Source organism: Xanthobacter sp. NM-25 (assembly GCF_022138605.1).
In the GTDB taxonomy this organism is placed as follows: Bacteria; Pseudomonadota; Alphaproteobacteria; order Rhizobiales; family Xanthobacteraceae; genus Xanthobacter.
Map to the genome: position 1 here is coordinate 454,465 of NZ_JACBFS010000003.1, position 56,889 is coordinate 511,353.

The 56,889-nt window shown below is 68.4% G+C and carries 48 protein-coding genes and 1 tRNA gene (2 of these 49 cut by a window edge); 23 read left to right on the forward strand and 26 right to left on the reverse strand.

The genetic code is table 11. The features are described 5' to 3' along the window. On the reverse strand, positions 1–64 hold the beginning of the coding sequence (meaB, locus tag MEU52_RS10855; protein WP_238121288.1) for a methylmalonyl Co-A mutase-associated GTPase MeaB. It extends 926 nt beyond the left edge of the window; only the first 64 of its 990 coding nucleotides appear in the window; it begins with the start codon at positions 62–64; the stop codon falls past the left edge of the window. 138 nt (positions 65–202) lie between these two features. On the opposite strand from meaB, the gene MEU52_RS10860 reads away from it, so the two are divergent. Then, positions 203–409, forward strand: a complete 207-nt coding sequence (locus MEU52_RS10860) for a CsbD family protein (protein ID WP_238121289.1) — start codon at positions 203–205, stop codon at positions 407–409. Between the two features lie 273 nt (positions 410–682). Here the strand turns inward: MEU52_RS10860 and folK are convergent, their stop codons facing one another. The 3 genes from folK to MEU52_RS10875 form a co-directional block, all read right to left on the reverse strand. Further along, positions 683–1,177, reverse strand: a complete 495-nt coding sequence (gene folK, locus MEU52_RS10865) for a 2-amino-4-hydroxy-6-hydroxymethyldihydropteridine diphosphokinase (protein WP_337927111.1) — start codon at positions 1,175–1,177, stop codon at positions 683–685. Between the two features lie 26 nt (positions 1,178–1,203). Continuing rightward, positions 1,204–2,040 carry a dihydropteroate synthase gene (gene folP / locus MEU52_RS10870; RefSeq protein ID WP_238121291.1) on the reverse strand — a complete coding sequence of 279 codons (837 nt, stop codon included), beginning with the start codon at positions 2,038–2,040 and terminating at the stop codon, positions 1,204–1,206. Positions 2,041–2,180: 140 nt separating this feature from the next. After that, on the reverse strand, positions 2,181–3,002 hold the full coding sequence (locus tag MEU52_RS10875) for a bestrophin-like domain (RefSeq protein WP_238121292.1): 822 nt from the start codon (positions 3,000–3,002) through the stop codon (positions 2,181–2,183). 172 nt (positions 3,003–3,174) lie between these two features. On the opposite strand from MEU52_RS10875, the gene ygfZ reads away from it, so the two are divergent. Together ygfZ and MEU52_RS10885 are read left to right on the forward strand one after the other, a co-directional pair. Next, complete coding sequence (gene ygfZ, locus MEU52_RS10880) at positions 3,175–4,059, forward strand: CAF17-like 4Fe-4S cluster assembly/insertion protein YgfZ (protein WP_238121293.1); 885 nt, start codon at positions 3,175–3,177, stop codon at positions 4,057–4,059. A 13-nt stretch (positions 4,060–4,072) separates the two neighbouring features. Continuing rightward, positions 4,073–4,666: a DNA-3-methyladenine glycosylase I gene (locus tag MEU52_RS10885; RefSeq protein ID WP_238121294.1), complete on the forward strand. Its 594-nt coding sequence runs from the start codon at positions 4,073–4,075 to the stop codon at positions 4,664–4,666. Positions 4,667–4,675: 9 nt separating this feature from the next. Here the strand turns inward: MEU52_RS10885 and MEU52_RS10890 are convergent, their stop codons facing one another. Further along, positions 4,676–5,239 carry a nitroreductase family protein gene (locus tag MEU52_RS10890; RefSeq protein WP_238121295.1) on the reverse strand — a complete coding sequence of 188 codons (564 nt, stop codon included), beginning with the start codon at positions 5,237–5,239 and terminating at the stop codon, positions 4,676–4,678. A gap of 193 nt (positions 5,240–5,432) precedes the next feature. On the opposite strand from MEU52_RS10890, the gene MEU52_RS10895 reads away from it, so the two are divergent. After that, positions 5,433–6,515 (forward strand): hypothetical protein, encoded by a 1,083-nt coding sequence (locus MEU52_RS10895; protein ID WP_238121296.1) that lies wholly within the window; start codon positions 5,433–5,435, stop codon positions 6,513–6,515. Positions 6,516–6,611: 96 nt separating this feature from the next. Then, positions 6,612–6,980: a c-type cytochrome gene (locus MEU52_RS10900; protein WP_238121297.1), complete on the forward strand. Its 369-nt coding sequence runs from the start codon at positions 6,612–6,614 to the stop codon at positions 6,978–6,980. A gap of 20 nt (positions 6,981–7,000) precedes the next feature. On the opposite strand, the gene MEU52_RS10905 is transcribed toward MEU52_RS10900, so the two are convergent. Together MEU52_RS10905 and thrS are read right to left on the reverse strand one after the other, a co-directional pair. Continuing rightward, entirely contained in the window at positions 7,001–7,822 is an 822-nt protein-coding gene (locus MEU52_RS10905) for an outer membrane protein (RefSeq protein ID WP_238121298.1), read from the reverse strand. A 270-nt stretch (positions 7,823–8,092) separates the two neighbouring features. Further along, positions 8,093–10,066: a threonine--tRNA ligase gene (gene thrS, locus MEU52_RS10910; protein ID WP_238121299.1), complete on the reverse strand. Its 1,974-nt coding sequence runs from the start codon at positions 10,064–10,066 to the stop codon at positions 8,093–8,095. Positions 10,067–10,445: 379 nt separating this feature from the next. On the opposite strand from thrS, the gene MEU52_RS10915 reads away from it, so the two are divergent. Together MEU52_RS10915 and MEU52_RS10920 are read left to right on the forward strand one after the other, a co-directional pair. Beyond that, complete coding sequence (locus MEU52_RS10915; RefSeq protein WP_238121300.1) at positions 10,446–11,078, forward strand: L,D-transpeptidase; 633 nt, start codon at positions 10,446–10,448, stop codon at positions 11,076–11,078. Between the two features lie 46 nt (positions 11,079–11,124). Then, positions 11,125–12,135 carry an amino acid ABC transporter substrate-binding protein gene (locus MEU52_RS10920; protein WP_238121301.1) on the forward strand — a complete coding sequence of 337 codons (1,011 nt, stop codon included), beginning with the start codon at positions 11,125–11,127 and terminating at the stop codon, positions 12,133–12,135. Positions 12,136–12,210: 75 nt separating this feature from the next. On the opposite strand, the gene MEU52_RS10925 is transcribed toward MEU52_RS10920, so the two are convergent. Further along, positions 12,211–14,151 carry an autotransporter outer membrane beta-barrel domain-containing protein gene (locus tag MEU52_RS10925; protein WP_238121302.1) on the reverse strand — a complete coding sequence of 647 codons (1,941 nt, stop codon included), beginning with the start codon at positions 14,149–14,151 and terminating at the stop codon, positions 12,211–12,213. 270 nt (positions 14,152–14,421) lie between these two features. Here MEU52_RS10925 and MEU52_RS10930 point away from each other — a divergent pair, with 270 nt between their 5' ends. Beyond that, on the forward strand, positions 14,422–15,429 hold the full coding sequence (locus MEU52_RS10930; RefSeq protein ID WP_238121303.1) for an MBL fold metallo-hydrolase: 1,008 nt from the start codon (positions 14,422–14,424) through the stop codon (positions 15,427–15,429). Between the two features lie 556 nt (positions 15,430–15,985). Here the strand turns inward: MEU52_RS10930 and cutA are convergent. Further along, positions 15,986–16,348 carry a divalent-cation tolerance protein CutA gene (gene cutA, locus MEU52_RS10935; protein WP_238121304.1) on the reverse strand — a complete coding sequence of 121 codons (363 nt, stop codon included), beginning with the start codon at positions 16,346–16,348 and terminating at the stop codon, positions 15,986–15,988. 197 nt (positions 16,349–16,545) lie between these two features. Between cutA and MEU52_RS10940 the strand changes: the two genes are divergently transcribed. Beyond that, entirely contained in the window at positions 16,546–17,328 is a 783-nt protein-coding gene (locus MEU52_RS10940; protein WP_238121305.1) for an NAD kinase, read from the forward strand. Positions 17,329–17,334: 6 nt separating this feature from the next. Here the strand turns inward: MEU52_RS10940 and MEU52_RS10945 are convergent, their stop codons facing one another. The 5 genes from MEU52_RS10945 to folE form a co-directional block, all read right to left on the reverse strand. After that, on the reverse strand, positions 17,335–20,157 hold the full coding sequence (locus tag MEU52_RS10945; RefSeq protein ID WP_238121306.1) for an HD domain-containing phosphohydrolase: 2,823 nt from the start codon (positions 20,155–20,157) through the stop codon (positions 17,335–17,337). 375 nt (positions 20,158–20,532) lie between these two features. Next, positions 20,533–21,162 (reverse strand): flavin reductase family protein, encoded by a 630-nt coding sequence (locus tag MEU52_RS10950; protein WP_238121307.1) that lies wholly within the window; start codon positions 21,160–21,162, stop codon positions 20,533–20,535. 115 nt (positions 21,163–21,277) lie between these two features. Next, positions 21,278–22,372: a patatin-like phospholipase family protein gene (locus MEU52_RS10955; RefSeq protein ID WP_238121308.1), complete on the reverse strand. Its 1,095-nt coding sequence runs from the start codon at positions 22,370–22,372 to the stop codon at positions 21,278–21,280. Between the two features lie 583 nt (positions 22,373–22,955). Beyond that, on the reverse strand, positions 22,956–23,432 hold the full coding sequence (hisI, locus tag MEU52_RS10960; RefSeq protein ID WP_238121309.1) for a phosphoribosyl-AMP cyclohydrolase: 477 nt from the start codon (positions 23,430–23,432) through the stop codon (positions 22,956–22,958). Between the two features lie 135 nt (positions 23,433–23,567). After that, positions 23,568–24,287, reverse strand: coding sequence for a GTP cyclohydrolase I FolE (gene folE, locus MEU52_RS10965; protein ID WP_238121310.1), 720 nt, complete (start codon positions 24,285–24,287; stop codon positions 23,568–23,570). Between the two features lie 491 nt (positions 24,288–24,778). Here folE and MEU52_RS10970 point away from each other — a divergent pair, with 491 nt between their 5' ends. After that, on the forward strand, positions 24,779–25,237 hold the full coding sequence (locus tag MEU52_RS10970) for an iron-sulfur cluster assembly scaffold protein (RefSeq protein WP_238121311.1): 459 nt from the start codon (positions 24,779–24,781) through the stop codon (positions 25,235–25,237). A gap of 71 nt (positions 25,238–25,308) precedes the next feature. Next, positions 25,309–25,662 (forward strand): membrane protein insertion efficiency factor YidD, encoded by a 354-nt coding sequence (gene yidD, locus MEU52_RS10975; RefSeq protein WP_273546162.1) that lies wholly within the window; start codon positions 25,309–25,311, stop codon positions 25,660–25,662. Here yidD and MEU52_RS10980 read toward each other — a convergent pair. Beyond that, positions 25,607–28,303 (reverse strand): hypothetical protein, encoded by a 2,697-nt coding sequence (locus MEU52_RS10980; RefSeq protein WP_238121312.1) that lies wholly within the window; start codon positions 28,301–28,303, stop codon positions 25,607–25,609. The genes yidD and MEU52_RS10980 overlap by 56 nt on opposite strands. Positions 28,304–28,571: 268 nt before the next feature. Between MEU52_RS10980 and MEU52_RS10985 the strand changes: the two genes are divergently transcribed. Then, on the forward strand, positions 28,572–30,014 hold the full coding sequence (locus MEU52_RS10985) for a hypothetical protein (RefSeq protein WP_238121313.1): 1,443 nt from the start codon (positions 28,572–28,574) through the stop codon (positions 30,012–30,014). A 263-nt stretch (positions 30,015–30,277) separates the two neighbouring features. Here the strand turns inward: MEU52_RS10985 and MEU52_RS10990 are convergent, their stop codons facing one another. Together MEU52_RS10990 and MEU52_RS10995 are read right to left on the reverse strand one after the other, a co-directional pair. Further along, positions 30,278–31,930: a long-chain-fatty-acid--CoA ligase gene (locus tag MEU52_RS10990; protein WP_238121431.1), complete on the reverse strand. Its 1,653-nt coding sequence runs from the start codon at positions 31,928–31,930 to the stop codon at positions 30,278–30,280. A 49-nt stretch (positions 31,931–31,979) separates the two neighbouring features. Beyond that, on the reverse strand, positions 31,980–33,743 hold the full coding sequence (locus MEU52_RS10995) for an acyl-CoA dehydrogenase (RefSeq protein ID WP_238121314.1): 1,764 nt from the start codon (positions 33,741–33,743) through the stop codon (positions 31,980–31,982). A 299-nt stretch (positions 33,744–34,042) separates the two neighbouring features. Here MEU52_RS10995 and MEU52_RS11000 point away from each other — a divergent pair, with 299 nt between their 5' ends. Then, positions 34,043–34,672 (forward strand): TetR/AcrR family transcriptional regulator, encoded by a 630-nt coding sequence (locus tag MEU52_RS11000; RefSeq protein WP_238121315.1) that lies wholly within the window; start codon positions 34,043–34,045, stop codon positions 34,670–34,672. 22 nt (positions 34,673–34,694) lie between these two features. Here MEU52_RS11000 and MEU52_RS11005 read toward each other — a convergent pair whose 3' ends face one another. Together MEU52_RS11005 and MEU52_RS11010 are read right to left on the reverse strand one after the other, a co-directional pair. Beyond that, on the reverse strand, positions 34,695–40,721 hold the full coding sequence (locus tag MEU52_RS11005; RefSeq protein ID WP_238121316.1) for a DUF3320 domain-containing protein: 6,027 nt from the start codon (positions 40,719–40,721) through the stop codon (positions 34,695–34,697). Between the two features lie 150 nt (positions 40,722–40,871). Then, positions 40,872–40,948 (reverse strand) — tRNA-His (locus MEU52_RS11010). Between the two features lie 187 nt (positions 40,949–41,135). On the opposite strand from MEU52_RS11010, the gene MEU52_RS11015 reads away from it, so the two are divergent. The 3 genes from MEU52_RS11015 (at position 41,136) to MEU52_RS11025 (ending at position 44,083) form a co-directional block, all read left to right on the forward strand. Continuing rightward, positions 41,136–41,930 (forward strand): thymidylate synthase, encoded by a 795-nt coding sequence (locus tag MEU52_RS11015; protein ID WP_238121317.1) that lies wholly within the window; start codon positions 41,136–41,138, stop codon positions 41,928–41,930. An 81-nt stretch (positions 41,931–42,011) separates the two neighbouring features. After that, entirely contained in the window at positions 42,012–43,088 is a 1,077-nt protein-coding gene (locus MEU52_RS11020; protein WP_238121318.1) for a tellurite resistance TerB family protein, read from the forward strand. 113 nt (positions 43,089–43,201) lie between these two features. After that, positions 43,202–44,083 (forward strand): sulfite oxidase heme-binding subunit YedZ, encoded by an 882-nt coding sequence (locus tag MEU52_RS11025; RefSeq protein WP_238121319.1) that lies wholly within the window; start codon positions 43,202–43,204, stop codon positions 44,081–44,083. Here the strand turns inward: MEU52_RS11025 and miaA are convergent. Then, positions 44,068–45,018, reverse strand: coding sequence for a tRNA (adenosine(37)-N6)-dimethylallyltransferase MiaA (gene miaA, locus MEU52_RS11030; RefSeq protein WP_238121320.1), 951 nt, complete (start codon positions 45,016–45,018; stop codon positions 44,068–44,070). The two genes, MEU52_RS11025 and miaA, sit on opposite strands and share 16 nt — an antisense overlap. Between miaA and serB the strand changes: the two genes are divergently transcribed. Further along, positions 45,017–45,916: a phosphoserine phosphatase SerB gene (gene serB, locus MEU52_RS11035; RefSeq protein ID WP_238121321.1), complete on the forward strand. Its 900-nt coding sequence runs from the start codon at positions 45,017–45,019 to the stop codon at positions 45,914–45,916. The two genes, miaA and serB, sit on opposite strands and share 2 nt — an antisense overlap. A gap of 19 nt (positions 45,917–45,935) precedes the next feature. Here the strand turns inward: serB and MEU52_RS11040 are convergent, their stop codons facing one another. From MEU52_RS11040 to MEU52_RS11065, 6 genes are all read right to left on the reverse strand, one after another. Next, a complete protein-coding gene (locus MEU52_RS11040; RefSeq protein WP_238121322.1) occupies positions 45,936–47,429 on the reverse strand; it encodes a Do family serine endopeptidase in 1,494 nt (497 codons plus the stop codon). A gap of 285 nt (positions 47,430–47,714) precedes the next feature. Beyond that, complete coding sequence (locus tag MEU52_RS11045) at positions 47,715–47,909, reverse strand: DUF2065 domain-containing protein (RefSeq protein WP_238121323.1); 195 nt, start codon at positions 47,907–47,909, stop codon at positions 47,715–47,717. An 18-nt stretch (positions 47,910–47,927) separates the two neighbouring features. After that, the gene (gene hflC, locus MEU52_RS11050; RefSeq protein ID WP_238121324.1) at positions 47,928–48,827 is read right to left on the reverse strand and encodes a protease modulator HflC; all 900 of its coding nucleotides are present in this window, start codon (positions 48,825–48,827) and stop codon (positions 47,928–47,930) included. Next, complete coding sequence (hflK, locus tag MEU52_RS11055) at positions 48,824–49,960, reverse strand: FtsH protease activity modulator HflK (protein ID WP_238121325.1); 1,137 nt, start codon at positions 49,958–49,960, stop codon at positions 48,824–48,826. Before hflK ends, hflC begins: the two co-directional genes overlap by 4 nt. Before the next feature lie 238 nt (positions 49,961–50,198). Further along, complete coding sequence (locus MEU52_RS11060) at positions 50,199–50,477, reverse strand: ribbon-helix-helix domain-containing protein (protein WP_238121326.1); 279 nt, start codon at positions 50,475–50,477, stop codon at positions 50,199–50,201. After that, positions 50,458–50,661: a DUF4169 family protein gene (locus MEU52_RS11065; RefSeq protein ID WP_337927112.1), complete on the reverse strand. Its 204-nt coding sequence runs from the start codon at positions 50,659–50,661 to the stop codon at positions 50,458–50,460. Before MEU52_RS11065 ends, MEU52_RS11060 begins: the two co-directional genes overlap by 20 nt. A 317-nt stretch (positions 50,662–50,978) precedes the next feature. Between MEU52_RS11065 and fumC the strand changes: the two genes are divergently transcribed. The 6 genes from fumC to rpsL all read left to right on the forward strand — a co-directional run. Beyond that, positions 50,979–52,367, forward strand: a complete 1,389-nt coding sequence (gene fumC / locus MEU52_RS11070) for a class II fumarate hydratase (protein WP_238121327.1) — start codon at positions 50,979–50,981, stop codon at positions 52,365–52,367. 201 nt (positions 52,368–52,568) lie between these two features. Further along, on the forward strand, positions 52,569–53,183 hold the full coding sequence (locus tag MEU52_RS11075; protein WP_443266667.1) for a LemA family protein: 615 nt from the start codon (positions 52,569–52,571) through the stop codon (positions 53,181–53,183). Between the two features lie 10 nt (positions 53,184–53,193). Next, positions 53,194–54,027 (forward strand): TPM domain-containing protein, encoded by an 834-nt coding sequence (locus MEU52_RS11080; protein WP_238121328.1) that lies wholly within the window; start codon positions 53,194–53,196, stop codon positions 54,025–54,027. A gap of 188 nt (positions 54,028–54,215) precedes the next feature. Then, a complete protein-coding gene (locus MEU52_RS11085) occupies positions 54,216–54,875 on the forward strand; it encodes a TPM domain-containing protein (protein WP_238121329.1) in 660 nt (219 codons plus the stop codon). Between the two features lie 234 nt (positions 54,876–55,109). Beyond that, positions 55,110–56,093 carry a malate dehydrogenase gene (locus MEU52_RS11090; protein WP_238121330.1) on the forward strand — a complete coding sequence of 328 codons (984 nt, stop codon included), beginning with the start codon at positions 55,110–55,112 and terminating at the stop codon, positions 56,091–56,093. Between the two features lie 580 nt (positions 56,094–56,673). Continuing rightward, positions 56,674–56,889, forward strand: the 5' portion of a protein-coding gene (rpsL, locus tag MEU52_RS11095) for a 30S ribosomal protein S12 (protein ID WP_012113697.1). 156 nt of this gene lie beyond the right edge of the window; the window shows 216 of its 372 coding nt (coding positions 1–216); its start codon is at positions 56,674–56,676; the stop codon falls past the right edge of the window.

The following is a 56,889-nucleotide window of genomic DNA, read 5'->3' on the forward strand; positions in this document are numbered from 1 at the left end:
CCCGCTCGCCCTTCACAACGCCTTCGGCGAGCTTGGCATCATCCTCGGTCCGCGCTGCTGTCATCACGCCTCGTCCTCAGCTTATCCGCGCAGTTCATGCCGCCGCGCGCAGACCTTGTCCGTACCGGGGATTCCCGAAAAGGGGAACCCGTCGGGTGGGAGGGCGTTGAGAAGGTGTCATCAACGCGAACGGAGGTGAGCCATGAATTGGGATCGCATCGAAGGCAACTGGAAGCAGTTCACCGGCAATGTGAAGGCCCAGTGGGGCAAGCTGACCGACGATGATCTGACCGAGATCGCCGGCCATCGGGAAGCGCTGGAGGGCAAGCTGCAGCAGCGCTACGGCTATGCCAAGGACGAGGTGAAACGGCAGGTGGACACCTTCACCGCCAACATGCGCCCGCACTGATGCAAAGATCCATGAGCGCGGCTCATGGATCTTTGGCCAAGCCCGTCCGGGGCTTGAGAGAGCCCGTTTGAGACCGGTCGAAGACCGGGGCCGGCGGCATGACACGCTTTCCATTGCACCGGTTGTCAGGCGCGTGACCCTCAGGGCCTGACATCGTGTGCCTCCAACCCCCGCGCCGCTGGTCGGCGTGGGGGCTTTTTATGCCACGGTGCGTTATGCGACGGTGCGTTATGCGACGGTGCGTTATGCGACGGTGCGTTATGCCACGGTGTGTTATGCCACGGCGCGGATGCCGCTGCGGTCGAGCCCGGCGAGGGCGGCCGCCGCGCTCTGCCCGCCGATGGTGATGGCCGGGGCGATCTCCACCAGCGGCACGAGCGCGAAGGCGCGCTCCAGCAGACGGGGGTGGGGGATTTCCAGATCCGGCTCGGCCACCTGCGCCGCGCCGAACAGCAGAATGTCGATGTCGATGCGGCGCGGGCCGAAGCGCACCTCGCGGCTGCGGTCGCGGCCCAGCATGCGCTCCACCAGCAGGCTGAGAAACAGCAGGCTGCGCGCGGGAACCGGGCTTTCCACCTCCACCACCTGGTTAAGATAGGGCCCCTGCGGAATGGGCCCCCAGGGCGGGGTTTCATAAAGCGAGGAGCGGGCGCGGATGGTGAGGCCGGCCCGCGCCAGCACGCCCAGAGCCAGCGCGAGCGTCGCCGTACGGTCGCCTACGTTGGACCCGAGGCACAGGTAAGCGGTCGTCCTGTCAGCGCTTGTCACGTCAGCGCTTGTCACGTCAGCGCTTGTCATGGCACGTCCCGGATGGCCTCGGCCACCCGTGCCGCCTGCACATGCTCGGCCACGTCGTGCACGCGGATGATCTCCACCCCGGCCATGATGCCGATGACGTTGGAGGCGATGGTGCCCGGCAGGCGCTGCGCCGGCGTGGTGTCGATCACCTTGCCGATCAGCGATTTGCGGGAGGTGCCCAGCAGCAGCGGCAGGCCCAGCACCCGCAATTCGCCGAGCCGGCGCACGGCGGCGAGGTTCTGCGGGAAGGTCTTGCCGAAGCCCACGCCGGGGTCGAGCACCAGCCGGTCGCGGCTCACCCCCGCCGCATCGGCCTTGTCCAGGGCGCGGGCGAAGAAGTCCAGCATGTCGGCGATGATGTCGATGCCCTCATCCACCTGCGCGCGATTGTGCATGATGACGGCGGCGGCGCCGTAATCCGCCACCACCCGCGCCATGTCGGGATCGAAGGCGAAGCCCCAGATGTCGTTGACGATGTGGGCGCCGGCCGCGAGGGCCTTGGCGGCCACATTGGCCTTGTAGGTATCCACCGAAACCGGTGCGGCATTTTCCGGCGCCAGCGCCTCCAGCACCGGGGCGATGCGGGCCCATTCCTCGTCCGCCGAAACCGGCGTGTGGCCGGGTCGGGTGGATTCGCCGCCAATGTCGAGGATGTCCGCGCCCTCTTCCACCATGCGGCGGGCGTTGACCAGCGCGTCGTCCACCTGGGCGCTGCGGCCGCCGTCGGAAAACGAATCGGGCGTGACGTTGAGGATGCCCATGATGAGGGTGCGCGGGCCCAATGGAATGGCGCGGTCACGGGCGAGAAGGGTGCGGGGAAGAGCGTGTGTCATAGCCGGATCGCTGCAAAGGTCGCGCCCACTGAAACCCCTGGAGGGGGCCGGCGCAAGTAAGTCTGGCGTAAGTCTGGCGCAAGTCCGGCGCAAGTCCGGCGCACGTGCGCTGCAAGTCCAGTTGCCCGGCGGGGTCGCGGTCAGCCGGCAGGGGCGGGTGCGGTCGTGCCGGGGCAGGGGTGGCTTTCCATGGTGTGCATGACGTCCACCAGCGGCGTGGCGGCGATCTGCATGGGGCCGGAGAAGGGCTCACCCATCTCCACCACCAGGAACAGGGCGGCGGCGATGGAGATGGAGGAGAGCACCAGTGCCGTGATTCCGGGCACGTTGCGCGGGGCGAACCAGCCGAAGCTGAAAAAGATGAGGGCGAGCCAGCAGATCACCACCACCACGAACAGGCGGGGAATGCTGCTTTGCGCATCGCGGCTGAGTTTCCAGCGCTGGTTCAGAAGGCTCTTGATGCCGTCGATGGCGGCGCTGCGGCTCGCCCTCTGATCGTCGGTGGCAGGTACCAGCACGCGCACCGCCTCGTCGAGACGCAGCAATTGCGCGGTTGCCTCGCTTTGTCCGCCAATCCCGCTGGCCGCACCGGCCGGGGGTGCGGGAGCTTTGCCGCGACCCCAGGTTTCGCTGCGCAGCAGGCGCACATAGCGCCCGAGCTCCTGCCGGGCGGGGCAGGCGGCGGCGCCGAAGTGCCGCAGTTCCAGGTCGGTTGCGAGCACGCTCACCGCATATTGCTGCACGTCCTCCTCGGTCGCCGCATAGCTGTTGCGCATGGAGGTGGTCATGAAGCCGAGGATGAGCGAGGTCATGGCCGCGGTGAGCCCCACGGTCACCTTGAGGGTGTCGCGGGTGTTGTCCGAGAGGAAGTCCTCCGGTGCCGAACGGGCCAGCGCCATGGCCAGGAACGCGCCGGTGAACATCGCCACGAACGCCAGCGGCGCCACTGCCCAGGAGATCATGCGAAAATCCTTACCCTCGCCCCGCACCGCCGACGGGCGCCCTCGCTGGTGTCATGGTGCGCGACCGGTCGCTCGCCCGCAACCGCTTGCGGTGCCCGCTGTGCGCCGGCGGGCTTGAGGGGCGGGAAGGCTCGGCTTACATCTTGGTCATTCTTTCAGAAAGGACGGCCCCATGCCCGTCGTTCATTTGACCGATCGTGCGCTCATTCGTGCCAGCGGCCCCGAGGCCGCCAAGTTTCTCCACGGCGTCATCACCTGCAACGTCGCCACCATGGCCGCGGGCGAGGCCCGCTACGGGGCGCTGCTGTTCCCCCAGGGCAAGATCATCTCCGATTTCCTGCTCTATCGCGATGGCGAGGAGAGCTTCCTGTTCGACGCGCCGGCCGAGCGGGTCGAAGACCTGTTGAAGCGCCTCACCTTCCATCGCCTGCGGGCCAAGGTGGCGTTCGAGACCGCGGACGACAGCGCCGTGGTCGCCGTGTTCGGTGACGCGGTGGCGCCCGAGGGCGTGGCTTTCACCGATCCGCGCCTCGCCGCCCTCGGCCAGCGTGTGGTGGTGCCGCGCGCCGTGGCGGAGGCGCTGCCCGCCGATGCGGCGGCCTATGAGGCCCACCGCATCGCCTTCGGCATTCCCAAGGGCGGACCCGATTTCGCTTATGGCGAGACCTTCCCCCATGAGGCCGACATGGACCAGCTGGGCGGGGTGGATTTCAAGAAGGGCTGCTATGTAGGCCAGGAAGTGGTGAGCCGCATGGAGCACCGCACCACCGCCCGCAACCGCCTGGTGGAAGCCGAGTTTCCCGGCGTGGCGGAAGTCGGCACCGAGATCATGGCCGGCGACAAGGCCATCGGCCGGGTAATGTCGGCGGACGGCGGCCATGCCATCGTCACCGCCCGGCTCGACCGGGTCACCGATGCCCGCGCCGAGGGCGTGCCCCTCACCGCCGGCGGGGTCGAGGTGGAGCTGAAACCGCCGGCCTGGGCGGACTTCTCGCTCGAATGGGAGCGCAAGGTCAGCGCCCTCGACCAGAAATTCAAGGCATCCAAGGCGCCCTGACAGGAGGATCTTTATGAGCGGTGGTGAGGCGTTGCAGCACGCGGATGGACGCTTGCGCTGTCCGTGGTGTGGGACCGACCCGCTCTACATGGCCTATCACGACACCGAATGGGGCGTGCCCGAGCATGACAGCCGGGCGCTGTTCGAGAAAGTGCTGCTGGATGGGTTCCAGGCCGGCCTCGCCTGGATCACCATTCTGCGCAAGCGGGACAATTTCCGCCGCGCCTTCGATGGCTTCGAGCCGGAGCGCATTGCCCGCTATGATGCGGCGAAGGTGGAAGCGCTCATGCAGGATGCCGGCATCGTGCGCAACCGCGCCAAGATCGAAGGGGCGGTGCTCTCCGCCCGCGCCTATCTCGACCTTCAGGAGAAAGGCATCGCCTTTGCCGATCTCATGTGGGAGGCGGTGGATGGCCGGGTTCAGGTGAACCACCCCCGCCGCATCGCCGACGTGCCGGCGCAGACGCCGGCCTCGCAGGCCCTGTCCAAGCGCCTGAAGGGCCTGGGCTTCAAATTCTGCGGCCCCACCATCGTCTATGCCGCCATGCAGGCGTGCGGCCTGGTGGATGACCACCTGGCCGACTGCCATTGCGCGCGGCGGGACTGAAGGAGCGCCTCAGAACCGGGTGACGATCTGCCCGAGGTCCGGCCGCGGGCGGTCCTCCATCTTCTGGGCGGGGGTGCCCATATAGATGAAGCCGGCGATGCGCTCATGCGCGGCAAGGCCCAGAGCCGCGCGGGCGTTGGCATCATAGGTCGGCCATTCGCTGATCCAGGTGGCGCCATAGCCTAGCGCCAGGGCGGCCAGCAGCATGTTCTGGCAGCAGGCGGCGGCGGACAGGAGCTGCTCCCATTCGGGGATCTTCACATGGGGCGCGGCGCTGGAGACCACCGCCACCACCAGCGGCACCCTGAGGAAGCGGTGGCGCTCCTCCTCCAGCCGCTTCTCGCTCGCTTCCGGATCCTTGGCCGCCAGCACCTTGGCGAAAGCCTCGCCGGCGCGGGCGCGGCCCTCGCCCTCGAACACGATGAAGCGCCAGGGGGCAAGCTTGCCATGGTCCGGCACCCGGGCGGCGATGGTGAGGATGGTGTCGAGATCGGCAGCGGTGGGGGCAGGCTCCGCGAGGTCCATGATGCGGGAGGAACGGCGCGTGCGCAGCAGGTCGAGAGCGTCGGGCATGGCAAGCCTTCAAAGGAATGGGACGCGCGGCGAATGCCGGGTCGGAAAGGACAGGGAAAGCACTGGTGATCTATAGGGGCATTACCGGTGGGTTTGAACCCGCCGGGGCCGCGTGGCCCCCTCGCGCAGGGGCAGGGTCGATGCGGTGTGCCGACGACTTGAAACCGCCCTGAATTTTGTGCACCTCAGAACCATGACCGTCCTGCTTCACCGGATTGCGCGCCTCGCCCCGCGCCTCATGACCCGCCCCGGCCACCATGTCGGTTCCGGCCGGCGGCGTCTTCGCGCCGGGCTGGTGGCTCTGGCCCTGTCCGCGGGCACCCTTTCGGCGATGATGGCCGCGCCGCTTGCCTCGGCGCAGAGCCTCCAGTTCCTGGGCTCGTCGGCGACGCCGCCACAGGCCGGGCCGTTCGCCGCACCATCGGCACCGGGCGCGCCGCGCTCGGCCTTGCTGGCACCGGGCGCGGTGGCCCCGCGTGAGCCCCATGCGGTGCTGCCCACGGCGCCGGCGGGCAAGGTCGCCCTCGGCGTGTTCGCGCGCTATGGCGAAGATGGCGCCACCGTGCCGCGCGGGCTCATCTGGCGGGTGTTCGCCGACCAGCCCGAGGGCACTACGGGCGCCTTTCCTCTGGTGGCCGAGAGTGCCGAGGCCGCGCCGGTCTTCTTCCTCACGCCCGGTGGCTACATCGTGCATCTGTCGTACGGGCTGGCCAACACCGCGCAGCGCATCACCGTGGGACCCGCGTCTCGACGGGAGGCGTTCTCGCTGCCGGCCGGCGGGCTGCGTCTGCAGGCGGATGTGGAGAACAAGGCCATTTCCCCGCAAAAGCTGACCTTCGATATTTTCGAGGGCTCGTTTCTCCAGGGGCGCACCTCCAGCCAGCCCTATTATCGCGGCGCCAATGCGGGTGAGGTGGTGATTCTGCCGGAGGGGACCTATCACGTGGTCTCCACCTATGGTGATGCCAACGCGGTGGTGCGGGCCGACGTGAACGTGGTGCCGGGCAAGCTCACCGATGCCACCATGCACCACCGGGCCGCCCAGATCAGCCTGAAGCTGGTGAAGGAGAAGGGCAGCGAGGCACAGCCCGACACCCAGTGGACGGTCATCACCCCCGGCGGGGACACCATCAAGGAATCCATCGGCGCCTTTCCCACCTTCGTCTTGTCGGAGGGGGATTACACCGCCATCGGTCGTCACAACGGCAAGAATTTCAGCCGCGACTTCAAGGTCGAGGCGGGCAAGGACCAGGAACTCGATGTGGTGATCCAATAGGAGGGATCACCCACTGCTCAGGCGGGCGCCGCGCCGGCCCCACGTGAGCGACACGCCGATGCATCATCACTCTCCCCAGCCGAAAGAGGCCAGGCCGTGAGTTCTTCCCCGCTTCGTTCCATTCGTGCGCCGCAGGCTCGGGCCGGGCGCCTGGCGTGCGCCCTTGCTCTGGGGCTTGTTCTGTCGGGTGGCGTCGCCGCCCACGCGGCGGAGCCCGCCGATGCCGCGGCCGGCCAGGCGCTGGCGAACCGCTGGTGCGCCAGCTGTCATGTGGTGGACGCAAATCAGAAGACGGCCCAGAGCGATGCCCCATCCTTCACCGCCATTGCCGCCGGTAACGCGGAGCTCAGCGCGCCCTGGCTTGCCTTCCGCCTCCTGAGCCCGCATCCGCAGATGCCTCAGGTCTCCCTCAGCCGTGCCGAAGCCCGCGATCTCGCGGCCTATTTCGAGAGCTTGAAGAAGTAGGGCATAAGGGCCCCACGATCTCAGAATACTTTGTTGATGGACACCATCACGGCCTGCACGTTGGTGGTGCCCGAATACGTGCCCAGTGCTACGCCAGAGAAGGTGTAGCCGTTATGGGTGGTGTTGAACGGGCTGGCGAAGGTGTTCGTTTTCGTGGTCGACATCGTATAAGTATAATTGAGGTCGATGAACCAGTCTTTGGCGAAGAAATAAGTCACGCCGGTGGACAGTGTTGCGCCCCACACCCAGTTGGTGCTGGAGAAGCTGCGGGGGGCACCGGTGAGGTCCAGATGCTCGCCGAACAAGGCCGCGAAGCCGATCAGGCCATTCAGGTCCGATTTGACCTGGGTGAGGGTGGGGCCTGCACCCGCATAGATGAAGCTCTTGTCGAAGCTGTAGCCGAGAAACGGCACCAGGGCGAACTGATTGGTCGCGGTCATGGTGTAGCTATGGGCATAGACGTTGCCGTCCATGGCGCCGCTGACCGTTCCGCCATAATAGCCGGCCTGAGGAATGAGGAAGTTGTTCTGCGTCGAAGCTGAGTTCAGGTAATTGTAGGTGAACTTGGCGCCCCACAGCCAGGACGTTCCAGAGAAGCGCTCGAAATAGCCGAGCTGCAACACCGGTGCGATGTCGAACTGGAACGAGAGATAGGGAGAGGTGGAGCCGCCCGCTTCGCCGCGGGCGATGAAATCGCTGCCCTGGTAGATCTGCGACAGGCCTTGGCCAAACACATCCTGGTTGGGGAAGGTGGAGAAGTTGAGCGCCGCGCCCGCGCCGGCGAAAATTCCCTTATGGGGAACGCCATCCGGGCTCGTCTGCGCCCAAGCGGAGCCCGCCATCGTCACTGTACCGGCCACCAGGGCCAACCCCATCGCCGCACGCATCATGATCCCCCAGGGCTGAGCCGGGGAGATCAAACCGGTCTCGGACGGGCGATGATCTCGCTCGCCGGCCTTCCGAATCTCTGCAAATCCCACCCGCCCAGGCCAAAGTTGGGACGGTCTCCACGGTTGTGGCAACATCCTGAAGTGGCAGGGCCAATTTTCGCCAGGGCAAAAGAAAACCCCGGAGCCTGGGGGCTCCGGGGTTCATCTCGGGGCCGCCGGCGGTCAGGCCGCGGCGGCAAGAGCCTTGCGCTTCAGGTCCGGCGGCACCGCTTCGTCCACCAGAGCGGCGATCACCTGGTCGAGGCTGCCGCTCTCCTGGGCGTTGGAGCCGAGGCGGCGGATGGAGAGCGTGCCTTCGGCCGCCTCCTTCTTGCCCGCCACTAGCAGCACCGGCACCTTGGCCAGCGAATGTTCGCGCACCTTGAGGTTGATCTTCTCGTTGCGCAGATCGACCTCGGCCCGAAGGCCTGCCGCCTTGAGCTTGGCCACCACCTCGGCGGCATAATCGTCCGCGTCCGAGGTGATGGTGGCGACCACCACCTGGGTGGGCGCCAGCCACAGCGGGAAGTGGCCGGCGAAATGCTCGATGAGGATGCCGGTGAAGCGCTCCATGGAGCCGCAGATGGCGCGGTGGATCATCACCGGCGTCTTCTTCAGTCCGTCGGCGTCCACATAGAAGGCACCGAAGCGCTCGGGCAGGTTGAAGTCCACCTGGGTGGTGCCGCACTGCCACTCACGGCCGATGGCATCACGCAGGGTGTATTCGAACTTCGGCCCGTAGAAGGCGCCTTCGCCCGGCAGGATGCCGGTCTTGATGCGCCCGCCGGAAGCTTCCTCGATCTGCTTCAGAACCCGGGTCATCACCTCTTCGGCGTGGTCCCACACCGCATCGGAGCCGACCCGCTTTTCCGGCCGGGTGGAGAGCTTCACGATGATCTCGTCGAAGCCGAAGTCGGCATAGGTGGACAAGATCAGGTCGTTGATCTTGAGGCACTCGGCCGCCATCTGCTCTTCGGTGCAGAAGATGTGGGCGTCGTCCTGGGTGAAGCCGCGCACGCGCATCAGCCCGTGCAGCGCGCCCGAGGGCTCGTAGCGATGCACCGCGCCGAACTCGGCGAGGCGCATGGGCAGGTCGCGATAGCTCTTCAGCCCGTGCTTGAAGATCTGCACATGGCCGGGGCAGTTCATGGGCTTCAGGGCGAACACCCGCTCGTCCTTGGTCTCATCGCCCGCGGACTGCACCTTGAACATGTTCTCCTTGTACCAGCCCCAGTGGCCGGAGGTCTGCCACAGCTCGGCGTCCAGCACCTGCGGGGCGTTGACCTCCTGGTAGTCGGCCTTGAGGCGCCGGCGCATGTAGGCCACCAGTTCCTGGAACAGGGTCCAGCCCTTGGGGTGCCAGAAGACGGTGCCGGGGCCCTCCTCCTGGAAGTGGAACAGGTCCATCTCCCGGCCGAGGCGGCGGTGGTCGCGCTTCTCCGCCTCTTCCAGGCGGTGGAGGTAGGCGGCGAGTTCCTTCTCGTCGTGCCAGGCGGTGCCGTAGATGCGCGTCAGCATGGGATTGTTGCTGTCGCCGCGCCAATAGGCGCCGGCCACCTTCATGAGCTTGAAGGCGTTGCCGATCTTGCCGGTGGAGGGCAGATGCGGGCCACGGCACAGGTCGAACCACTCGCCCTGCTTGTAGATCTTCACATCCTGGTCGGCGGGAATGGCATCCACCAGCTCGACCTTGTAGTTCTCGCCCATGTTGGCGAACACGCGCTTGGCCTCGTCGCGGGTCCACACCTCCTTGGTGAAGGGGCGGTCCCTGGCGATGATCTCGTGCATCTTCTTCTCGATGACCGGCAGGTCCTCGGTGGTGAAGGGCTCGTTGCGCGCGAAATCGTAATAGAAGCCGTTCTCGATCACCGGGCCGATGGTGACCTGGGTGCCCGGCCACAGGGCCTGCACCGCCTCGGCCATCACATGGGAGCAATCGTGGCGGATCAGCTCCAGCGCGCGCGGGTCGTCGCGGGTGACGATCTCGATCTTCGCGTCGCGGCTGATGGGGGCGGCAAGGTCGGTCAGCTCACCGTCGAGGGTGACGGCGACCGCTTTCTTGGCCAGGGATTTGGAGATGGCGGCGGCGATATCGGCGCCGGAGGTTCCCTCGGCGTAGTCGCGCTTGGCGCCGTCGGGGAAGGTCAAGGAAATCATCACAGTCCTCCTGCCCACTCCTGCGGACCACGCAGGTAGGCTCAAGTTCCCATATGGGGCGCATCTTTTAGTCGGGAAGGGGGCGGCGCGTCCAGAGAGCGCGGCGGCGCACTCTGACGTCGCCGGCCAAGCACGGATGAAGGAGTTGTGATCAAAACGCGGCATCGGCGCTGGGGGCTCCCCCTTTCCCCGCCGTCCCGGGTCAGCTAATCGGGGGTGGGGTTGTGGAGTCTGCCGGCTGGTTTACCTTGTTGGAGGAAACCGGCGACGTGGCGCATGAGGGGACGGGCGGAGAGGAACAATCGCAGCGTTAAGTCGCGCTTAAGCCCTCTCCGGCAACAACAACCGCTCCCGAAGGGACGCGAAAGATGAGGCGGGAATGATTTCCACGACGTTCAAGACCTTGACCTTCGCCGCCCTGATTCAGGTCGGCCTTCTGGCGGGCGCCGGCGTGAGCCAGGCGCAGACGGGCCAGCGCGGCGCCCCCGGCGCCACCATGGATATCGGCGATCAGCCGGGCCTCGTGGCGTCCGAGGAAGACGAGGCGCAGCTCGATCCCGCGTTCCGTCGCCAGCCGGTGTATTTCCGGACCACCGAGCCGGCGGGCACCATCATCATCAACACCAACGAGCGCTTCCTGTACCTCGTGGAAGGCAACAACCGCGCCATGCGCTACGGCATCGGCGTCGGTCGCGACGGCTTCCAGTGGTCGGGGCTCAAGACCATCGTGCGCAAGGCGGAATGGCCCGATTGGCGGCCGCCGGCGGAGATGATCCAGCGCCAGCCCTACCTGCCGCGCTTCATGGCCGGCGGCCCGGGCAACCCCATGGGCGCCCGCGCGCTGTATATCGGTGGCACCGTCTACCGCATCCACGGCACCAACCAGCCGCAGACCATCGGCTACGCCGTATCGTCCGGCTGCTTCCGCCTGGTGAACTCCGACATCATGGACCTGTATCAGCGGGTTCCGGTGGGCACCAAGGTCATCGTGCGTCAGCAGGCCACCCTCTGAGGGTGGCGCTGTTTCTTTCATCCTTTCTCCTGAACCGGGGGCTTTCATGAAGAGGATCCTGGCCCTTCTGGCCGGTGCCGCCGCGCTCGTGTCCACGGGCGTGCATGCGCAGACCTTGAAGACCGTGAAGGACCGTGGCGAACTCGTCTGCGGCGTGTCGAAGGGCCTGCCCGGCTTCTCGGCGCCCGACGCCTCCGGGCGCTGGACCGGCTTCGACGTGGACCTGTGCCGCGCCGTGGCTGCCGCCGTGCTGGGCGATGGCGAGAAGGTGAAGTTCGTTCCCCTCTCCGCCGACGAGCGCTTCCCCGCTCTGCAGAAGGGCGAGGTGGACCTGCTCTCGCGCAACTCCACCTGGACCCTGGACCGGGAAGGCAAGCTCGGCCTGCTGTTCACCGGCATTTCCTATTATGACGGCCAGGGTTTCCTGGTCCCGGCGTCGCGCAATCTCACCTCGGCGCTGGAGCTGGATAAGTCCAAGGTGTGCGTGCAGACCGGCACCACCGCCGCCGCCGCCACCGAGGACTATTTCAAGACTAACGGCATGACGCTGGAGCTGGTCACGGTGCCCAACTCCGCCGACATGGTGAAGGCCTATGAAGAGGGCAAGTGCGACGTTCTCACCACGGACGTCTCGCAGCTCTACGCCCTGCGCCTCAACATGAAGAAGCCGGCCGATCACATCGTGCTGCCCGACGTCATCTCCAAGGAGCCGCTCGGTCCGGTGGTGCGCCAGGGCGACGACCAGTGGTTCAACGCGGTGAAGTGGGTGCTCTACGGCCTCATCAATGCCGAGGAACTGGGCGTCACCTCCGCCAATCTGGACGAGGCGCTGAAGTCCCAGAAGCCGGACGTGAAGCACCTGCTGGGCGTCGAGGGCGACAATGGCGCGTCGCTGGGCCTGCCCAACGATTTCGTGGTGCTGGCGGTGAAGACCGTGGGCAATTACGGCGAGAGCTTCGAGCGCAACGTGGGCGCCGCCTCCAAGCTGGGCATCCCGCGCGGCATCAACCAGCTGTGGAGCATGGGCGGCATTCTCTACGCCCCGCCGATCCGCTGATCTGACGTCTCCGCACGGATCAAGAAAAGGCCGGGTGCCGTGGGGCGCCCGGCCTTTTTGCTGGTCGTCTCCCCCTCAGAGGGCGAGACGCAGGCTCAAAGCGCCCATCTGGTTGACGAGGCCGGAAGGGCTCACCTGCAGATCGTAGCTCATCTTGAGGTCCAGCCCGCCCACCTTGGTGCCGACCAGAGCGGCGCCGGCGGTGAACAGCCAGGGCGAAAGGTCGGCCCCCGGCGTCAGGAACGGCGTTCCGCCGCCGAGAAACGCGGCGCTGATGGAGGCGCCGGTGTCCAGCACATTGTAGCCCGCGCCCACATAGCCGGTGAGGCTCACCGGCGCGGCGAGGCGATAGGTGCCGCGCAGGCCGGCGCCCAGCATCAGCTCCTGATAGCTCTGGCTGTCGACGAGGAGGTTCAGCGCCCCGGCGCCCGTCTCCGTGTAGGCGCCGGCATCGACCCGCCCGTAATCGACGCGCAGGCTGGGTTCCACGGTGAGGTCGGTCGCCAGCGCCACGCTCTGGCGCAGGGCGGCGCCGGCGTGGAGCGTGGTGCTGTCATAGTCGGCCCGGGCGGTGGTGCCCATGAAACCCAGAGCGCGCTGGGCGCCATTGGTGTTGAGCGCGCCGTCGAGGGCGAGATCGAGGGCAAGGCCCGGCCGCAGGGCATAGCTGCCGTAAACGCCGACGGCATAGCTCGAAATGTCGAGGCTGCTGGGGGCGCCGATGGCGGTGCCGGTCAGCGACGTGTCTGCGTAGCCGAACAGGGCGCCGAGGGTGAGGTCGCCGCTGACCGCGCGATCGACACCGGCGACCACGCCGCCGCCCGAGGCGCTGTAGCCCGCATAGCCCGACTGGGTGGACTGGCTGCCGAAGCCGCCGAACGGCTGCAGCCACACCTGGGTGTCATCGCCCGGTCCGCTGGTGCGGGTGGCGAGGCGCCCGGCGACGATCTGCTGGAGCCCGCGCTGGGTGTCGTAGGTGGCGCGGGCGGCATTGCCGGCCAGTGTCGGCAGGGTCTGGCTCAGGGCCGCGGACAGGGCCGGGCCGGTGAGGCCGTCGAGCACACCGAGGGCCGGGGCCAGCGGGCCGAACAGGCCGGCCAGGGTGCCGTCGATGCCATAGAGCACCTGGGCGGCGCCGAGGGGGGCGGGGTTGCCCATGGCCCGCAGGGTCAGCGCATAGGGCTGCACCAAAGTGGTCAGGGCGAAATCGCCGGTGAAGGTTCCGGTGGAATCATATTCCCCCAGCAGCATGGCGGCCCCTGCGGCAGAGCCGCTGACATCGCCATAAAGGTTGGTGAGCTGGGGATCATCGCTGGGCAAAGCGGAGAACAGCACCTTGCCTTCGGGGGTGATGGAGCCGATCAGCGTGAAGCGCGCGCCGTCGGGGCCGATGCCCTGGCCCCAGAAATAGCCGCTCTTGTAATCGGTGATCACGAAGCGGCCCGGCGCGGTGGTGCCGAACAGGGCCGTGCTGATCACCCGCCAGGGTGTGCCTTCGGTCCAGGCCCATTGGGGCGAGGCGTTGCTGGGCACCACCTGGGCCGAGGGCGGAGTGAAGGTGGCCGGATCATAGGGCAGCATATAGGCCCAGTGGGTCACCAGCAGGCTGGTGCCGGTGATCATCTGCATTTCCATGGTGGTCACCCCATCCACCTCGCGCATCATGCCGAGGCCGACGGTGACGAGGCCGGTGTCCGGATCCGTGAACAGCATGGTGATCTGGCCGGACGGCGACACATAGCCCTGGATGGACATGGAGGAGGTGGTGGTGACGGGGCCCACCGCCAGCTCGGCGGATGAAGTGCCGGTGAACACGCCATCGGTGGACGTGCCCAGCGCCCACAGGGTCTGGTCGCCCACCGGGAAGGGATCGGCGAAGCTGGTGCTGGAGGAGCCATAGGCCAGCATCTGCGGCACCGAGACGTACCAGTTGGAATTGGTGATCACGCTGTCCCATTGCGACTGCGCCTGGGCGGCGTTTGCGCTGATGAGCGCGCCCGCGAGCGGCCCCGCCATCCGCAACATCCGCCGCCCGATCCTGTGCCGGCCCTTGCGACAACCGCCCCCGATGCTGCTCATGGGTCTCCCATCCGTGCTGGTGTGAGGTCTGAGCATGCCGGTCCCGACCCTGGGGAAGAATGCCGCATTTTGGTCATGTTTGGCGCTGCTCGCGGGCATGTGAGCGCATGGCTTCCCAAGCGGCATCGACCGGGTGGCGCCCGATGGCTAGGCTGCGGCCGCCGGCGCTGATCCGGCGGGTTCGTTCACAGGGCGAAGAGGATACCGATGACCGATCTGTCGCGCCGCACGCTGCTTGCCGGCACCGCTGGAGCCACCGCCGGTGCCCTGTCGGGGGCGCTGCCCGCCGTTCTCAGCGCCACGCCGGCCGCTGCCCAAGCTCCGTCTCAGGCGGCCGCGCCGGCGGCGGGGCAGGTGCCGAGCGCCTACCGCTACAAGGTGGGCGATGTGATCGTCACGGCCATCAGCGACGGCATGCGCACCTTTCCCATGCCGGATGGATTCGTGCGTAATGCCCCCAAGGCGGAGGTCAATGCCGCGCTCTCCGAGGCCTTCCTGCCCGCCGACCAGCTCTCCATTCCCTTCACCGTTCTGCTGCTCGACATCGGCGATCGGCGGGTGCTGGTGGACACGGGCAATGGCCCGGCCAAGGGGCCGGTGGGGCTGCTGCAGGGCACCCTTGCCTCCCTCGGCGTGGACCCGGCCAGCATCGACCAGGTGGTGATTTCCCATTTCCATGGCGACCATATCAACGGCCTGGTGACGGCGGAGGGCACCCCCGCCTTTCCGAAGGCGCAGGTGATGGTGCCGGAAGCCGAATGGGCGTTCTGGATGGACGATGGCGAGATGAGCCGCGCGCCGGACGGTCTCAAGGGCGGCTTCCAGAACGTCCGACGGGTGTTCAAGCCGTTCGAGGGCAAGGTGGAGCGCTATGCCTGGGACAAGGAACTGGCGCCGGGCCTCACCTCGGTCGGCACCCCGGGTCATACGCCCGGCCACACCTCCTTCCAGCTCGCCTCGGGCAACGACGCGCTGTTCATCCAGTCGGACGTGACCAACATTCCGGCCCTGTTCGTGCGCCATCCCGATTGGCAGGTCACCTTCGACATGGACGGCGACAAGGCCGCCGCCGCGCGCCGGAAGGTCTATGACCGCCTCTCGGCGGACAAGATGAAGGTGGCCGGCTATCACTTCCCCTTCCCGGGCGCCGCCTATCTCGCCAAGGAGGGCGATGGCTTCCGCTATGTACCGGTGCTGTGGCAGCCGGTGCTGTAGCCCGATCACGCTTCCGCTGAGCGGCAAGGGTTCTGCCCTGACCTACCGCGCGTGTCGATGTCCTCCCGGACCGTGCCGTCGCTGCTCCCTCTCCCGCTTGCGGGGGAGGGCTGGGGAGGGGGCCGGACGCCGGTGTCGCGTCGTGCGGTGCGGGGAGTGTTCGGCGCTTGGATGGTGTGGCCGGGGGGAGGCGTCGGGCCATTCCCCCTCCCAACCCTCCCCCGCAAGCGGGAGAGGGCTTTGTGGCGGTGACGGGGCGAGGGGTCGTGCTGCCCTGGTGCGCCGGGCGTTTCAGTGTCCTCCCTGACTGTGCCGTCGCTGCTCCCTCTCCCGCTTGCGGGGGAGGGCTGGGGAGGGGGCCCGACGCCGGTGTCGCGTCGTGCGGTGCGGGGAGTGTTCGGCGCTTGGATGGTGTGTGGCCAGGGGGAGGCGTCGCGCCATTCCCCCTCCCAACCCTCCCCCGCAGGCGGGAGAGGGCTTTGCGGTGGTGGCGGGGCGAGGGGTGGGCCGGGCGATGTCTTTGGTATCATTTGCCTGGGATTGACCCGAGGCCGGCTTACTCCGCGTCCGGCCTGGTTTCGGCGGCGATCCAGGCCAGATAGCCGGCGTCACCGCCGCTCACCGGCAGGGTGAGAACAGCCGGCTGCTCATAGGGGTGGAAGGCGCGCACCTCGGCGACCACGGCCTGCGCCCGCGCGGCGGTGGTCTTGAGCAGCAGCACCACCTCTTCGGCCTGTTCCAGCTCGCCCGCCCAGCGGTAGATGCTGATCATGCCGGGCAGGATGTTGGCGCAGGCCACCAGCCGCCGCTCCACCAGCAGGCGCGCGGTTTCCTGCGCCGGCTGGAGCGCGGGGAAGGTGGTGTAGATCAGCACCGCCGGGCCGGCCGCCTCGTTGGGGTCGGGATCATGTCGCGCCATTTCTGCCTCCCTGTCGCGGTTCCGCTGCTGTCGCCCTGCCGGAGCATGCCGAAAGGGAGCGTCGCTGTCATCGCATGGCGGCGCGCCCCGGGTCCGCACGCGCCCGGCTCGACAAGACGGAAGGGGAGGATTAGAGGGGGAACAGCGATCTTGCCCTCTGTCGCGGCCCCGCGCCGCCGTTTGTGAACGTCCGATCCATGATCGATGTCCCTGGTGCCTTCAAGAGGATCGCCTTCGTCTCCAGCCAGACGCCGGAATCCGACGCCGCCCGTGAGCGCCTGATCGCGCGCTACGGGGCGGTCTCCGAGGATGACGCCGATGTCATCGTCGCCCTCGGTGGCGATGGGCTGATGCTGCAGACCCTGCATCGCTTCCGTGACCGTGGCCTGCCCATCTATGGCATGCACCGTGGCTCGGTGGGCTTCCTCATGAACACCTTCCGCGAGGATGGGCTGGTGGAGCGGCTCGCCGCCGCCCAGCACGTGAAGATCTATCCGCTGCTGATGGAGGTGGTGGACAAGCACGGCACCCGCTTCAAGGCGCCCGCCATCAACGAGGTGTCGCTGCTGCGGCAGACCTATCAGGCGGCCAAGCTCCGGGTCTCCATCGACGGCAAGGTGCGGCTCGACCAGCTCATCTGCGACGGCATCATCGTGGCGACGCCGGCCGGCTCCACCGCATACAACCTGTCCGCCCACGGGCCGATCCTGCCGCTGGGCACGGCGCTGCTCGCCATCACCCCCATCTCGCCGTTCCGGCCGCGGCGCTGGCGCGGTGCGCTGGTGCCGGACAAGGCCCGCATCGACATCGCCGTGCTGGAGGCGGACAAGCGGCCGGTGAGCGCGGTGGCGGACCATTACGAGGTACGCGACATCATCGCCGTCTCGGCCCGGCTCGATCGCTCCTCCGCCATCGACATGCTGTTCGATCCCGACCACGGGCTTGAGGAGCGCATTCTGCGCGAGCAGTTCGTCTATTGAGGTGTCTCAGCCCGCCTTGGCGGGCGGGTCGAGAAACGGCGTCACGTCGGCGACGTCCATCTGCTCGGGCCGCAGGAAGCGGGTGGCGTAGGTCTCCCACAGCCGGCTTTCCAGGAAATAGCGGAACAGCACCGGGTCGAGATGCCCCTCGCGCGCCATCCCCGCCATGATGCGCAGGGAGTCCGAGAGGGTTTTTGCGGGTTTGTAGGGCCGGTCGGCGGCGGTGAGCGCCTCGAACACGTCGGCCAGCGCCATCACACGGTCCTCGGTGGTGAGGTCGGCGGCGCCGAGGTGGCGGGGATAGCCCTTGCCGTCCAGCCGCTCGTGATGGGTGGCGGCGATCTCGGGCACCCGCTTCAGGCCATCGGGCCACGGCAGGCTCTGCAGCATGACATAGGTCTGCACGATATGGTCGTTGACCTTGAAGCGCTCCTCGTCATTCAGCGTGCCGCGGCGGATGGCGAGGTTGTGCAGCTCGCCGGCATTCTGGGTGAGGGCGGGCAAGACCATGTCGAAGCCATAAGTGTTGGCCGGATCGTCCTTGGTCACCGGCGGGCGGTGGGGGCCCCACGGCACCTGGTGCTCGGGCCGGTCCGCCAGCAGCGGCTCGCTGGCCGGCAGCGGCGCCTCCGGAACCGTCGCGAGGCGGGCCTCCTCCGCCCGTGACAGGCCGAGCCGGTCGCTGAGGTGGCGGGTCCAGGTCTGGGCCGCGATGGCGTTGAGGCGGGCAATGGCGGCGTCGGTCATGAACTCGCCGCCCACATTGCACTGGGCGACAAAGGCGAAATCGTCGGCGAGGCGCGCCTGCACCGCATCGCGCTCGCGTGCGGATGTGGCCGGATCCGCCCCGGCGGCGTGGCGCTGGAGGTGGGCGATCTCCGCATCGCGCCACAGCACCTCGAAGCGCGTTCGCACCTCGTGGATGCGGTTGTGGATGGTCTCCAGCTTGGTGGCCTTGTCGATCACGTGCTCGGGGCTCGTCACCTTGCCGCAATCGTGCAGCCAGGCGCCCAGATGGAAGGCATAGCGCTGCTCTTCGTCGAGATTGAAATCGGCATAGGGCCCGCTGCGCTCGCGGCTCATGCGGTCGGCGAGCATGGTGGCGAGCTGCGGCACCCGCCGGCAGTGGCCGCCGGTATAGGGGCTCTTGGCGTCGATGGCGTCGGCGATGAGCTGAATGAAGCCATCCAGCAGGTCCTTCTGCGCCTCCATCAGCCGGCGGGTCTCGATGGCGGTGGACAGGGCGCCGGACAGGCGCTCGATGAAAGTCTGGAAGTTGCGGCCGGCATAGTTGCTGTTCACCGGATGGTCGAGCAGCAGCAGGCCGAGGGGGCGCTGGTTGCGATCCAGCAGCGGCAGCACCACCTGGGTGGTGCCCGGCGGCAGCTCGCCGATGGGCGGATGGCCCGGCGCGATGGCGGAGAGCGGCAGCTGCGGATCGGGAATGACAGGCGGTGTATGCGCTGCCTCGTCCGTCTGGTCCGCCCTGGCGTCCTGGGCGAGGGCGGTGAGCTCCAGCATGTCGCCGCTGGAATTGAGCAGGTAGACGGCGCCGAAGGTGCAGCCGCTGGCGGCCACCACCTTGTGCAGCACCTGGCCGATCATCCGCTCGAGCCGGCTTTCCGAGCCCATGATGTCGATGGTGGTCAGGAAGTTCTCGACGGTGGTGCACACCTCATTGAGCACCGTTTCCAGCTGTCGCACCTCGCTGATGAGGCTGAGGCTCTTCAGGGGTCGGCTGAAGTCGAACTGCTGCAGGCGCTGGGCCCGCAGGGAAAGGTCGCTGAGGTCTTTGCCGAGCCGGGTGGCGCCGACCCAGCCGACCACCAGCAGCAGCGCGGCGAAGCCGCCGGCCACGCCCATCTGCCGGTTGAGGCCCTCGCGGATCGGCCGCAGCAGATCGGTCTCGGGAATGGCGATCAGCAGGTCGATCACGTTGGCGTCGGTGGCGCCCATCTTCAGCTTGATGCCGAACCAGGTCTCGTCACCGACCTCGAAGGTGGTGGCACGCCCCGTTGTCACGCGAGGTGACGCAAGGCGGGTGAGCGCTGGGATCGCCAGGTCCGGCAGCGCGCGCAGATGCGGCCCGGCGCCATCGGTTGCGATCAGCCGCTTATCGTCCGGATAGGCCAGCAGGGTGCCGTCGCTGTTGGTGAGGGCAATTTCCGTGCGCGGCGTCATGCGCTGGCCGGCCAGATAGGCGCTCAGCTCCGACAGCTCCATGTCGATGGCCACCACCGCATCCCCCTGCGGATGCTGGCTGAGGGTGACGCCGACCTGACCTGTGGTGAAGAAGACATAGGGCAGGGTGAGGTGCCGGCCGGGGGTCTTCCTGGCGTCCCGATACCAGGGGCGGGTGCGCGGATCGAAGCCGGTGGGCGGTTGCGGGCGGGTTTCGACGAGCTGCAGCGCTTCGGTATAGAAGCGCCATTCGTTCACCGTCTGGCCCTGCCCGTCGCGGGTGATGCTTTGCACCAGGAAGGCGGCATCGGCGGGGGGCGCGAAGGCCTGGCGGGCGTCGGGCGTGCGCAGCGGCCGCAGCAGCAGGAACTCCCCATTGTCGTAGCCCACATAAGCGGAGGTCAGGAAGGGGATCTTCTGGAGCGTGTCGGCGAAGGCGGCGAGGCGCTGCAGGCGCTGGTCGAGGGTGGCGGCGGTGACCACCGGGTCGTGGGCGAGGTGATCAAGCGTGAAGGTGGCGGACGCGAGCAGACCTTGGGCCTTCTCGTCGATCAGGCGCCCCATGTAGATGCTGGTTTCCTGCGCGGAGGAGAACAGCGCCGCGCGCGCGGCCTGCCAGCCCTGCCACATCAGGACGGCGGAGGTCATCAGGGTCGCGGCACCCACCGCGGCAGCGATGAGCAGCGGCAGGCGGAAGGACGGCCGGGTCCATCACCACCCTTGGTTCGGAGTGCGCTCCATCGCCGTTGTTCCATGCCGCCCGGGAGATGTAGGACGAGTCACGTGCTCGGCCGTCGGGGGCGTGGATTGCTCTGGCCGGTGTTGCCGGCGCGGGGCTCGCGGAGGGCTTAGAACCCGCCGGGCGCGGCCCGCACCGATGACCGGCCAGGATGGTCAGCACATACCGTTCCGGCACGATGTTGGACTCGAATGATGCATCCAAGCTGATGCAGTCATGGGACCAGCGCAAGGGTTTCCGCCTTCTTTTTTATGGCGGTTTTTAGCTCAATTGGCGTTAAGGCATCAGCCGCCGCGCTTGGGCAGCTGGTCGAGCGAGGGCGGGCGGGGCCGTTCCACCAGGCGATCCACCGGCGCGTAATCAAGATAGCCGCAGCGGGCGAGCGCGTGCAGCTTGGCGTCGTCCACGCGCCCGTCCACCAGCGCGGCGTCGGCGATATAGACCCCCACCACCTCGCCGATCACCATATGGAAGCTGCATTCCTGGCCGCTTTTGTCGCGCGGGCGGATGGTTTCCACATAGACGCATTCGAGGGCGCAGGGGCTGGCGGCGACCCGCGGCGGCTTGACCAGGGACGAGGGCGCGCTTTCAATGCCGAGCAGCTCGAACTCGCTCTGGTCCGGACCCGCCGGCACCGAGGACAGGTTCACCTCCTCGATGAGATCGAGGGTGGCGAGGTTGCAGACGAATTCGCCGGTCGCCTCGATATTGGTGACGGTGTCCTTGCGGCCGTTGGAGGAGAACATGAGCAGCGGCGGCGTCTCGCAGATCATGTTGAAGAAGGAATAGGGGGCGAGATTCACCGTGCCGGTGCTGGACATGGAGGAAATCCAGCCGATGGGCCGGGGCGCGACGATGGCCTTCAGCGGCGAATGGCGCAGGCCGTGATTCTTCTTCGCGGGTTCGTAGAACATGGCGCGGGATGTCTCCGGACAGCGGCGGCGCCCGGGGGCGCGCGAACGTGGGGCACGAGGGAGCCTGCCCCTGATAGCCGCGTTCGCGGCGTCCGTCATCCTTCGTCCGGGCGGTTCAGGCGAACACGGCGAGCGCCGCGCGGATGTCCTCCAGGCTGCGCTCGGCCGCCTCGGCGCCGGCGGCAATGGCCTCGTCCGCCTTGTGGAAGTCGAACAGGCCGATGCTCCCGAGCTTCGGCGACACCGTGACGTCGGGCGGATCGCCCGCCAGCCGCGAGCGGGAGATGCGATCCTGGGTGATGTTGAAGGCGTCGATCATCACGCTCGACAGGCCGCGCGGCCCGTCATCGTCCGAGGCGGCGAAGAAATGGCGGCGCAACCGGTTGGGGCTGAGCCGCGCGGCGAAGCCCTGCTTCTTGCCGGTCAGCGCGGCATCGGTCACATGACCGACCACGCCGCCGTGGTCGTGGATCACGGTGCCGCGTCCGAACACTTCGGAATTGAGGTTCACCGCCAGCACGACGCGGGCGCCCAGGGCCCGCGCCGGCGACACCGGCACCGGATTGACCAGCGCGCCGTCCATCAGCCAGCGCCCGCCCACCTTCACCGGCGTGAAGATGCCCGGCAGCGCGTAGGAGGCGCGCAGGGCTTCCACCAAATCGCCCCGGGTCAGCCAGATCTCATGGCCGGTGCCCAGCTCGGTGGCGATGGCGCCGAAGGCGAGGGGCAGGTCCTCGATATTCATCTCCCCCATCTTGCGCCGCATAAGATCGCTCAGCCGGCGGCCGCCGATGAGACCGGCGCCGCCCAGGGCGAAATCGAGAAAGCCGAGAACGTTGCGCTTGGTGAGCCCGCGCGCCCATTCCTCCAGCTCGTCGAGACGGCCGGCGGCCCACAGGCCTCCGACCACCGCGCCGATGGAGGTGCCGGTGACCACCCCCGGGCGGATGCCCTCGCGTTCCAGAACCCGCAGCATGCCGATATGGGCGAAGCCGCGGGCCGCCCCCCCGCCCAGGGCGAGGCCGAGCGCCGGACGCGGATCGCGCGCCGGGGACCGGGGCGGACCGGCATCGAGATCGGGGTGAGGTGCGGGATCCGAAGTTTGCGCTTCGGGGGCGGCGTTCGCGGGCTCGTCCGGCGGCGCCTCGGGGTGGGGCGTGCCGCGAAGGTTGAGCGAGGGGAAAGATCCCCGATGAAACGCCTGGAACATGCCGACCTCACAATGCACCGCAAGCCAGACCTTGGCTTCAGGACCAATGCCCCCAGCGGCCCGCCGGTTCCGGTGGGCGTTCCCATACCGCACCTCTACCATCTGGAGGTGTCGGAATGGTGGCTATGGGCAGTGTCGCACCGGAGCCTTGCCGCACCCTGTCGTGGTGGCGGTGGCCAAAGGAGGCCTGGCGCGGCGGCTCGGGCGCGAGGAACGGGAGAGGAAGGCGCGCGGATGAGCCAGGCATGTTGGGCCGGTGCGCGGCGCCGGGGCCAGGAGGATGGGGCGCTGCGCTGGCCGGGATCGAGTGCCGTTGCCGCCATCGCCGCCCGGAGCCGCGATAGCCATCCTCGCGGTGCGAAGGGGCGGGCGCGGAGGTCCGCCGCGAGGCTGCCACCGAGAGGTCGCCGCCGAGAACGGCGATGGGAAGATCGGGAGCGACCGGATAGGGCTCTGGCCGGCGCGCCCGCCGGTGAGGGTGGCGCGGGCTTGCCCGCGCGCAGGTCCACGGCCCGAGCCTGGCCGCGGCCCGCGTTCCGCGGTGGGCGCCGACGGTTGAGGGGGCGGGCGCGGCCCGGCCGGCTCAATGGTCGTGGGGCTTGCCGTAGACCGTGGCGGGATCGAAGCGCGGGGTGTCGCCGGTGAAGCCGAGGCGGGTGTCGGGCCCGGGGGCGGCGCCCAGGGGAACCGTGCGGTAGAAGCAGGAGCGCCGGCCGGTGTGGCAGGCGGCGCCGGTGCCGCCCATGGTCACCTTGATGACCACCGCGTCCTGATCGCAATCAATGCGGATCTCGCTCACCTTCTGGGTGTGGCCGGAACTCTCGCCCTTCTTCCAGAGCTTGCCGCGGGAGCGGCTGAAATAGTGTGCCTCGCCGGTCTCCATGGTCAGGGCCAGGGCCTGCGCATTCATGTGGGCGAGCATCAGCACCTCGCCGGTCTGCGCATCCACAGCGACGCAGGTGATGAGGCCGGCGGCATCGAAGCGCGGGGCCAGCGTGGTGCCTTCCTCCAGCTCTGCGCCGGTGGCGGGGGCGGCGAACGGCGAGGGGGCGGCGGTCATGATGTCTCTTCTTCCAATCTGCGGCGGGGTGCGCGAACGGCCGCGCCGTCGGCACGCGACCTTTTCGGCGACGATACGGCTCCAGCACGGCGTGTCGGGAACGGTGGGCCACGTGGCCTCTCCCGTTCCGGCCGTTCAGCCCTGGCGGCGCAGCAGGGTCATGAAGCGCACCTGCTCGGCCGGATCATCACGGAACACGCCGGTGAACTGGCTGGTGAGGGTGCTGACCCCGGCCTTGGTGATGCCGCGCATGGACATGCACATGTGCTCGGCCTCGATCATCACCGCCACGCCGCGCGGGCGCAGGCCCTCGTCGAGGGCGGTGACGATCTGCGAGGTGAGATGCTCCTGGGTCTGCAGGCGGCGGGCATAGATGTCCACCACCCGCGCGATCTTCGACAGGCCGACCACCCGCTCCACCGGGAAATAGGCCACATGGGCCTTGCCGAAGAACGGCACCATGTGGTGCTCGCAATGGGAGTGGAAGGGAATGTCGCGCACCAGCACCAGGTCGTCGAAGGTGCCGATCTCGCCGAAGGTGCGGCCGAGTTGCTCGTCCACGTCCTCCTGATAGCCGGAGAACAGCTCGTCATAGGCCTTGATCACCCGCTGGGGGGTGTCGAGCAGGCCCTCGCGGGCGGGGTCTTCGCCCATGTAGGCGAGCAGGGTGCGCACGGCATCTTCCGCCTCGGCCCGGGTGGGCCGCGCGCTGCCGTCGGCCAGGGCCGGCAGGTGGCGGCGGGCATCCGCCGCAACCGCCTTCGCGGCCTTTTGGGTTTCCTTGCGAGCCCGCTCGCGGCGCTCGCGCTCCTCGTGCTCGGCCTGCGCCTGGAACAACTTTACCACCGCGTCCATGACGTACTCCGTCGGGTGACGCTCCGCGCCGACCCGTCCGAGCCGTCCCGCGTCGTCACCAACCCCGTTCGACCCGCCGGCAGCCCATGCTGTGGCGGGAGTGTCACCGGTCGTCGGCTTCGCACGCGCGGTCTCTTCCCGTTCCGCGCCCCGCCGGTTCTGCGGCGGTGGCCTTGCCGTCCGTCCGTCGCCCGGAAAAAGGTCCGGACAACCCTTTCATCATGCGGCCGCCGCCGCTCCCATGCAAGAGCACCGGCACCGGCACCGGCACGCGGCACCGGCATGCGCCCCCGCGCGTGGCGCCATCACCGGCACCCTGCGCCCCTTACCAGCGTTGCGTCTTGCGCTATATAAGACGTGCGGTGCCGGCGACAATGGCGACGTGCTTTGGCTGATGCGCCCTGCACGGCGCAAGATGGCGAAAGCAGCCCCGCACGCGGCTTTGGTGCGATTGACGAGGACAGGCCGGCTTGGCCGGTGGATCACAGCCCATGATCAACGACATCTACAACACGCGCATCCTGTCCCTGGCGGCCGAGATTCCGCGGCTCGGCCGGCTTGCGGCGCCGCAGGCCACGGCCAAGGCCCATTCGCGTCTGTGCGGCTCCACGGTGACGGTGGACCTTGCCATGGAGGGCGACACCGTTACCGATTTTGCCCATGAGGTGCGCGCCTGCGCGCTCGGCCAGGCCTCCTCCTCGCTGATGGCCCGTCATGTGGTGGGCGCCACCGCCGCCGATCTGCGGGCGCTGCGCGACACCGTGTGGCGCATGTTGAAGGAGAACGGCCCGCCGCCCACCGGCGCGTTCGAGGCGTTCAAGGTGCTGGAGCCGGTGCGTGAGTATAAGGCGCGCCACGCTTCCACCCTGCTCACCTTTGATGCGGTGGTCGACTGCATCGACCAGATCGAGGCCGCCCGCGCGGCGGCGGCCGCCAACGCGGCGGAATAGCCTTGCCTGCCGATCCAAACCGCGGGATCACCGACGATCTGCCCTGGTCGCCGGTCACTGCCCGGGGGCGCTTGCGTACCATCGGGCGTGCTTTTGGGCGGGTGCCGCGGCTGGTGCTGCGGGTGCCGATCCTGATCTATCGCTACACCCTGTCCTCCTTCATGGGCCGGCAGTGCCGCTACCTGCCCACCTGCTCGGAATATGCGGACGAGGCCATTTCCCGGCACGGCGCCTGGCCCGGCCTGTTCATGGCCACCGCCCGGCTGTGCCGCTGCCATCCGTGGGGCGGGCATGGCTTCGATCCGGTGCCCGAATGCACCCCGGCGGATGCCTCCTGGTCGCGCCCTTGGCGCTATGGCCGCTGGCGCTTCACGGCCGAGGCGGATCCGCCGGAGCCGGCGCGCGGGCCGGACGCGGAGCATTGAGCACGGCGCCGATGCCGGTGCACTGATCCGACGGCGTGGCGAGCGCCCGCCACACGGCGCGCACCGCGGTGTCGTTGGAGCAGCCGCCGTCGTTGATCTGCAGCTGCTCCCGCAGGTTCATCTGCACCGGCTTGGAGAGCCACCAGCTCATGGAGACCGCGCGGATCTCCGCTACCGCGCGGGGCTTGCCATCGACATCCAGCGGGCGGTCATTGAGGGGGCAGCGGCCATCGGTGCGGGCTTCCGGCCACACCTTGATGTGGGCGAGGCTTGCCGGACAATCGGGCTCGAAGGTGGCCCGGAGCCAGCGGTCGGCCTCGGCGAGGGCGAGGCGCCCGCGGGCCGAGCGCACCGCGCCGATGGCGCCGATGGGTCCGGTGGCCTCGGCGAGCCACAGCCGCTCGTCCGCCTCCGGCCGCAGGGTGCCTTCGCCGTTCAGGGCGCCGGTCAGCGTGCTCTGGGGATCATTGGAGATGACGAGGATGAAGGGCGCGAGGGTGGGGTCCACCGCCACCACCGCCTGCGCCAGCTCCAGCGCGCTCTGGACCCCGTAATTCTCGAAATAGCCGCCGTCGACGATCCGGTCCTGGATGCGGCCATTGGCACGGCGCAGGGTGCCCGGCGGGGAGATGATGGGGAAGCGGGCCGAGTTGGTGGCGGCGGTGGACATGGCGATGTCGAACTCCGATCCGATCACCGCGTGCAGGTCGATGCTCTGGGCGAAGATGGGGCACAGTCCCTGGGCGTCGGTAGCGCCGGTGGGGCAGGCGCCCGGCGCCACATAGAGCGGCGCAAGGTCGGTGGTGACGATGCGCTGGCCGGTGGCGACGGAGGTGCCGTTCAGCACCAGCAGCGGCACCCAGTGGTCGGCGCCGCGGGCGATGGGCTGCAGGAACGGCAGCGCCAGCCGGCCGCGCCCGGCGGCAGGGTCCTCGCCGGCGCCGGGGCCGATGGCCTGCAGGAAGCGCGCTTCCCAGCCCTTTTCCAGCAGGCCGGCCCGATCGAGGGGAAGCAACTGCACCTGGTCGTAGAAGGCGAGGCCGAAGAAGCTGGCGGTGAGATAGTCGCCGCTGGTCAGGGCCTCCAGGCAGTCCTGCCAGGTGCGCACCCGATCGTCGCTGAACCAGAAGCGCGGCGCCCGCGCCGCGCACGGGGGCTGGCCGGTGGCGGCGGCGTCGAGGGCGGCCGCGGCGACGACGGCCCCCAGCGAGCCGCCGGAGACGCCGGAGATGGCGAACAGGCGCGTGGCCAGATCGCCCGCCAAGGGAACGGGATCGGCTGGGGCGACATCCGGGCTCTGAAGCCGCCGCAGCCGTTCGATGGGGAAGCGGGCATTGTCGCCCGCCTTCAGCACCAGCTTGGAGCCGTTGGAGCGGATGAAGGTGTGGCCATCCTGGTGGCGGTCTTCGTCGAGGAAATGGCCGATCACGCTGGCGGTGAAGAAGCCGGCGCGGCTGGCGCCGCCGGCGGCGGCGATGATCACCGGGCGCGGACAGCTGGCCGAGGCCGGCGCGCAATCATTGGCCGCGCGCCAGGCCGCCAGGGCCGCCTGCAGGGTCGGCCGCTCCACCGGCGTCGCCACCGGCACCAGCCGCATGTCGTGATTGTCGCCGAACAGATAGACGCCGATGCTGCTCGCCACCAGAAGCCCGCCGAGCAGCGGCGCCTTCAACCGCCGACCGAGGGCGGAGAGGAAGGCGGCGGGGGGCACCCAGCCGCCCAGGATCAGCGGCACGGCGAACGCCAGCGGCAGGAATGCCGCCAGATCCAGCGGATAGATGATCAACAGGGCGACGACACCGAGCCCGTAAGCGAACAGAGCCACGCGCCCGGTGGCGAACAGGTCGCCGTGGGCGTCATCCACCCCCTCGTTCGTGCGGGGCGCCATGCCGAGGCGGCGGAACACCCCGGAGAGCCGGCGGCCGAGGGCGGCATCGAACGTGGCGAAGGCGCTGAACCGCACCAGTCGGCTGCGCACCACCGTGTAGAGCAGGAATACCGGCACCATTCCCGCCATCACCAGGGCGGTGAGGTTGAGCTGGTGGCTGGCGGCCGTCACCACGCCGGCATCGGCCAGCACCGGCAGGTTGGCGATGGCGGCGCGGGCGCCCCAGGCCAGGGTGAGAAAGGTGAGCGCCCCGAGCACGCGGGGAAACCAGCGCAGCATGGCGGCGGTGATCGGGTCGCAGTGATGGAGCCCGGCGCCGGGCCCTGCGGCCTGCGCCGGTGCCGCGAGGGCCTGGTCCCGGCGGCGCCGCATGCGGGCGATGCCGGCATCGGTTTCCAGCAGCAGCCGGCCGGCATAATGCACCGGCATGGCCCACAGCACGAAGGTCGTGGCCGCCAGGGCAAGAATGCCGCCACACAGTCTCGCTTCGTCGGCGAGGCGGGCGCCGGACATGGCCACGTCCACCAGCGTATCCTGGGCCTGGGTCACGCCCGCCATCAGCACGGCGCCGATGACGACGCTGATGGCCGGCACCCGCAGAACCCACAACACAAGGCCCAGGTCCAGCATCCGGGACCAGAAGGCCCGCAGCCGCTGCAGGCGCGGGGCCCGCTGGTGCCGCTGTCCAGAGGCGTCCGATGGGGCGTCTGGTCCGGCCGGTGGGGCTGGCGTCGTGGTGGTGTTCGCGCTCATGGCCGGAACGTCCCTTCCGTTCTGTGCCGATACACGTCTTAGCTGTAGTTCATGGCTAACACATGCCATGTTGCGGCGCGAGCCGGTTCTCGTCGGTGCAAGGGTCCTGTGAGCCGTGACGGGACCCCGGTGCGGCAGGACCGGCCCCACGGGGTGCGCGGAGGTATTTTGTGGGGTATCGAGGAGATGCTCAAGGGCGCGCGCGCCCTGGCGCCCTTGGGCTATGCTGCGGCATTGCCCCGTGGGGCGCGAGGAAGGGAGGCGAATCGTGACCATCGCCGTCACCGGAGCCGGACGGAACGAGGACGCTGCCGCGCTGGCGCGGCGCCTGGCGCTCGGCACCCTCGACCTGCTCGGGCCGGCCGCAGCCGGCGCGCCGCTGATGGCGCGGGTGCGCCTGCCGTTGCAGCCGTTCCGGGCCAGCGCCACCGGCGCGGAGGTGAGCGGCCTGTGGTTCGGCACCGTGCGTCAGGATGGGGTGGCGGAGAGCTTCCGCCTCGTGTCCGCCGATGGCGCGCTGGCGCTCACCGGCGCGGTGGGGACGGACCTGCGGCTTGATCCGGGGCGCCTCGCCTACGGCCAGGTGGTGGACATCACCTCCGGCCGGCTCGCGGGGGCCGCCGGCAGCGTGGGGTTGACGCTGGGCGGCACGGTCTCGGTGGCCCAGCCGCGCGGGCAGGAATTCCACGTGCATTGGGATTCCTGGTTCGAGAACCGCACCCCCAATTATCCCGAGCATCTCTATCTCACCAATCTTCCGGCCTACGTGTCCACCGTCACCTTGTGCTTCGCGCGGCCGCAGGTGATCTATGAATCCCTGGACGACGACGTCTTTCTCACCACCGGGCTGCAGTTCGACGGCACCGGCCATCAGCTGAAGACCGCGCTGGATCTGCTGCGGCTGCGCCAGCCGCATATCCGGGTGGCGCTGGCCATCCAGCAGGGCGGCAAGCTCGGCTTCGAGCCCTATAATCCCGACGGTTGGGCAGGCATGGATTCCGGCCACTTTCGCGCCCTGCGCACGTTCGTGGACCATATGGGCATCCGCGATATCGATGTGGACTATGAGTGCGTCGCCGCCGCCTCATCCTCGGACAAGCATTGCCGGATCAAGCCCGATGGCGACGTGTGGTGCTACACCGATGGCGAGCTGGCGCGGGTGGTGCGGACCTTCCGGGAGAAGTTTCCGCGGCCCAGATACCGGCTGGCCTTCGATGCCTACAACACCGGCGCCTATTTCGGCCCCTATGCCCAGGAGCGGCCGGTGGGCTGGAACCACGGCTATGCGGCCGCCCTGGCGCGCGATCCCAAGCTGCGGGACGCCATCGATGTCATCAACATCATGTCGTTCGACGAGAAGCCGGGCTATGACCCGGTGCGGGCGCTGGAAGCCTATCGCTACCATTTCCCATCGGCTTCGGTGTTCCTTGGGCTGCGCTCCGGGCCGCCCTGGCATGGGGATGTGAAGCGCTCGCTCACCGATTGCCTCGATTACATCAATGCCGCCATCCGGCTCGGCGCCGGCGGCATCTGGCTTTATTCCCTGCTGTGGGACGTGGGCGAGCCGCACGGCCCCTATGGCCCGGACAATCCGGATGCGGACATGATGGGGCGGCTCGTTGCCCAGCGCTTCCAACTGCCCCAGGCGGATCGCCCGCTGGTCAACGATGGCCGCTCCGGCAGCCCCGCCGCACCGGCAGGTGGGCGCTAGCATAGTGATTTCACGCCCGCTCTCGACATGCGCCGGCGTTCGTCTTGCGCGAAGAAGCGGTGGACCCCTCGACATTTCGCGCCCGCGCCGTGGCTCGCGCCGTGCCCCCTGTGACGCCCAGGGCCGCGCGCCTCGGATGGCGCAGCTCCCTCGCCCCGTGGCGGTCCCTCTCGCGGCACAGAGGGCACTGAATGCGCCCGGCGCATCCGGGGCCCGCCGACGCTGATGCGGCAGGCCCCGGGCGAGGCTGGATCGGCGGCGCCTCAGCTGGCGATGGCGTCATCCGGCCCGCTGTGGGCCAATTGCTCCAGGAGGATGGCGCGGATGGCCTTCTTGGAGAGCTTGCCGGTGGCGGTGTGGGGCAGCTCCGGCACGATCAAGAGGTCATCCGGAATGCTCCATTTGGAGATCTTGCCGGCATAGAAGGCCTGCATCTCCTCGCGGGTGAGGCGGGTGCCGGCTTTGAGCACCGCCACCAGAACCGGCCGTTCGCCCCAGCGGGCATCGGGCTTGGCGACGATGGCGGCTTCCTGGATGGCCGGATGGGCCTGGGCGATGTTTTCGAGGTCGATGGAAGAAATCCATTCGCCGCCGGATTTCACCACGTCCTTGGTGCGATCGACGATCTGGATGAAGCCTTCCCCATCCATGGTCACCACGTCGCCCGTATCGAACCAGCCGGGCATCTCCTCATGGGCCGGGCTCGACGGCATGTTGAAATAGGCGCCGGCCACCCAGGGGCCGCGCACCATCATGGAGCCGAAGCTCTTGCCATCGCGCGGCACCGGCTTGCCATCGGCGCCGGCCACGCGGAATTCCATGCCGAACACCGGGCGGCCCTGCTTGCACTCCAGCGCCATCCTGGCCTCGGGATCGAGCGCCTCATGCTTGGGCTTGAGGGCGGCGGCAAGGCCCACCGGGCTCGTCTCCGTCATGCCCCAGGCATGGCGCACCTTCACTCCCATGTTGTGGAACCGGCTGATCATGATGGGTGGGGTGGCCGAGCCGCCGATGATGACCCGCTTGAGCGCCGAGAAGGTGCGCCCGTGGGTGTCCATCCAGTCGAGAAGGCCCATCCATACGGTGGGCACGCCGGCGGTGACGGTGACCCCTTCCGCCTCGAACAGGGCATGGAGGCTGGCGCCATCCAGCTTCGGCCCCGGCAGCACCAGCTTGGCCCCCACCATGGGCGCCGCATAGGGCATGCCCCAGGCGTTCACATGGAACATGGGCACGATGGGCGCCACCGTATCGGCCGCCGACAGGCTCAGCACGTCCGGCATGGTGATGGCCATGGCGTGCAGCACGCTGGAGCGGTGGCTGTAGAGCACGCCCTTGGGCTCGCCGGTGGTGCCGGAGGTGTAGCACAGGCCCGAGGCGGTGTTTTCATCGAACACCGGCCAGTCGAACTGAGCCGGCTCGTCGGCGATGAAGGTTTCGTAGCAGGTGAGGTTGGGCAAAGCGGACTGCGCCGGCATATGGGCGGCGTCGGTCATCGCCACGACCGCCTTCAGGCCCTTCAACTGCTCCGCCAGTTCTTCGACGATGGGCAGGAAGGTGAGGTCGAAGAACAGGGCGCTGTCGCCCGCATGCTCGATGATGAAGGCGATCTGCTCGCGGAACAGGCGCGGGTTGATGGTGTGGCACACCAGGCCCGAGCCGGAGACGCCGTAATAGAGCTCCAGGTGCCGATAGCCGTTCCAGGCGAGGGTACCCACCCGGTCGCCATTCTTCAGGCCGAGCCGGGCCAGGGCATTGGCGAGCTGCTGGCTGCGGGCGTCGAGATCGGCATAGGTGTAGCGGTGGATGCCGCCTTCCACCGTGGCCGAAACCACTTCGCCATCGCCGTGGTAGGCCGCCGCGTGGCGCAGCACCGAGGACAGCAGCAGCGGAACATCCATCATCGAACCGAGCATCATTTTCCTCCTAGAACCACTTGTTGTTGGGGCGGCGGGTTGAACCCGCTCAGAAGGCGTCCGCCTCCAATGCCATCAGCGAGGGTGCGCCATGGGCGAGGGCAGCGTCCAGCCCCAGGGTGTGGGGCAGCATGCGTTCCACGAAAAATTGCGCCAGCGCCGGCTTGCGCCGCGCGGTGGGGGAGGCGCCTTCGCCCAGCGCAACGGCCGCGGCGGCCATGCGCGCCCACATCCAGCCAAAGCTCACCAGAGCGAACAGGCGCAGGTAATCGGTGGCGGCGGCCCCCGCCTCAATGGCCCCGCCTTGGGCGGCGAGGCGGGCGGTGGCGCCCTCCAGCCGGGCCAGGGCCTCGGCCACCGGATCCACCAGCGCCGCGCCCGCCACCGGCCGGGCGGCATCAAGGTCCGCCTTCACCAGAGCGAAGAAGCGCGCCGGCAGGCGCCCGCCCTCCATGGCCAGCTTGCGGCCCACCAGATCCATGGCCTGCACGCCGTTGGTGCCTTCATAGATCTGGGCGATGCGGGCATCGCGCACATACTGTTCCATGCCCCATTCGCGGATATAGCCATGCCCGCCCAGCACCTGCTGGGCCGCCACCGCGGTCTCGAAGCCGAAATCGGTGAAGGCCGCCTTCACCACCGGCGTCATCAGCGCCACCAGGCCATCGGCCTCCGCCCGGGCGGAGGCATCGGGGCTGTGGGCGGCGATATCCATCTGCAGCGCCGTCCACACCGCCAGCGCCCGCGCCGCATCGGCGAAGGCGCGGCCGGTCAGCAGCATCTTGCGCACATCCGGATGGGCGATGATGGCCACCGGGCCGGGGGTGCCATCGGCGCCGTGGCCCTGACGGCGGTCCTTGGCATAGGCCACCGCCTTCTGGTTGGCCGCCTCGGCGATGCCCAGGCCCTGGATGCCGACGAACAGGCGCTCGGCATTCATCATGGTGAACATGGCGTTGAGCCCGCGCCCCGCCTCGCCCACCAGCCAGCCGGTGGCGCCGTCATAATTCATCACGCAGGTGGGCTGGCCATGGATGCCCATCTTATGCTCCAGCGCCCCCACGCTCATGCCGTTGCGGGCGCCGAGGGTGCCATCCTCCCGCACCAGGAACTTGGGGCACAGGAACAGGCTGATGCCCTTCACCCCCTTGGGCGCATCGGGCTGCCGCGCCAGCACCAAATGGATGATGTTGCCGCCGAAATCCTGGTCGCCGGAGGAGATGAAGATCTTGGTGCCGGTGATGGCATAGCTGCCATCGGCATTGGGCACCGCCTTGGTGGAGAGCAGGCCGAGATCGGTGCCGGCCTGGGCCTCGGTGAGGGCCATGGCGCCGGTCCATTCGCCGGAGATCATCTTGGGCAGGTAGGTCGCCTTGAGCGCGGCGCTGGCATGATGGCCGATGGCCTCCACCGCCCCCCGGGTGAGACCGGGGAAGAGGCCGAAGGAGAGGTTGGCCGAGGACACCATCTCGTCGAGCAGGATCTGCAGCACCCGCGGCAGGCCCTGGCCGCCATGTTCGGGATCGCCCGACAATCCGCACCAGCCGGCGTCCGCGAATGCCCGATAGGCGGCGGCGATGCCCTTCGGCGTGGTCACGCGGCCCTCCCCGAGGCGGCAGCCCTCCTCGTCGGCCGGACGGTTGAGGGGTTCGAGCACCTCGGCGCAGAACTTTCCCCCCTCCTCGAGCACGCTCACCGCGAGCTCGGCATTGACCTCGGCATAGGCGGGCAGGGCCGCCATCTCCCGGTCGAACGGAAAGACCTGGCCGAGCAGGAACGCCACATCTTCGGTGGGGGGAACATAAGCGGCCATCACACTCTCCCGGCAAACGCATGTACCAAACGATTGTTACACTCCCGCGGTGCGACGCGCCAGCCCCGCCCTTGGTCGAAGGCCTGAGACCCTGGCAGAACAGCGAAGGCCGGCGGATAAAGGTTTCGCAGAGGGCGGCGCGGTACGGTAAGAGTCTGCTATGAAGAGCGTTTCGCGAGCCGGTGTGACCGGCGGCAAGGATGAGAGAAGGGCTTGAGGTGAGGCAGAGGACGCGATCAGCGGGTGCCGGCCGGAACGCGGCGACGGCACCAGCCGCCCAGCCGCCAGCACGGACCACGGTGGGCCGTGACCTGTTCTCGGGCGAGATCAGCGACCGGCATCGGGAAATCCTGGAAGCCGCCGCCAGCCTGTTCGCCGAGCGCGGCTACGCGGCCACTTCCGTGCGCGACATCGGTGAGCGGGTGGGCCTGCTCGGCGGCTCGCTCTACCACTATATCAAGTCCAAAGAAGCCTTATTTATCAAGATCCACGACACGGCTCTGCAGGTGGCGGAGGATCACATCCGCGCCGCCATCGACGAGCAGACGGACCCCTGGGCGCGGCTGGAAGCGGCCTGCGTGACCATGCTCGGCATCCAGTTGGACCCGCACTCCATCACCATGCCCCTCATGGGGGATTTTCAGGCGGTACCCCGCCCGGTGCAGGAGCAGCTGATCGCCAAGCGCGACGCCTTCGAGCAGATCTTCGTGGGGCTGGTGGCCGACCTGCCCTTGGAGGCTGGAATCGACCGCTCCATCTACCGCCTGCTGCTGCTGACGCTGCTCAACAACGTGGGCCTGTGGTATCGCCCGGGCCGCCTGTCGCCGGAGGAGATCGGGCGGCAGATCGTCGCCATCTTCCGCCGTGAGGTGACGGCGGAGACCCGCGCGCGGCCTGGCCCCGCAAAGACCCCCTCCAGGCGCGGCTGACCGGCGGGGGTGAGCGTGCCCCTCAGCCCGCCGCGTCGGGTATGTCGGCGTCGGGCATGTCGGTGGCGCGCGCGAGGATCTCCTGCAGGCGCAGCCGGTTCGCGGCGGTCAGCCGGTCGATGCCCAGCCGGCGGGCCAGGGTCAGGGGCGGATCGCTCTCGTCCGCAAGGCGGACTTCCGAACAGGCCACAAACAGCAGCTCCGCCTCGGGAATCTCATCCAGGCTGCGCCGCGCCGCACTGCTCGCCGGTGCCCGGAAGGCCACGCGCGGGCTTATGCTGCCGACACGCCAAAGGAAATCGCCGCCGGGTTCGCGGGTGCGCTCGTAGGGCCCGAGATGGAGCGCGATCTGCGCCTTGATCCGCTTGCCGGTGCGCAGCCAGCCATGGGCGCGCGCAATGCGCTGCGCCAGCACATCCTCACGCACCGGCGCCTCTGCGGCGATCACCGCTTCGACCATCGCGGTGAGCCGAGGGGCGTAGTCGTCCTCGAAGAACCGCTCCGGATCGGCCGAAAAGCCGGACAGATCCGCCATTTGATACGCGGGCGTGCCAGGCGAACCGGTCATCGCGGCGACGTCTTGCAGAGGGGGCCCCGAAAATGCTGAGGTGGCACCGCGCAGCGGTTCGCTGGCCAGCGGCACCACCTCCCCGAGCGTGTCCTCCTCATCGGTGGCGGGGGGCGTTTCCGGCGATGTTGGAGCGCCCGGTGGAAGCGCCTCGTCCGACGCGGGATCGACGGTTTCGCCCAGGTTCCAGTGGGCGGGCTCCGCGGCCTCCGGCTGCGCCGCGCGGCTCTTCGTGACGAGATCGACCAGGGCGGCATCGAGCCGGTTGACGGCCTCCTCGCGGTTCAGCCACCAATCGGTGGACCACACGCGCAGGATCTCCCAGCCAAGGCCGCGCAGCACATCCTCGCGCACCCTGTCGCGATCGCGGGCGGTGGTGGAGCGGTGGTAAGTGGCGCCGTCGCATTCGATGCCAGCGAGATAGGTGCCCGCCTTGTCGGGATGCTTCACGCCGAGGTCGATGCGGAACGCCGAGACGCCGACCTGCGGCACCAGCTGCCAGCCGCGGGCGGTAAGGGCGTCCGCCACCGCTTCCTCGAAGGGCGAATCGGGACCGCCCAGCGATCCCCGGTCCTGGCCGGCGAGGGCCACCGCGCCGCGTGCCGCGAAGTCCAGGAAGGTCTTCAGGTGGTGGACACCCAGACCCTTGGTGCGGGCCACGTCGATGTCGTCGGCACGGGTGCCGGAGAACACCACCAGCTCCTGGCGCGCGCGGGTGATGGCCACGTTGAGCCGGCGCTCGCCGCCATCCCGGTTCAGGGCGCCGAAGTCCATGCGGCGCACGCCGGCGGCGTCCTTCGTGAAGGTGATGGAGAAGAACATGACGTCCCGCTCATCGCCCTGCACATTCTCAAGATTCTTCACGATGGTCGGTTCAAACCGCTCGTCGGAGAAGAACCATTCGATCTCCGGTGCCTCGGCCCGTGCCGCATCGAGAAGGTCCTGGATCAAGGCCTGCTGCTGGGCATTGAAAGTGATGATGCCGAGGGTCGGCCGCGCCTTGTCCGGCCAGCTCGCCCACGTGCGCATGCGGGCCACCGCGGCTTCGACCAGGGCTCGGGCCTCGATGAGGTTGGTGCGGCTCTTGCCACGGTCATAGATCCCGTCGGCGACGGCGTGGAGGCGGACCGCCCGGTCTTCCACCTCCGGCGAGGGGAAGGTGATGAGCCGGTTGCCGTAGTAATGCTGATTGGAAAAGGCGATGAGCGCCTCGTGGCGGCTGCGGTAGTGCCAGTTCAGTTGCCGCATCGGCAGACCGGATGCCCGTGCTTCATCAAGAATGCTTTCAAGATCGCGCTGGGCCTCCTCGATGTCCTCGTCATCATCGTTGCGGCCGAAGAAATTGGTGGGTGGCAGCTGCTTGGGGTCGCCGACAATGACGGTCTGCCGGCCACGGGCGATGGCGCCAACCGCGTCCCAGGTGGTGATCTGCGAGGCCTCGTCGAAGATCACCACATCGAACAAGGCATGGCCGGCCGGCAGGTATTGGGCGATGGACAAAGGCGACATCAGCATGCATGGCGCCAGCTTGCTGAAATTCTGGGGCATGGCGCCGATCATGTCGCGTATGGACTTGCTCGGGCGCTGCAACTCCGTCTGGTGGCGCAACAGCCCCAGCTCGGAGTTGCGTGGCACGCTCTGCACCGCAGGCAACTGATGGGCGATGCGCCGGCGGACGTGATCCGCCGCATGGCTGCGCGCGAGATCATCCAGCCGGCGGAAGTCGGCGATGGTGTGCTCGTGCTGATAGCGCCGGAAGCGACGCAATACCGGGTCGGCGTCCATGGCGAGTGGCAGCCACCAGCGCGCATAGGCGAGGCGGAAGGCGTTGGCTGTAGTGGCCGGGTCCTGCAGCCGGGTTTCCAGGGCCTCGACCAGGGGGGCCAGCCCGTGGGCGAGCGCCAGGCGGCGCACGCCCTGCCAGCTGGTCCAGTCGGCGAGGGCGGTTCGCGCCTCCACAAGCTCAGCCATGGCACGGGCGATGCCGGCCGGTGCGTCCCCGGCCAGCAGGGTGGAGAGCGGGCATTCTGCCACGCCGGCGAAGGCCTCCGCGCGGGCGTTGAACGCGACGAGCGCCGCGGTCAGGGTCTGCCCGGCGGCCGCGACGCCGGAGGGATCGGCGCCGGTGGTGATCATCGCCGTGAAGGCATGGCCCGCCGTGTCCACCTCCGCATCGGACAGGGGCAGGGCGAAGACCGCCTGCCGCAGCGCCTGGGCGCGCCGCAGCAGGGCGGCGATGGACTCCACATTGGTGTCGGCGCCCGCAAAGCCCACCGGCCTCACCGCCAGGGGGCTGGCCTCCACCTCGGTGATCAGCGCCTGCATCTGCCGGAGCAGAGGGAGCATGTCGCGAGGTTCGGGTTTGCCGGAGGCGGCATAGGTGGCAAGGAGGTTACGAATTTGCGATTGCCGCAGCAGCCGCAAGGGCCAGAACGCGGCCGACGCCCGGCGCCACTCGGGTTCGATCTCGTCGAGCGGGATGCGCGGCACCTCGGCGCGGGTGAAGCGCCCGGCGACCTGCGCTTCGACGGCCCGCAGGCGCGTGAGTGTGGCGGCGAGCTGCTGCAGGGCCGAGGGCAACGCGTCGAAATCCGGATCGAACGCGATGCTGTGGTCGGCATGGGCGCACGCCGCCAGCGCTTCGGCCAGCGCGGCGAACCGGCTGATGTCGGCCAGCCGTGCCGTCCCATCGCTCGCAAGGCCAAGGGCGGAGCGGAAGCGGGCCTGGGCGGTGGCCAAGGTCTCGGCCGCGCTTTTCAGCGCCAGGGCCGCCGCAAGCAGCTGCTGTTGCCAGGCATTCGACCAGTCCGTCGCCTGGACCACACCGAGGGCTGGACGGGTGCCCACGGCGGCGAAGGTGCGGCCCAGTGCTTCCGCCAGCTCCTCCAGCGCCTTGAGGCTGGTGGCATCGTGCGCATCCGGGCCGGCGAAGGCGAGGGCCGGGGCGGCCTCACCTTCATCCCGCAACACCCGGCCGAGGGCCTGATAGAGGGTGAGCCCGTTGGCATGCGCCCGGTGCAGGGCCTCCACATAGGCATTCAGTTCATCGCGTCGCAGGCCAAGGTCATGGTTGGCGCTCAGCCAGGCGCTTTCATCCACCGCGCCGCCATGCTCCCAGGAGGCTTTCAGCTGGGCGAGGAAGCTCTTGCGGTCGGTCTTGCTGGAATGGAGCTCCAGGCAGTGGGGCGCCAGGCCGTGCTCCCGGAGCCGGCGATAGACCACGCTCAGCGCCGCCGCCTTCTCAGCCACGAACAGCACCGTCTTCCCCACTGAAAGGCAGTGGGCGATCATGTTGGCGATGGTCTGGCTCTTGCCCGTGCCGGGCGGGCCGATGAGCACCATATCATGGCCCTGGGCGGCCATGAGGCTGGCGACGCTCTGCGACGAGTCCGCCGGCAGCAGGTTGACGATGTCGGATGGCGCATAGAGCCGGTCGAGGTCGCGGGCCTCCGGCGGCGGTGCCTCGAGCCCGGGGAAGGGGGCATCGGGCGTGTCGATGAGGTGGCGCACCACCCGGTTCTGGCGCAGCAGGTCGGTGCGATCCACCAGATCCTTCCACATCAGATATTTGGCGAAGGAGAAGGTGGCGAGCGCGGTCTCATCCACCACCTCCATGCCGGGCACGTCACGCACCGCGCGGCGCACCTCGGCCAGCAGGCGCGGCACGTCCACGCCGGAGTCGTCGGTGGGCAGGTCGCCTTCGAGCTGTGGCAGAGACAGCTCGAACTCCTCTTCGAGGAAGCGGAGCAGCGTGGCGTTGAAGCGCGGGTCGTCCTCATGGAAGCGCAGGGTGAAGCGCGACGTGGCGGCCGTGCGCTCCAGCTTGACCGGCACCAGCAGCAGCGGGGCACGATAGGTGCGCTGTTCCCCCGGGCGCCGCCAGCGCAGGAAGCCGACGGCCAGGAACAGCGTGTTGGTGCCGCCCTCGGCGAGGTCATTGCGCACTTCGCGATACAGGTCGATCAGGCGGCCTTCCAGCTCCCGCGCGGCGAGCGGGGAGGGCAGTTCGTCGCGCTCCAGCGCCTCGGCGGCAAAGCGGCGGTGCACATCCTCGCCGCGCATGTCGCGATAGGTCTGTGCATCGCGCTCGCCCAGGGGATTCTGCTGGGGCAGCGAGAGGATCCGGATGCCGGCCCCGGCGGCGAGCCGGTCTTCCAGATAGGCGACATCGGTGCATAAGAACGGGACGGTCTTCTTGCCATCCCGGAAGTTCAGAAGGCGGTTGCGGAGCGTCAGATCGAGCAGCTTCTTCTGCCAGCGGGCGATGCGATCCTGGGCCGTGCGCGGCTTCGGCTCCAGCGGCTGCGGCTCGGGCCGAACCGGGCCGTCGGGCCAGCCGTCGAGCACGGGAAGGCCGGGACCACCGACGCCGCCGGTGTGGGGGCCTGCGATGCCCCCGCCATCAATGCCCTCGCCATGGGTGGCGAGGGGCGCGATGCCGCCATCGCGCAGGCGCCGCACATCGATGGCGAGGTGAAACGCAGCCTCCTGCTCCTCGGAGAGGCGGGGCAGCAGGGCGCTCTGGGCCTGCTCCAGCGATGCCACCGGGCGGCGGGTGATGGCGGTGGTCTCAAGCACCATCATCTCGCCGGCCGCCAGCGCCTTGCGCACCTCGCTGGGATCGCCGGTAATCGCATCCGGCAGCGTCCGCTTCACCAGCCACACGCCCACCGCGGCATGGCCATCGAACATCAGCAACACCGGGTTGAGCCCGGCTGCCTCGAAGGCGGCGGCGAACAGCAGCGTACTGTCGAGGCAGGTGGCGAGGCCCACCTTCGCGATGGTGGATGGCCCGCGAATCTTTTGGCCCCGCTCCTCGAAGCTCGCGGGCGGCTCCGCATAAAAGGTGTTCTGGGCGGCGATGGCGCTGTAGAGCGCCGCCACCAGCAGCCGGACCCGCCGCGGATCGGCGCTCTGGTAGCCATCCATGCCCGGTTCGCACTGGCGGGCGGCGAGCCGGTCGGAGGCGGCGCGCAGCAGCGTCTGAACCGCCGGGTCATTGGGCATGACGAAGGCGGGAAGCAGCTGCGCCATGTCGCCGACGCCGCCCCATTCGTCGCGGGCCAGCAGCCGCACCGCACTGCGGGTCTGCGCCAGGATGGCATCCCCTTGCCGCAGCACGAAGCTGATCTCGCCGCGCTCCGCTTCATTGAGGCCCGCCAGATAGCCCGGATCAAGGTCGAGGCGGCGGTCGCCGAGGGTCAGGTCGTCACCGGCGGCCAGCCGGTCGATGGTCCAGCTGCGTGGCCGCAGGAAGGGCGGCTGCGCCGACACGTCGAGCCGGCAGTTTGTGAGGTCGCGCGGGGTCAGATTGGTGATGGTGAGGGCGCGCAGCACCGGCACGGCGTTCTGGTGCGAAGCAAAGGTGAAGGCGGATGCGATATCCGCAATCATCCACGCCTCGGTGGGCGGCCGATCGGGTGAATGAGCGCCCTGGTCCTGCGTCAGCCCGCTCTCAGTTCCGCCATCCTCGATCGCCATGGTGCCCGCCCCGTTTCGGAGGCGCGAGACTACGGGTGGGAAGTGGGCGGTGCAACCCAGTGGTCGGCGCAACATCCTCGGGTTGCGAGAATGGGCAACGCTGGCCGCCGCCTCGCGGCGTCACGTTCTACAGGGGATGGGGATCTGACGTGGTACAGGTGGGTGGGCTCGAACCACCGACCTCCGGTTCCACAGACCGGCGCTCTAACCAACTGAGCTACACCTGCATGACATTCGGCACTGCGGCGCCGAAGTGAGCGCGGAACCTACGCGGGGCGTTCGCCGATTGCAAGAGGGCAGGACGGCTTCTGCAAAGGGTCGTCCACACCCAATGGCGGGGTGGCGCGCAACCGTTGGCGAGCCGGTGTCGGTGCCCTAAACAGGGGGCCGGGCCGGGTGCCCGCTGGAGCCGCCATGCAGCCGTATCTCGACCTCATCGACCGCATCCTGCGCGAAGGCGCGCGCAAGGACGACCGCACCGGCACCGGCACCCTCAGCGTGTTCGGCCACCAGATGCGGTTTGATCTCGGTGCCGGCTTCCCGCTGGTCACCACCAAGAAGCTGCATCTGAAATCCATCGTCCATGAGCTGCTGTGGTTCCTCGCTGGCGACACCAACATCCGCTACCTCAAGGACAACGGCGTCAGCATCTGGGACGAGTGGGCGGACGCCGCGGGCGAGCTGGGCCCGGTCTATGGCCACCAGTGGCGCTCCTGGCCCAATCCGGATGGGCCGGCCATCGACCAGATTGCGCAGGTGGTCGCCGATATTCGCCGCAACCCCGATTCGCGCCGGCTCATCGTCACCGCCTGGAATCCGGCCGATGTGCCGAAGATGGCGCTGCCGCCCTGCCACTGCCTGTTCCAGTTCGCGGTCGCCGAGGGCAAGCTCTCCTGCCAGCTCTATCAGCGTTCGGCTGACGTGTTCCTGGGGGTGCCGTTCAATATCGCGTCCTATGCCCTGCTGACCCACATGGTGGCGCAGGTGACCGGCCTTGCGCCCGGCGATTTCATCCACACGCTGGGGGATGCCCACCTCTATCTCAACCATCTGGACCAGGCGCGCGAGCAGCTGGCGCGCAGCCCGCGACCGCTGCCGCGGCTGCTGCTCAACCCCGCCGTGACCGACCTGTTCGGCTTTCAATATGCGGATGTCGCCTTCGAGGGATACGATCCGCACCCCCACATCAAGGCGCCCGTCGCGGTGTGAGGCGGGTGCATCCGGCGATCGCATTGCGTCGCGCGATGCTCGGGTTAAGAGTAGGCGGCCGTTTTGATGGAGGACAAACCGATGGCAGACGCTGGCAGCCTCTTGGGTGAATTGCTGGGCGCCGCCCTGCGCAATGGCAGCGTGCGCGGTGGGAGCGCCTCTGGCGGCGCCGACGGCCTGGGGGATATTTTGCAGGACGTCCTCGGCGGTGCTGGCCGTGGCGGCAGCGCGCCCGCCCCGTCCGGCGGCCTCGATTCCATTCTCGGCGAGGTGTTGGGGCAGGTGCTCGGCGGCACCTCGCCTTCGCGCGGAGGCAACACCGGCGGCGCGGCCTCCGGTGGCACGCCGGCGGGTTTGCCGGGGGGGCTCGGCGATCTTCTTGGCGGCATCCTCGGGGGCGGCCGCGGCTCCAGTGCCCCCTCTGGCGGATCGGCGGGCGGGCTCCCCGGTGGCCTGAACGACGTGCTCGGCCAGATCCTCGGTGGCGGCGCGGCGTCGGGTGGCAGCCGCAGTGGCGGCGGGGGACTGGGTGATTTCGCGCAGGATGCTTTGGGCGGCGCGGGATCTGTGCCCGCTTCGGTGCCGTCCTCCCAGCCGTCCTCGCCCTCCATTCCGCAGCCAGCGCCCACGCCGACGCCGGACGGCCGCGCGCCCAGCGGTGGTTCGGACCTGCTCAAGTATGGTGGCCTGGCGGTGATCGGAATGCTGGCCTTCAACGCCTTCCGCAAATGGCAGGCGGGGCAGGGGGGCCGCGCGAATTTCGTGGATGAGAGCTCCAGCGCCTTCTCACCGGTGGCCGCCCCCGGCGGGCCGGAGGCCTTCTCGCAGGCGCTGCTGCTGGCCATGGCGGCGGCGGCCCAGGCCGATGGTCAGCTCGATCAGGACGAACTGAACCGCATCACCGGCGGCATCGCCCGCATGGGGGCCGGCAGCCCCGATCAGCAGGCGCTCATCCACTATCTGACGACGCCGGTGGATCCGCAGCGGGTTGTGGATGCCGCCATCACCCCGGAGGCCGCCTTGCAGCTCTATGCGGCATCGGCCATGGCCATCCGGCCCGACAGTGCGGTGGAACGGGCCTATCTGACCCAGCTCGCCGGCGCCCTCGGCATCGATCCTAGCCTGAAGGCGCAGGTGGATGCGGACCTGAACGCCTGAAGCGCTCACGCACTCGTGCGCGGGCCGGCGTAACGCTGGCCGCCATCCCCTCGTAAACATCATCAAGCGCGCCCGATGGCGCGCGCCATCGGTGATGTTGCGAGGCGAAGGGCATGCGAGTGTCTTCTCTGCGGGTGTCTTCTCTGCGGCTGTTTCATGAGCGGTCCGGCGCGTTCAGCGCGGAGAAGACCGGGGCGCTGCTGTTGGCGGTGACCCCGGCGGTGTGGCTGGCCGCGGTGGCCCTCGGCGGCGATCTCGGCGCGCGGCCCTGGACTGAGGCGATCCATTTCACGGGCCTGTGGGCCTTGCGCTTTCTGGTTCTGAGCCTGGCCGTGACGCCGCTGCGGCTGGTGCTGCAATGGCCCAAGCTGTTCTTCGCCCGGCGCACCCTCGGGCTGGCGGCGCTGGCCTATGCGGTGGCGCATCTGGCGTTGTTCATCGTGGATCAGGGGGCGCTGCGGGCGGCGCAGGAGATCGTGCTGCGGACCTATCTCGCCATCGGCATGCTGGCGGTGGCGCTGCTGCTGGTGCTGGGCGCCACCTCCTATGACGGCGCCATCCGGCGGCTTGGTGCGCGGCGCTGGGCGCGGCTGCACCAGGCCGTGTATCTCATTGCCGTGCTCGCCACCCTGCACTTCTTCATTCAATCCAAGCTCGATGTCACCGAACCCGTGCTGATGACCGGGGCCCTGGTGCTGCTGTTTCTCTACCGGATTGCTGCGCGCCTCGCCGGCCGCGTGACCCCGCTGCGTCTCGCCGGGCTGGCTGTGGTGGGCGCCGGACTCACCGGGGGGCTGGAAGTGGTTTGGTATGGGGTGGCCACGCGGGTCGACCCCTGGCTGGTGGCGGCCGCCAATTTGTCCCTCGATCTGGGGCCTCGGCCGGTGTGGTGGGTGCTGGCGGGTGGCCTCGCCCTGGCGGCGTTGGCGGCGGTGCGCGGCACACCAGCCCGGTCCGGCCGGCGGCCGGCCGGCGGGCTTCAGGCCGGGCGCTGACGGGCCAGGTCCCGGATCAGCACCTCCAGCGCCGCTTCGGGCCGTGCGCGCGGCCAGTCCGCCATCTGGTGGCGGAAGAAGGTGCGCTGGCGCTTGGCATAGCGGCGGGTGTCGTTCTGGCCCTCGGCAACGGCCTCGTCCCGGTTGATCTCGCCGCGCAGATGGCGGGTGAGGGCGGGCGCGCCGTGGGCCTTCAGAATGGTGCGGTCGGCGGGCAGGCCGCGCGCCGCCAGCGCCGCCACCTCTTGGAGGGCCCCCGCCTCCATCATGGTGAGGAAGCGCGCGTCGATCCGCCCCCGCAACACCTCTGGCTCCACGTCCAGCACCAGCCGCACCAGCGTATCCCGGCGCAGGGGCGCAGCCGGTGTGTCGTGCTGCCAGGCGGACAGGGGGCGCCCGGTGGCAGCTTCCACCTCCAGCGCCCGCAGGATCCGCTGGCGATCATTGGTGCCGATGCGCACCGCCGCTGTCGGATCGACCATCGCCAGACGCGCATGCAGGTCCTTGTTGCTGGCCGGTGCGGCCGCCTCCCGCACCTGCGCCCGGATGTCCTCTGGAATCGGCGGAACTTGCACGAGCCCTTGGGTGAGCGCGCGGAAATAGAGCCCGGTGCCGCCCACGACAATGGGCAGGCGCCCCTGCGCATGGACCGCTTCAATGGCTGCGGTGGCATCGTGCAGCCAATGCCCCACCGAGTAATCGGCGGCGCCGTCCACATGGCCATAAAGCAGATGGGGCGCGCGCAGGAGGTCCGCGTCGCTCGGTCGCGCCGTCAGCACCGCAAGATCGCCATAGACTTGCATGGAATCTGCATTAAGGACCATACCACCCGTGCGCTCGGCGAGCGCGAGGGCGAGTGCCGACTTGCCGCTGGCGGTGGGTCCGGCAATCAGAACCACCGCCGCCTTTCCTTGTTCTCTGTCCGGTTTGTCCATGGCCTACGTTGCAACGCTGATCTCGAATCCATCTGCCCCGGCTTTGACGCGCGAGGCAATCCATGAAGCCCGTGCCGTTCTGCCCCATGCCCAGGAGCCCGTGGTTCTCGAGCACGATGTGGCTGTCGACATTCACTTCGCGCCGACGCTGGGCGCCAACGCACACGCCATCGCCGATGCCGTGCGTGCGGCTCTGAAGGGTGCACCCATCGACGTGGTGGTGCAGCTCGAAGCCGGCCGGCGCAAGCGTCTGCTGGTGGCGGACATGGATTCCACCATGATCCTGCAGGAGTGCATCGACGAACTGGCGGACATGGCCGGCCTGAAGCTGCATGTCGCCGCCATCACCGAGCGGGCCATGCGGGGCGAAATCGAATTCGAATCCGCTCTGCGCGAGCGCGTGGCGTTGCTGCGTGGCCTCTCGGCGAATGTGGTGGGAGAGGTTTTGCGCGATCGTATCCGCCTCACCCCGGGTGGGGTCGAGCTGGTGTCGACCATGCGCGCCAATGGCGCGTATGCCGCGCTGGTTTCCGGCGGCTTCACCCTGTTCACCTCGACCATCGCCGAGCAGATCGGCTTCGACGAACACCGCGCCAACACCTTGCTGGTGGAGGGCGGCGAGCTGGTGGGCGCCGTGGCGGAACCGATCCTGGGCCGCGACGCCAAGGTCGCCGCCCTGGTGGAACTGCGCGACCGGCTGCATCTGGCGCCGTCCGAGACCCTGGCCGTGGGTGACGGGGCCAATGACCTCGCGATGCTGGCGGAAGCCGGCCTCGGTGTCGCCTTCCACGCCAAGCCGCAGGTGGCCGCTGCCGCGCACGCCCGTATTGACCACGGCGACCTCACCGCGCTGCTCTATATGCAGGGCTATACGCGCGAAGAGATCCGCAGCGCCTGAGCGGTCTCCGACCGTCCCTCTAATCGAGAGGGACGGTGACGAACTGCTGCTCGCCCTGGCCATCGGACACCAGGAACAGGGCAGACTTCTTCTTCTGCTTGCGCAGGGCGTCGATCTGCTTCTGCACATCGGCCGGGCTCGATACGGCCTCCTGGCCCACCTGGACGATGACCAGACCGGCCTTCAGGCCCTTGTCGGCGGCATCGGTGCCGCTCTCCACGCTGGTGATGACGGCGCCGGTGATGCTGCTCTTGATGTTGTAGCGACGGCGCAGGTCCTCGGTGATGGGCGAGAGCTCCAGGCCCAGCGTCTTGCGCGGGGCGGCCTTGGGGTCGTCCGCCCCCTGGCCGGGCTCTGCCTTGTCCTCATCAGGCATACGCGCCACTTTGAGGCGCAAGGTGTCCTCCTTGCCCTGGCGCACCACCACCACATCCACCTCGCGGTCAGCCATGGTGTCGGCCACCGTGCGTGTGAGATCGCGCACGGTCTTCACGTCGCGACCGTCGAATTTCACGATCACGTCGCCGGGCTTCAGGCCGGCCTTCTGCGCCGGGCTGCCGTCGTTGACCACCCCCACCAGGGCGCCGCGCGGCTTGCCCATGCCGAGGCTCTCGGCGAGGTCGTCGGTCACGGTCTGGATCCGCACGCCGATCCAGCCGCGCCGGACTTCCTTGAACTGCTGCAACTGCGCCACCACAGGCTGCACGGTGGAGGCGGGAACGGCGAAGCCAATGCCGATGGAGCCACCGGAGGGGGAAATGATGGCGGTGTTCACCCCCACCACGTCGCCGGCCATGTTGAACAGCGGCCCGCCGGAATTGCCGCGGTTGATGGCGGCATCGGTCTGAATGAAATTGTCATAGGGGCCGGAATTGATGTCCCGATTGCGGGCTGAGACGACACCCACGGTCAACGTGCCGCCGAGGCCGAACGGGTTGCCGATGGCCATCACCCAATCGCCCACCCGCAGCTTTTCGGAATCACCGAACTTCACCGCGGTCAGCGGCTTCTCGGGCGTCACCTTCAGCAGGGCGATGTCGGTCTTTGTGTCGCGACCGATCAGCTCGGCCTTGAGCTTCGTGCCATCGTTGAAATTGGCGTAGATCTCGTCGGCATCGGCGATGACGTGATTGTTGGTCACGATGAAGCCGGACGGGTCGATGACGAAGCCCGACCCCAGCGACGACACCCGGCGGGAGCGGTTCTGCCCCTCCTCATCCTGACGGTGCTTGAAGAACTCGTCGAAGAAGTCCTCGAATGGCGAGCCCGGCGGCAGCTGCGGCGTGGGCACGCTGCGGGCGGCGGCAACGGTCTGCGAGGTGGAGATGTTCACCACGGCATCCATCACCTTCTCGGCCACGTCGGCCACAGTGTCCGGCCCCTTGCCCGAGGCGGCCGCCAGTGGGCCGGCGACGAAGGGAGAGCCGATGATGGCCAGCGCCAGCGCCAGAGCGGCAAGCCGCCGGTAAAGCACGCGGGAACGACCGGGAACGGGGCGAGCGGATGGGGACATCGGTCTCCTCGACGAAACAGCGATGGCGGAAGGCTGCGCCGCCGGAGCGAAGGGCGCAAGGGGTAAAGCGCCGGGCGCGTTCACATCCCCCGGACCGGGTGAACTGCTGTCGTCGCAGCGCGTGCGGGCGGGCGCCGTTCGGTGCGGGGCCGTGGACCCGCGCGGCGCGTGAAGCCGGCGGCGGAAGGATGGATGGCCGGCGCGGGGCGCTGTGCTGCCAAGGGGGCCGCGTTTGCGCCCCTGCGGAACGGTGCGGGGGAGAAGAGGGGAGGAGGCTGGGGCCCGTCAGTGCAGCAGCACGCGCACCACGAACACCAGCACCACGCCCAGCGCACCGACGGCAAGGCCGGCGACGCGCATGGGGGTTTCCGGCGCGTGGAGCACCGCTTCGACAGCACGGCGCCACGCATTGGGGAAGGCGGCAAGGCTGAGACCTTCGAGGGCCAGCATCAGCCCGAGGGCGGCGAGAAAATCAGTCATGCCGCCCCCGTCCGGGCCTCAGTTGGCCTTGGCCGGCGCCGCTGGGGTGCCGCCGAAGGGGTCGCGGAAGTAGCGGAAGAAGCTCGAGTCCGGGCTCACCACCAGCCGTGTGTCGCCGCTCTTCATGCTGGCCTCATAAGCCTGCATGGAGCGGTAGAAGGTGAAGAAGTCCGGATCGCGGCCGAAGGCGTCGGCGAAGATGCGGTTGCGTTCCGCATCGCCTTCACCGCGCAGCTGGTCGCCCTTGGAGTTGGCTTCCGCCACCACGATGGCCGCCTCGCGATCGGCCCGGGCCCGCAGCCGCTGCGCGGCCTCATTGCCCTGGGCGCGAATCTCGGCAGCCTCACGCTGGCGCTCGGTCTGCATGCGCTGGAACACCGCCTGGCTGTTGGCCTCGGGCAGGTCGGCGCGACGGATCCGCACGTCCACCACGGTGATGCCGAAGGCCGCAGCCTCGCGGTTCACCTGCTCGCCGATCTGCCGCATCAGGTTCTCGCGCTGGTCACGCACCACGGCGATGAAGGCGTTCTCGCCCAGCACCCGGCGCAGCGACGAGTTGAGCACCGTCGCCAGCCGGGAATTGGCCGCCTCCACCGTGCCCGCGGCCTGATAGAAGCGCAGCGGGTTGGTGATGCGGTAGCGGGCGAATGCATCCACCACGATACGCTTCTGGTCCGACGCGATCACTTCCTGGGAGGGGTTCTCCAGATCCAGGATGCGATTGTCGAGATAGACCACGGTGTCGATGAAGGGCGCCTTCCAGTGCAGGCCGGGGGTGGTGACCGGCTCCAGCGGCTCGCCGAAGCGCAGCACCAGCGCCTGCTGGGTCTGATAGACGATGAAGGCGGAAGAATAGACCACCACCAGGGCGATCACCGCGAGAAGGGCGAGGACGCCTCCCACAATCGGGCTTTTCATCGGGCGGCTCCCTGGGGCTGAGCGGTGGGGGCAGTGGGGCGACGCAGCGCATCACCCAGCGGCAGAACCGGGATCACGCCACCGCCGTTGGCGCCACGCGCGGCGCTGGGATCCACCAGCACCTTGTCCACGCCGCCGAGCACGCGCTCCATGGTCTCCAGATACATGCGTTCGCGCGTCACGTCCTTGGCCTTCTGATATTCCTCAAAGACCTTGAGGAAGCGGGCGGCCTGGCCGCGTGCCTCCACCACGGTGCGCTCACGATAGGCCTGGGCGGCATTCTCCACCCGGGAAGCCTCACCGCGCGCCTCGGGCAGCACCCGGTTGGCGTAGGTCTGGGCTTCGTTCTGGGCACGCTCTGCGTCGGCGCGGGCGGCCTGCACGTCGCGGAAGGCATCGATGACCTGCGCCGGCGGGTCCACCTTCTGCAACTGCACCTGGGTGACGCGCACGCCGGCCCCATACTGGTCGAGGGTGTGCTGCATCAGCTCCTGCACGCCGGTCTCGATATTCTGCCGGGCGCCGGTGAGGATCGGCTGGATGTCGGTGCGGCCGATCACCTCGCGCATGGCGCTTTCCGCCACCGCCTTGATGGTGCCTTCGGGATTCTGCACGTTGAACAAGTACTTCTCGGCATTGGAGATGACCCAGAACACCGAGAAATCCACGTCGACGATGTTCTCGTCACCGGTGAGCATCAGGCTCTCTTCCGGTACGTCGCGCATGACGGCGGCGGAGCGCCGGAGGTCGTCACCCACCCGCATGCCGATGTCGATGCGGTTGACGCGGGTCACCTTGGGGGTGAGCACGGTCTCGACGGGGTAGGGCCAATGGTAATTCAGGCCCGGCTGGGTGATGGCCACGAACTTGCCGAAGCGCAGCACCACGCCCTGCTCATCGGGTTCCACCCGATAGAAGCCGGACAGTAGCCAGCCGGCAATCACCAGGGCCACCAGCAGAATGACGCCCTTGAAGCCGAAGGCATCGGGCATCATCGTGCGCAGCCGGTCCTGGCTGCGGCGGATCAGGTCTTCAATGTCCGGAGGCGTGGGTCCCGAGGATTGCGGCCCAGAACCCCAAGGGCCGCGCGGCCCGCTTCCCCATGGGCCGCCACTCTGATTCTTCCACGACATCCGTCGTCTCCCGTCGGCGGTGCCACTGAACGGCGCCCGCGTCTCATCGTGTCTCGCCCGAGCACCACACCTGGCCGAGGGTCAAACCCGCCCTGTCGGCGGAGCTGGCCGGCCGACATGAGGCGAATCCGCAGGCGGCTGCGCCGTCCCGCCAAGGGATGCGGTTATAGGAAACCGTGCGCCGCGTTTCAACGCGACGCACGGTCCATGCAGGACGCAGATAGGAACTCGTTGTGCATTACGCAACGGGAGGGCTGGTGACACCCAGTCGCTCGGTGCTGCCGACCGCGGGGGTGTTCTGCGCCGCGCCGCGATAATGGTCGAGCACGAACAGGCGGATGGCCGAGGACAGGTTGCCCTGCGTCCGCGCGGAATCGATGGTTGCGACCAAGTCGGACAGCGTCAGCCGTCGGCTCGCCGCGATCTCCTTCAGGGCCTCCCAGAACGCGTCTTCGAGGCTCACACTGGTCTTGTGGCCCGCGATGACGATGGACCTCTTAACCACGGGGCTTTTCATGTTCTTCCCTCTCGGTCAGGGCGTGACCGTCATGGCGGGTCCGCTGCCGCTCGAGCTCGGTCGCGACGGCCACACGCTCGGCTTTGGAGCGTCCGAATCGAACGCGGTTCTCCTCTGCCTGCGCCTGCGCCGCGCGGCGCGCTCGCGCCTTGCGTTCGCGATGAAGGTTCAATAGGTCGCCCAACGCTTGACCTCATTGGAACGGCAGGCTCCCCCAAAGCCGACCGCTATGTGTTTACAAGATGGTCGACGTCCTGCCTCTGACGACCATCTCTACAGAGACTAGATTACCTCTGCAGTGATGGTGAAGATATGGCGAAAATGAAGGGGTGAATCCTCCGCCCGCTACCGTTTTGGAATTAATTTAGTTGATGTCCACGGATGGTCCCGCGCCGCTGCCTCGGCCCCTTGGCCGTCCCGTGCCGCGCGGATCTCTCCCCGTGGGCCCCTCACCTGTGCTATGAGCGCGCCGCCGCGCGATCAAGAAGAGAGGGCAGACGCATGACAACGCGTACCGAGACCGACACCTTCGGTCCCATCGAAGTTTCCGCCGATCGGTATTGGGGCGCACAGGCGCAGCGCTCGCTGGGCAACTTCAAGATCGGTTGGGAAAAGCAGCCGCTGCCGATCGTTCGGGCCCTCGGCATCATCAAGCGCGCGGCCGCCGAAGCCAACCGCGACCTGGGTCGGCTGGATCCCAAGCTGGCCGACGCGGTGGTCGCCGCGGCGCAGGAAGTCATCGACGGCAAGCTGGACGACCACTTCCCGCTGGCGGTCTGGCAGACCGGTTCGGGCACGCAGTCCAACATGAATGCCAACGAGGTCATCTCCAACCGGGCCATCGAGATGCTCGGCGGGGAAAAGGGCTCGAAGAAGCCGGTTCATCCCAATGACCACGTGAACATGAGCCAGTCGTCCAACGACACCTATCCCACCGCCATGCACGTGGCGTGCGCGGAGGAGATCGTTCAGCGGCTCATTCCCGGCCTGAAGCACCTGCATGCGGCCCTGGACGCCAAGGCCAAGGCCTGGGCGCATATCATCAAGATCGGCCGCACCCACACCCAGGACGCCACCCCGCTCACCCTCGGCCAGGAATTCTCCGGCTATGCCCAGCAGGTGGCCAACGGCATCTCCCGCATCGAGCAGACCCTGCCGGCGCTGATGCAGCTGGCGCAGGGCGGCACCGCCGTCGGCACCGGCCTCAACGCGCCCATCGGCTTCGCCGAGAAGGTGGCCGAGAAGATCGCCGCCATCACCGGTCTGCCGTTCACCTCCGCCCCCAACAAGTTCGAGGCGCTGGCCGCCCACGACGCGATGGTGTTCTCGCACGGGGCCATCAACACGGTGGCGGCGTCGCTGTTCAAGATCGCCAACGACATCCGCCTGCTGGGCTCGGGACCGCGCGCCGGCCTCGGCGAGCTGGCGTTGCCGGAGAACGAGCCCGGCTCCTCCATCATGCCGGGCAAGGTCAATCCTACGCAGTGCGAGGCCATGACCCAGGTTTGCGCGCAGATCTTCGGCAACAACGCCACGCTGACCTTCGCCGATAGCCAGGGCCACTTCGAGCTCAACGTGTATAACCCGGTGATGGCCTACAACTTCCTGCAGTCGGTGCGGCTGATGGCGGACGCTGCGGTGAGCTTCACCGACAATTGCGTGGTGGGCATCGAGCCGCGGGAAGACAACATCAAGGCTGGCCTGGAGCGTTCCTTGATGCTGGTGACGGCGCTGGCGCCGAAGATCGGCTATGACGCAGCCGCCAAGATTGCCAAGACCGCCCACAAGAACGGCACCACCCTGCGCGACGAGGCGGTGGGTGGCGGCTATGTGACGAACGAGGAATTCGACGCCATCGTTCGTCCCGAGAAGATGATTTCGCCGGCCTGATGCCCCTGTCGGCCGGGCGTGTGCCACCCTCGGCCCGCCCGGGCGCCATCACTGATGCTGCCGCCGTTTCCGTCCGGAGACGGCGGCAGTTTCGTTTTGCGCCGGGGCGGAGCAGGGGCGGGCAGGGGGCTTCCCCACGGGCGCTGCAGCGGCGCGGCTATGCTATAAGGTGCGCGAGTCAGATTGAGGATGGAGGGGGGAATGTCGCAAACCTTCGCGGCGCGCTTCGCGGGAGTGCGTGCTCCCTTGTTCGTGGTGATGGTGTCGCTGCTGCTGGCAGGGTGCGGCGTCAATGCCATTCCCACCTCCGAGGAGCAGGCCAAGGCCGCCTGGAGCGAGGTGTTGAACCAGTATCAGCGGCGCGCCGATCTCATTCCCAATTTGGTGGAGACGGTGAAGGGCTATGCCGCCCAGGAGCGGGACGTTCTGACCGCCGTGGTGGAAGCGCGGGCCAAGGCCACCGCCATCACAGTCGATGCCTCGACCATCACCGATCCGGAAAAGTTCAAGCAGTTCCAGGACGCGCAGTCGGGTCTGTCGCGGGCGCTCGGGCGGCTGATTGCGGTGTCGGAAGCCTATCCGGACCTGAAGTCGAACCAGAACTTCCTGGCCCTGCAATCGCAGATCGAAGGCACGGAGAACCGGATCGCCGTCGCCCGGCGCGACTATATCCGCGCGGTGCAGGCCTATAACACCGAGCTGCGGACCTTCCCGGGGCTGCTCTGGGCGGCGACGCTCTACCGCGCCAACAAGCCCATGGAGACCTTCACCATCTCCGAGGAGCAGATGCAGGTGCCCAAGGTGAAGTTCAACTGAGGACGGGCAGATGATGGCAAGGGGCAGCGCGCCGCGCCGCCGCGCATGGCGTGGCGCACGCTGGAGCGTGGGCTTCGGCGCCAGCCTGCTGGCCTTGCTGGGCGCCGTCACCCTGGCGTGGGCGCTGACCTTTCCGGATTTGTCGGGGCGGGTGGTGGATGCCGCCCATGTGCTCGATCCCTCCACCCGCGCTGAGCTCGACGGCCTGCTGGCGGCGCAGGAGGCGAAGGCGAGCGACCAGTTCGTGGTGGCGACGGTCCCCTCGCTGGAAGGCCAGTCCATCGAGGAGTATGCGAACGCGCTGTTTCGGGCGTGGCGCCTCGGGCAGGCCAAGGCGAACAATGGGGTGCTGCTGCTGGTGGCGCCCCAGGAGCGCAAGGTGCGGATCGAGGTGGGCTATGGCCTTGAGGGAATCCTGACCGACGCCGTGGCGAGCGCCATCATCCGCAACGCCATTATCCCCGCCTTTAAGGCGGGCGACATGTCCGCTGGCATCTTGAAAGGTGCGCAGGCGATCCTTGAGATTCTCAACCTCGATCCCGAGGAGGCCCGCGCCCGGGCGCGGGAGGCCGAAACTCCGGGCATGACGGCCGAGGACTGGGAAGATCTGATCTTCCTGGTGCTGATGCTGGCCTTCTGGGCTTATGTGATCTGGCGCGTGACCCGCGGCGGCGGCTCCGGTGGCGGCCGGGCCGGGCGGCGCCGGCGCGCGGGGGGCGTCGCCGCCGGCCCCATCACCACCTGGGACTGGAGCCGCTCGGGTGGCGGCTGGTCCGGCGGATCGGGGGGCTGGTCCGGAGGCGGGGGATCCTCCGGTGGCGGCGGCGCGTCCGGCAGCTGGTGACGGTGTCATGAGACCTGTTTTTTCGCGCTCAGGGGTGGCAAGGCTCGCGCTCTTCTGACAAGAGTGCGGCTGCCGACGCTGGGCAAAGCCCTGTATGCTGTCGCACAGGCGCGCCCGTTCCTGCGGATCGGATGCGGGCGCTCGGGTCTGGACACTGCTCTCCAGGCCCTCGGTGGTGGAGGTTGGAGATGACTTATATCGCTACGGCATCGCAGGAGCCGACCGCGAGCAATGTCGGCCTGCCCCCGGAAACCATCCGGCGCATCGCCGATGCCGTTGCTGCGGCGGAGAGCCGGACATCGGCGGAGATCCGGGTGGTGGTGGCCCGTGCACCACTGGTGCAGCATCCCTTCTTCTCCGTGATGTGGGCGGCGCTGGCGGCTCTGGTGCTGCCGTGGCTCGCGGTGCTGCTGTGGCCCATGGCCGCGCTGTCGTTGCTGCAGATCCAGGCGATTATTTTCATGGTGGTGGCCGGTCTGCTGATGCTGCCGGGCATGCCGGAACGGGCGGTGCCGCGGCTGGCCCTGAAGGCCGCCGCCCGTTCGGCCGCCATTGAGGCGTTCCTGTCCCACGGCGTCTCCCAGACCCGCGGCCGCACCGGCATTCTGATCTTTGCCGCCGCGCGTGAGCATCTCATCGAGGTGGTCGCGGATGAAGGGGTGCACGGGCCGCTGGGTGCCGTCGCCTGGGCGGAGATCTGCGATACGGTGGCGCGCACGGCGCGGCAGGGCCATCTGGCCGATGGCCTGGTGGCGGGCGTCCAGAAGGCGGGCGAGCTACTCGCCTCCGAGCTTCCGCCCCAGCCCGGTGACACCGACGAGCTCGACAATCGGGTGGTGATCGTCTGACGGCACGGCATCGCCGTCTTTCTCTCCGGATCGATTCTGGGTGGGCTGCCGCGGGGGCGCGCAGGGAGCCGTCCGCGCGCCTTGGCGCACATGTTGCCGTGCTCGGCACCACAGACCAAGGTTTGACCTTCAGCGGTGCAGTTCGTGCCCTGAGCGGCTTTCCAATTCGAACTTCGCAGCATAGATTGCGCGCCCGAGCCTTCGGGGCTCACTCAAGGCAAAGGGCATTTTCTCATGACCAAACCCGCCGTTCGCGTCGCCGTCACGGGCGCCGCCGGTCAGATTTGCTATTCCCTTCTGTTCCGCATCGCCAATGGCGACATGTACGGCAAGGATCAGCCGGTTATTCTGCAGCTCCTCGACCTGCCCCAGGCCCAGGGCGCCGTCGGTGGCGTTGTGATGGAGCTTGAGGATTGCGCGTTCCCGAACCTTGCCGGCGTCGTCATCACCGATGACCCCAAGGTCGCCTTCAAGGACATCGACGCCGCCATCCTGGTGGGCGCCCGCCCGCGCTCGAAGGGCATGGAACGCGCCGACCTCCTGTCCGCCAACGCCGAGATCTTCAAGGTGCAGGGCAAGGCCCTGAACGAGGTCGCTAAGCGCGACGTGAAGGTGCTGGTGGTGGGCAACCCGGCCAACACCAACGCCTACATCACCGCCAAGTCCGCGCCGGACCTGCCGGCGCGCAACATCACCGCCATGCTGCGGCTCGACCACAACCGCGCCCTCTCGCAGTTCGCGAAGAAGGCCGGCGTGCTGAGCCAGGACATCGAGAAGCTCGCGGTATGGGGCAACCACTCCCCGACCATGTATGCCGACTATCGCTTCGCCACCGTCAACGGCAAGCCGCTGCCGGAGCTGGTGGGCGACGAGGCTTGGTATCGCGACACGCTGATCCCCACCGTGGGCAAGCGCGGTGCCGCCATCATCGAGGCCCGTGGCCTGTCCTCGGCCGCCTCCGCAGCCAATGCGGCCATCGACCACATGCATGACTGGATCCACGGCACCAATGGTGGCTGGGTTTCCATGGGCGTCGCCTCCGACGGCTCCTATGGCGTGCCGGAAGGCATCGTGTTCGGCGTGCCGGCGGTGTGCGCCAATGGCGATTACGACGTCGTCAAGGGCCTGCCCATGGACGATTTCTCCAAGGCCAAGTTCGAGGTGACCCTCAAGGAGCTGCTCGAGGAGCGGGACGGAGTCGCCGGCCTGCTGGGCTGATCCTCACGGTTTTGTGAGTTCGGGGGGCGCGGTACTTTGGTGCTGCGCCCTTTTCTTATGGTTAACGAAATCTTGCATTGGCACCGCTTTCGCCGGGGTGGGGCGCGAGATTTTTCATGTCGGGCGGGCCTTTTCTCCGCGCGACAGCCTGCGAAGCCTTGACGCACGGCGACTCTGCAGCTAGAAGCAGCCCACTTTCGCGGCAGGCGGTTGGTGTCACCGCGAGAGGCGCAGCAGTCGACCCCGGTCAAAGCGTCACCGCTTCCTGAGGTCCGCGCCCCTCCCGACACCGCATCGCTGCCAGGAACAGCACTGCGATAACTTCAGGTGCATGATCGCAGCGTCACCCTTCGGGGATTGTACGTTGTGATCCTCTGTCGCGAACAAGGCGTGTTCGCCGCTCGTTTGGCGGTGGCGGACGGCGCCTTTTCTGTTCGTGGTGCGGCCAGCCGGCCCTGAGCCGGCGGTCGGAGGGAATTTCGTAAGGTCGCCGCAAGGTGGCCAGCCGTGGCGGCCCAGCAGGGTCGTCGAACTTAAAAGTGCGGTCGAGGCCGCAGGTCAGGACGAGGCGAAGGCGTACATGCCGACGATCAACCAGCTGATCCGTAAGCCGCGGGAAGCGCAGAAGGCGCGGGACAAGGCGCCGGCGCTCCAGGCGAGCCCCCAGAAGCGCGGCGTGTGCACCCGCGTCTACACGACGACCCCGAAGAAGCCGAACTCGGCTCTGCGTAAGGTCGCCAAGGTGCGGCTCACCAACAGCTACGAAGTGATCGGCTATATCCCGGGTGAAGGCCAC

Bases quoted from the DNA above. Each gene is read 5' to 3' on its own strand.
- MEU52_RS10860 (WP_238121289.1), top strand. From the start codon at position 203: ATGAATTGGGATCGCATCGAAGGCAACTGGAAGCAGTTCACCGGCAAT.
- folP (WP_238121291.1), bottom strand. From the start codon at position 2,040: ATGACACACGCTCTTCCCCGCACCCTTCTCGCCCGTGACCGCGCCATT.
- MEU52_RS10875 (WP_238121292.1), bottom strand. From the start codon at position 3,002: ATGATCTCCTGGGCAGTGGCGCCGCTGGCGTTCGTGGCGATGTTCACC.
- ygfZ (WP_238121293.1), top strand. From the start codon at position 3,175: ATGCCCGTCGTTCATTTGACCGATCGTGCGCTCATTCGTGCCAGCGGC.
- MEU52_RS10885 (WP_238121294.1), top strand. From the start codon at position 4,073: ATGAGCGGTGGTGAGGCGTTGCAGCACGCGGATGGACGCTTGCGCTGT.
- MEU52_RS10890 (WP_238121295.1), bottom strand. From the start codon at position 5,239: ATGCCCGACGCTCTCGACCTGCTGCGCACGCGCCGTTCCTCCCGCATC.
- MEU52_RS10895 (WP_238121296.1), top strand. From the start codon at position 5,433: ATGACCGTCCTGCTTCACCGGATTGCGCGCCTCGCCCCGCGCCTCATG.
- MEU52_RS10905 (WP_238121298.1), bottom strand. From the start codon at position 7,822: ATGGCGGGCTCCGCTTGGGCGCAGACGAGCCCGGATGGCGTTCCCCAT.
- thrS (WP_238121299.1), bottom strand. From the start codon at position 10,066: ATGATTTCCTTGACCTTCCCCGACGGCGCCAAGCGCGACTACGCCGAG.
- MEU52_RS10915 (WP_238121300.1), top strand. From the start codon at position 10,446: ATGATTTCCACGACGTTCAAGACCTTGACCTTCGCCGCCCTGATTCAG.
- MEU52_RS10920 (WP_238121301.1), top strand. From the start codon at position 11,125: ATGAAGAGGATCCTGGCCCTTCTGGCCGGTGCCGCCGCGCTCGTGTCC.
- MEU52_RS10925 (WP_238121302.1), bottom strand. From the start codon at position 14,151: ATGGCGGGGCCGCTCGCGGGCGCGCTCATCAGCGCAAACGCCGCCCAG.
- MEU52_RS10930 (WP_238121303.1), top strand. From the start codon at position 14,422: ATGACCGATCTGTCGCGCCGCACGCTGCTTGCCGGCACCGCTGGAGCC.
- cutA (WP_238121304.1), bottom strand. From the start codon at position 16,348: ATGGCGCGACATGATCCCGACCCCAACGAGGCGGCCGGCCCGGCGGTG.
- MEU52_RS10940 (WP_238121305.1), top strand. From the start codon at position 16,546: ATGATCGATGTCCCTGGTGCCTTCAAGAGGATCGCCTTCGTCTCCAGC.
- MEU52_RS10945 (WP_238121306.1), bottom strand. From the start codon at position 20,157: ATGACCTCCGCCGTCCTGATGTGGCAGGGCTGGCAGGCCGCGCGCGCG.
- MEU52_RS10950 (WP_238121307.1), bottom strand. From the start codon at position 21,162: ATGTTCTACGAACCCGCGAAGAAGAATCACGGCCTGCGCCATTCGCCG.
- MEU52_RS10955 (WP_238121308.1), bottom strand. From the start codon at position 22,372: ATGTTCCAGGCGTTTCATCGGGGATCTTTCCCCTCGCTCAACCTTCGC.
- hisI (WP_238121309.1), bottom strand. From the start codon at position 23,432: ATGACCGCCGCCCCCTCGCCGTTCGCCGCCCCCGCCACCGGCGCAGAG.
- folE (WP_238121310.1), bottom strand. From the start codon at position 24,287: ATGGACGCGGTGGTAAAGTTGTTCCAGGCGCAGGCCGAGCACGAGGAG.
- MEU52_RS10970 (WP_238121311.1), top strand. From the start codon at position 24,779: ATGATCAACGACATCTACAACACGCGCATCCTGTCCCTGGCGGCCGAG.
- MEU52_RS10980 (WP_238121312.1), bottom strand. From the start codon at position 28,303: ATGAGCGCGAACACCACCACGACGCCAGCCCCACCGGCCGGACCAGAC.
- MEU52_RS10990 (WP_238121431.1), bottom strand. From the start codon at position 31,930: ATGCTCGGTTCGATGATGGATGTTCCGCTGCTGCTGTCCTCGGTGCTG.
- MEU52_RS10995 (WP_238121314.1), bottom strand. From the start codon at position 33,743: ATGGCCGCTTATGTTCCCCCCACCGAAGATGTGGCGTTCCTGCTCGGC.
- MEU52_RS11005 (WP_238121316.1), bottom strand. From the start codon at position 40,721: ATGGCGATCGAGGATGGCGGAACTGAGAGCGGGCTGACGCAGGACCAG.
- MEU52_RS11015 (WP_238121317.1), top strand. From the start codon at position 41,136: ATGCAGCCGTATCTCGACCTCATCGACCGCATCCTGCGCGAAGGCGCG.
- MEU52_RS11020 (WP_238121318.1), top strand. From the start codon at position 42,012: ATGGCAGACGCTGGCAGCCTCTTGGGTGAATTGCTGGGCGCCGCCCTG.
- MEU52_RS11025 (WP_238121319.1), top strand. From the start codon at position 43,202: ATGCGAGTGTCTTCTCTGCGGGTGTCTTCTCTGCGGCTGTTTCATGAG.
- serB (WP_238121321.1), top strand. From the start codon at position 45,017: ATGGCCTACGTTGCAACGCTGATCTCGAATCCATCTGCCCCGGCTTTG.
- miaA (WP_238121320.1), bottom strand. From the start codon at position 45,018: ATGGACAAACCGGACAGAGAACAAGGAAAGGCGGCGGTGGTTCTGATT.
- MEU52_RS11040 (WP_238121322.1), bottom strand. From the start codon at position 47,429: ATGTCCCCATCCGCTCGCCCCGTTCCCGGTCGTTCCCGCGTGCTTTAC.
- MEU52_RS11045 (WP_238121323.1), bottom strand. From the start codon at position 47,909: ATGACTGATTTTCTCGCCGCCCTCGGGCTGATGCTGGCCCTCGAAGGT.
- hflC (WP_238121324.1), bottom strand. From the start codon at position 48,827: ATGAAAAGCCCGATTGTGGGAGGCGTCCTCGCCCTTCTCGCGGTGATC.
- hflK (WP_238121325.1), bottom strand. From the start codon at position 49,960: ATGTCGTGGAAGAATCAGAGTGGCGGCCCATGGGGAAGCGGGCCGCGC.
- MEU52_RS11060 (WP_238121326.1), bottom strand. From the start codon at position 50,477: ATGAAAAGCCCCGTGGTTAAGAGGTCCATCGTCATCGCGGGCCACAAG.
- fumC (WP_238121327.1), top strand. From the start codon at position 50,979: ATGACAACGCGTACCGAGACCGACACCTTCGGTCCCATCGAAGTTTCC.
- MEU52_RS11075 (WP_443266667.1), top strand. From the start codon at position 52,569: ATGTCGCAAACCTTCGCGGCGCGCTTCGCGGGAGTGCGTGCTCCCTTG.
- MEU52_RS11080 (WP_238121328.1), top strand. From the start codon at position 53,194: ATGATGGCAAGGGGCAGCGCGCCGCGCCGCCGCGCATGGCGTGGCGCA.
- MEU52_RS11085 (WP_238121329.1), top strand. From the start codon at position 54,216: ATGACTTATATCGCTACGGCATCGCAGGAGCCGACCGCGAGCAATGTC.
- MEU52_RS11090 (WP_238121330.1), top strand. From the start codon at position 55,110: ATGACCAAACCCGCCGTTCGCGTCGCCGTCACGGGCGCCGCCGGTCAG.